Raw genomic sequence first — 57481 nt, forward strand, 5'->3', positions numbered from 1 at the left:
CCTGATCGCCGAATGGACCGGTATCGCGCTGGGGCTGTGGCTGTGCCGCGAGGCGTTTGCGGGCGATCAGTGGCGCGACTGGAAGCGGGTGTTCGACCCGGCGCGGTTGCGGCGGATGATGCAGGTGAACGGGGATATCATGGTGCGCTCGGTTCTGCTGACCGGGTCTTTCACCACCTTCCTGTTTGTCGGCGCTGATCTGGGCGATGTGACGCTGGCGGCCAATCAGGTGCTGCTGCAATTCCTCGAGATCACCGCTTTTGCGCTGGACGGGTTCGCCTTCTCGGCCGAGGCGCTGGTGGGCGGCGCAGTTGGTGCGAAATCGCGGCATGATCTGCGCCGCTCGGCCATCATTGCATCGCAATGGGGCGTTGGCGGCTCGGTGCTGCTGGGGCTGTTCTTCTGGCTGTCCGGGCCGGCGCTGATCGACCTTATGGCCACCTCGCTCGAGGTGCGGGCAGCGGGGCGCGACTATCTCTGGTGGGCAGCGCTTGCGCCAGTGATCGGCATCGCAAGCTGGATGTTCGACGGCATCTATATTGGCGCCACCTGGACCCGCGAGATGCGCAACGCGATGCTGGTCTCGGTCGCGATCTATGTCGTCGCGCTGTTGGCGCTGGTGCCGCTGATGGGCAATCACGGGCTCTGGGCGGCGCTGATGGTGCTCAATATCGCACGCGGTGTGACACTGGGGCTGCGCTATCCAAGGCTGGAGGCGCAGATTGCCGCCTAGAGCAATTCCAGCATTGCCTCGGGCGGGCGGCCGATCGCGGCGCGATCACCGCTGATCGCCAGCGGTCGTTCGATCAGGATCGGATTGTCCGCCATGGCGGCCAGCAGCACCGCGTCAGGGTCCTGTTTCGACAGGCCCAACTCCTTGAACCGCGCCTCGCCGGTTCGCATCATCGTGAGGACCGGCGGCTGCCCCAACGCCTGAAGCGCCTGCCGCAACTCTTCGATACTGGGCGCATCGTCCAGATATTTGCGGACGGTGACAACCGCGCCGCGCTCTTGCAACAGGGCAAGACCAGTGCGGGATTTCGAGCATCTGGGATTGTGCCAGTAGGTTATGTCAGCCATTCGTCCCTCCCGGTTCCGACCGCATCGGCCACATTGGCAAATCCGTCCCGCGCCAGCAGCCCGTCCAGCCCCCGCGCGATCTCGGGCACCAGAGACAGCCCGTGATAGACCAGCGCGGTGTAAAGCTGCACCGCCGAGGCCCCGGCGCGGATCTTGGCATAGGCCTGCTGTGCCGAGGACACGCCGCCGACGCCGATCAGGGGCACGCTGCCGTCAGTCGCGGCGCTGAGCTGCGCCAGAACCCGTGTCGAACGCTCAAAAAGCGGCTGGCCCGACAGCCCGCCCGCCGTGTCGCGATAGCGCTCATCCACATCTTCGCGCGCAAGCGTCGTGTTGGTGGCGATGATCCCGTCGATGCCGGTCTCCTGCGCGACCTCGGCCACGTCGCCGACCTCGCCCTGGGCCAGATCCGGCGCGATCTTGAGAAAGACCGGAAGGCGGCGCTCAAGATCATCGCGTGCGGCCAACACACCACCCAGCAGCGCCGTGAGCGCGGCCTTACCCTGCAGGTCGCGCAGCTTTTCGGTATTGGGAGAGGAGACATTCACCGTCGCGAAATCCAGATGCGGGCCGCAATGCGCCAAAACGGTCGCGAAATCACCGGGCCGGTCGCTGCTGTCCTTGTTGGCACCCAGGTTGAGGCCGATCACCGCATCGCGCGGGCGCTGCGCCAGCCGCTGGGCAATGGGGTCCATCCCCTCGTTATTGAAGCCGAACCGGTTGATGGCCGCCTGATGCTCGGTCAGGCGAAAGAGGCGCGGTTTGGGGTTGCCCTCCTGCGGTCTGGGCGTCGCCGCGCCCACCTCGACAAACCCGAACCCCGCGCGCGACAGTGGCCCCAGCACCTCGGCGTTCTTGTCGAAGCCTGCGGCCAGCCCGACCGGGTTTGGCAGATCAAGACCGGCAATCTGCGTGCGCAGTCGCGGCGTTGTCACCGGGCCGGATACCGGCCCGAGCCCCAGCCTCAGCGCCTTGACCGACAGGCCATGTGCGGTTTCGGGGTCCAGATGGTGCAGGACGGCAAGGCCAAGCCGCTCGCTCAGTGTCATGTCATGTCCTCGGGGAAGCGGTGGCGGCCCTCGGTCAGGGGCAGGGGTATTGACCAGATAACATCTGTCATTCGCAGTGGCCGGTAGAGATGCGGAAACAGCGCATCGCCGCGCGACACCTCCCATTTCAGCTCCTCGCCCATGGCATCGCCGTCGCAGGCCAGCAGGACCAGGCCGCCTTCACCGGCGAAGTGTTTCGCCGCCGTTTCGCGCGCCTGCGCGGCGGTCGAGAAATGCACATAGCCATCGGCCAGATCAATCGGCGCACCGGCGCTTTCGCCAGCTGCCTGCAGGGCGGACCACTCGTCCGCGCGGAATATCTTGTAGATCAGCATGGCTGTCCTGATGCCGTGCAGTTGACGCGGAATCAAGCGGCATTTTCCCGATATCTCCCCTTTGACTCCGGTCGCGGTCCGGCGCACCATCCACAGCAATCAACAACTGGGAGTATAACGATGTTGACGCGATTTCTGACATCGGTTGCCGCATTGGGCCTGACCGCCGGTCTGGCTGCGGCGGACTATGAGCTGACGATCCTGCATACCAATGATTTCCACTCGCGGTTCGAGCCGATCTCGAAATATGACAGCGGCTGCGACCCCGAAGACAATGCCGCAGGCGAATGCTTTGGCGGGTCGGCCCGTCTGGTCACCGCTATCAGCGAAGCGCGCGCGCGGGCGGCAAACAGCATTCTGGTCGATGGCGGGGATCAGTTTCAGGGTTCGCTGTTCTACACCTACTATAAAGGCAAAGTCGCGGCCGAGATGATGAACAAGCAGGGCTATGACGCGATGACCGTGGGCAACCACGAGTTTGACGATGGCCCCGAGGTGCTGCGCGGCTTTATCGACGCGGTTGATTTCCCGGTTCTGATGTCGAATGCCGATATCGCCGACGAAGAGCTGCTGACCGACAAGATCAAGAAATCCGTGGTGCTGGACGTTGGCGGCGAAAAGCTGGGCCTGATCGGCCTGACCCCGGAAGACACGCATGATCTGGCATCACCCGGCCCCAATATCACCTTCTCGGACCCGGTGGCGGCGGTGCAGGGCGAGGTGGATCGCCTGAGCGCCGAGGGCGTCAACAAGATCATCGTGCTCAGTCATTCCGGCTTTGCAGTCGATCAGCGTGTGGCCGAGAATACCACCGGTGTCGACGTGATCGTGGGCGGTCACTCCAACACCTATCTCAGCAATGTTTCGGACAAGGCGGCGGGGCCTTATCCCACCGTCGTCAACGGCGTTCAGATCGTGCAGGCCTATGCCTATGGCAAGTTCCTGGGTGAATTGAATGTCACCTTCGATGATGCGGGTAACGTCACCGCAGCCACCGGCGAGCCGCTGATCATGGACGGTCAGGTGGTCGAGGATGCCGACACCGTCAGCAGGATCAAGGAACTGGCGCAACCGCTTGAGGAGATTCGCAAAAAGGTTGTCGCCGCTGCCGCAGAACCGATCATGGGCGAGCGCGAGGTCTGCCGGGTGCAGGAATGCGCCATGGGCAATCTGGTGGCCGATGCGATGCTGGATCGGGTCGCCGATCAGGGTGTGACGATTGCCATTGCCAATTCCGGCGGGTTGCGCGCCTCGATCGATCCGGGCGAGGTGACCATGGGTGAGGTGCTGACCGTGCTGCCCTTCCAGAACACGCTCTCGACGTTCGAGATCAGCGGCCAGGGCCTGATCGACGCGCTGGAAAACGGCGTCAGCCAGGTGGAAGAGGTCAAAGGCCGCTTCCCGCAGGTGGCGGGGCTGACCTTCACCTGGGACCCGTCCGCTGCCCCGAACGAGGGACGGATCACTGACGTGATGGTGGCCGGAGCCGACGGCTTCGCGCCGATTGATCCGGCGCAGACCTATATGGTGGTGACTAACGACTATGTCCGCAATGGTGGCGACGGCTATGACGTGTTCTCGGGTGACGACAAGAACGCCTATGATTTTGGTCCCGATCTGGCGGATGTGACGGCTGAATACCTGGCCGCGAATTCGCCCTATCAGCCCTATACGGACGGCCGCATCAAGCAGAAGTGACACCTGACCGCGCTGCGCCCTACGCGCGGCGCGGTCTACCGCTCAGGCTTGTTCAAGAAGGTCGAATTCCGGCCAGAGTTCTGGATCGAGTTTGTTGATGAAGGGCCGCAGGACATCCTCGGCCTGATGCCAGCGGCCGACCGCCTTGCCCGAGATTGGTTTGCGCACCTGATGCGCACTTGCCGTATGCACGCGCGCGGTATTTTGCTCCGGGCGCAAGATCGCTTCGTTCCAGTCCAGCCCGCAGTGATCCACCATGCGGCGGCTCTGCGGTTCGGGCATCGCGACAAGATCTTCGTACCGAACGGTGAGGATCTGTTCGGGATAAAGCGCTTCCCACCGCGCCATGTGGCGCCGGTAAGTGTTGGCGGCCTCGGCCATGGCGTCGAGGTCGGACGTATAAGTCAGCCCGGCAGCCGGAAAACGGGTCAGCCACATGGACAGCGCCACGTCGCGCGGGTCGCGCAGGCAATGGACAATGCGCGCATGGGGGAACGCGGTCAGGATGAAGCCGATCAGCTGATAATTATGCGGCATCTTGTCGACAAAGGCGCGGCTTTCGCGCGCGTTGGCAGGGAGGGCGTCAAGATAAGATTGCGCAAGCTGGTCAGCCTCCTGCGGTCCGAACGGAATGTCGGGGTCCAGATAGGGCCGGGCAAGATTGTCCATGTGGCGCAACTCACCGCACGAGAACACGTTTTCCAGCCGCGTCAGCATCATTTCGACCAGAGTGGTGCCGCTGCGCGGCTGACCCAGCACAAAGATCGGGCAGGGCGCAACAGGGGATGGTGCATTCACGCCCCCGCTGAATTCACGGTCGAATATCTTGGAATAGCCCGGGTCAGCCTGTGCCGCGAGACGCGCCATGTGGCGAAACTGCTGCGTATTGGCCTGCGCCGCCCAATGCAGCGCGCCATCCATGTCGCCAGCGCGGTTCAGCAGATCGGTCATGGCGAAGCAAAGCAATTCACGATCCTCGGCATTGGAGGATTGTTCCAGCGCCGCTTCGATCTCGTCAGCAAGCTGGCTGACGCTATCTGACGGGTGGATTCGCGCCAGTTCGAACAGGTTGCTCGCCCGGTTGGGGGTTCGCTGCAGAACTTGCCGGTGGATCAATATGGCGGGTTCGGTATCGCCAGCCTGCGCGAGCGCGCGCGCGTGGTTGGTCGCGATCCGGTCATCTGCCGGTGCCAGAGAGAACGCTGTTTCGAAATCCTGTGCAGATGACTCGAGCTGTTTCAGAAACTCTTTTGCGATCCCGCGTGCAAGATGGGCCTCTGCCAGGCCCGGTTGCATCGCCAGCGCACGCGTCGCGCTTTCGACCGCCTGATCCCAACATGCTGTTTCGATCTGTGCACGCGCCTGGGACAGGCGCAGCGCCGGGCTATCGACGCCGCTGTCAAACAGCTGTTGCAACCCGGCAAGAGCCTTGTCCGCTCCGCCGCAATCCACAAGCGCATTCAGAAGATTTTGCCGGAACGGCAAGTGGTCCGGGCGCAGCTTGGCCGCCTTCTGAAAATGAACCGCGGCCTCTTTCGGTCGCTTGAGGCTGACCAGGGCCAGGCCCGCCAAATTGCTGAAATCCGCCTGATCAGGGTGCTTCTTGAATCCCAGATTTGCCTTTTTCAAGGCTCGCTCAGGGTGGGTGCCGATCAGGGCCGACACTTTTTTCAGTTCACTTACGATGGTCTTGTTCATTGGGGTTTGCTGAAACTCGCAGGGCACGCGCTGGCATATGAATATTCCCAAGGATATAGGCCAGATCTCAGCCGGATGTTAGTTGAAATCGCCGTGACGGGCTGGCGTGGTCACGAAAGACCCAAACAGGGTTTCAGGGCTCTTCAGCCAACTAGTTCTGCCTGCCCGACAAATGGAACCGTTCCCGGATCTGCATCATGCGGAAACGGTGACTTAACATTATTTAACTTTAGTGTAAAATAAAGGTCTGACATTCGGGAGGTTTTCTGATGAAGTTGCATGTTTTCTCACCATCGCCAAATAGCCGGAAGGCGCTGTTCGTTACTGGTTATCTGGGACTTGGAGTTGAGACGGAACAAGTGGATCTTGCTTTGGGAGACCAAAAAGGCGCCGGCTTCCTCGCGCTCAACCCAAACGGAAGGGTGCCGGTTCTGGAACAGGACGATGGCAGCACGCTTTGGGAATCGAATGCGATCGTGAACCGGTTGTGCGCCGAGGTGGATACGGCACTCTGGCCGAAATCGAACCAGCGTTATGACATCATGCGGTGGCAGTTCTGGGAATCCTGCCATTGGACACCGGCCTGCAGCCCGTTCATCGCGCACCACTTCTTTGGCAATCAGGACGTGGATCTGGGCGCGGCAGCCAGTCAGATGGAGCCGTTTGCAAAGGTGCTTGACGATCATCTGTCCGGGCGCGGCTGGTTGTCAGGGACCGGGATGACCACCGCCGATATCTCGGTCGCGGCCATTCTGTGTTACCGCGAGGCCTGTCAGTATCCGCTACAGGCCCATGACAACATCGCTCGCTGGATGGACCGGATCGAGGCGATTGATGTCTGGCAAAAGATCAACCCGGTGCCGGAAGCAGCCTGAAGACACCGACGGGCGGCGTATATGGGACGCGGGCGAATCAGGCCGGGTCTGCTATAACTCTGCGGGACATGAGTAGGGGGGTATGACACATGTGCGGGCGGATCGCGGTCACATTGCCGAATGATGCGATGGCGCAATTATTTGCGGCGCAACCGGCGAATACTCTGCCCGAGACACCGAATTACAATGTCTGCCCGACCAATCAGGTGCATGTGGTGCGCACGGGCGATACCGGGCGTCAGCTGATGCCGATGCGCTGGGGTTTTCTGCCCCGGTGGTACACGTCTGAGACCGCCGGGCCGCTGCTGATAAACGCACGCTCCGAGACCATCGCCGAAAAGCCTGCCTTCCGCGAGGCCTGCCGTGCGCGGCGCTGCATCCTGGTTGCAACCGGGTTCTATGAATGGACCAAAACGCCAGAGGGCGCGCGCCTGCCCTGGTATATCCACCGTCGGGACCGGGCCGTGATCGCCCTTGCCGGTATCTGGCAGGATTGGGGGCCGGAGGTCGACCGGCAGACAACCTGCGCCATCGTCACCACGGCGGCCAACCGGCATATGGCGGCGATCCACCACCGGATGCCGCTGATCCTGGAACTGGGTGACTGGCCGCTCTGGCTGGGCGAGGCAGGCCATGGCGCGGCGCCGCTGATGCGTCCGGGCGCAGACGAGGTGCTGAGCTTTCACCGGGTCGATCCGGCGGTGAATTCGAACCGGGCCAGCGGCCCTGAATTGATCGCGCCGCTTGCGGCCTGAGCTTTCACTCCGGCGGCAGCCGCGCTAAAGCCTTTACATGGCACTCGAATTCTCAACACTCGCCGATGTCCTCGCGCATGGTTTCGATACCGTGATCGACGTGCGCAGCCCGGCGGAATTTGCCGAAGATCACATGCCCGGCGCCATCAACCTGCCGGTTCTCGACAACGCGGAGCGCGCGCGGGTGGGCACGATCTATGTGCAGGATAGCCCCTTCCGCGCCCGCAAGCTGGGTGCGGCGCTGGTGTTTCGTAACGCCGCCGATCACATCGAACACCGCCTCAGCCATCACGAGGGAGCCTGGCGGCCGCTGGTCTATTGCTGGCGCGGCGGGCAGCGGTCGGGCTCGTTCGCCTGGATGCTGCAACAGATCGGCTGGCGGGCGCAGGTGGTGACGGGTGGTTATCGCAGTTACCGGAGGCTGGTGAAACGCTACCTTTATGACGACCCGCTGCCGCACCGGCTGATCGCGCTGGATGGCTATACCGGCACCGCCAAGACCGATCTGCTGGCGCATCTGCAGGGGCGCGGTGTGCAGGTGCTGGATCTTGAGGTCCTGGCCAATCACCGCGGCTCGCTTTTGGGGACAATGCCGGGCGGGCAACCGAGCCAGAAGGGGTTCGAGACGGGCCTTGCCGGGGTGCTTTGCCGTCTGGACCCGGCCCGCCCTGTGGTGGTCGAGGCGGAATCGAGCAAGATCGGCGAGCGTATCCTGCCGCCCAGCCTGTGGTCGGCACTTTGTGCGGCGCCCCGGATCGAAATTCAGGCCAATATTGCGGCCCGCACGGCCTATCTGGTCCGGGCCTATGACGATATCCTGTCGGATACCGGGCCGCTGCGCGCACGGCTTGATCCGCTTCGGTTCTTTCGTGGCCATGAGGTGGTCGATGGCTGGAACGCCCTGATCGACGCGCAGGACAAACCCGGTCTGACCCGGGCGCTGATGCAGCAGCATTACGATCCGGCTTATGACAAATCACGCAAGGCGCGCGGGGCGACGGTATTGTCGCAAGTGCCGCTGGCGTCGCTGTCACCCGCCGATCTGGATCAGGCGGCAGCCCGGATCGAGGCATTGCTGGATCAGCTCTGAAGCCGCAATCCGGCCCCTTCGGTCAGTGTGCCGATCGACGCGGCCTGATAGCCTGCGCGCTGCAATCGCGACAGAATGTCATCCGCCGTTTCGGGCGCAATGGCGGCCAGCAATCCGCCGGCGGTCTGCGGATCATAAAGCAGGTCGGCGTTGTCACCCTCGGGCAGGTCCGGGGTCAGCCCCCGGTTGTCACTGAACAGGGTCGAGCGGGTGCCCGCGCGTGCCAGGTCCTCGGCCCCGCGCAGGAATGGAATGCTGTGCAGATCAAGCACGGCTCCGGTCCCTGACATCTCGCAAATACCGCTCAGATGCCCGGCCAGACCAAACCCTGTCACATCGGTCATTGCATGTGCCTCGCGCAGGATATCGGATGCTGCGCCCTGCGACTGCTGCATCAGGCGATAGGCCTCGGCCACATCCTCGCCGCGCGCCTTTCCGGCCATCTCGGCGGCGAGGATCACGCCGCTGCCGATCGGTTTGGTCAGGATCAGGACGTCGCCGGGCTGCCCCCCCGCCAGCGTGATCGGATCGCAGTCGCACAGGCCGGTCAGGGTGAAGCCGATGGTCATCTCGTCACCCATCGAAGTGTGGCCGCCGACGATTTCGGCCCCGGCCTGGCGCAGCACCTGCTGTGCGGCCTGCATGATCTCGGCCACGGTGCGGCGCTGCAGCTCGCTCGACAGGCGCGGCAGGATCAGGTTCGCTGTTGCGGCTTGCGGCGCGGCCCCCATCGCCCAGATATCCCCCAGCGCGTGATGCGCTGCGACCCGCGCCATCACGACCGGGTCCAGTGTGATGCCGCGCAGGTGATCGGTGGTCAGGACCTGCCGCGCACCGCCGGTTCGGATCAGAGCGGCATCGTCACCGGGCAGGGGGCTGATGTCGGCGCGGTCCTGCGGGGCGGGCAGGCTGTCGCGCAGGGCAAGCCGTCCGACCTTTGCGCCACAGCCCCCGCAGAGTGGTTTGCCGCCAAGCGCCTCAGCCATGCCATCGGCATGATCGCGGGGCAGGGCGGGGTGCTTCATCTTCGGCAGGTTGCGGAACCTGTTCATGAACTTCCGGTCGATATGATCCTTCCAGCGCCACATGAGAGGCCCGCCGAAAGCTCTCCCGAACCGTTCGGCAAGGGCCGACCGCGCACCCAGCGAGATCAGCTTCAGGTAATCGTCCTGCGGCGCATAACGCCTCATGCGACCGGCCCCCAGCGCCGCGCGCAGGTTCCGGTACAGCACCGGCGCTTCGCGTACCGCATAAACGCCTGCCTTGGGGCGTGGATCATGGCTCAGATGCGCGCAATCTCCCGCCGCAAAGACCGCCGCGTCGCTGCTTTGCAGGTATTCGTTCACGGCGACAAAGCCATTGTCCAGCCGCAGGCCGGTTTGCGCGATCCAGTCATAAGGCCGGGCCCCGGCGGCACCGGTGATGAAATCGGCCTCAATGCGGCTGCCATCGGACAGGGTCAGGTGATCTGCGTGAATGGATCGGATCTGCGTCTGCTCGATCAGCCGGACGCCAAGGCCTGTCAGGGCGTGGCGCAGGCGTTCGGCGGCGCGCGCACCAAGTGCGGCAAGTGCGGTGGCGCTGTCGATGATGCTGACGGTGGCATCGCGCCCGCGCTGGCGCAGCGCATGGGCCATGGCCATCGCCAGTTCCGCACCGGCAACGCCGCCGCCGATCACCACCACGCGGGCCGGGCCTGCCCTGTCCCGGTAATCGGACCAGCGCTGCGCAAATACGCCCAGCGGCTTGGCGGGCACCGCGTGTTCGGCAAAACCCGGCAGCGCGGGCATGTCCGAGGTGATGCCCACATTGATCGAAGCGACGTCATAGGCGACAGGCGGCCGCCCCGGAACGTGAATCTCGCGGCGGGCTGGGTCCTGCCCCTCGACTGCGCCAAGGATCACACGCGCACCGGCAAAGCGCGCCAGACGGACAAGGTCGATATCCAGATCGTCTCGCGCGTAATGCCCGGCGACAAAGCCCGGCAACATGCCCGAATAGGGCGCGGTGGGGCCGGGGTTGATGAGCGTGACCCGCGCCCCGGCAAGCGGATTCATCCCCCATTTGCGCAACACCAGCGCATGCGTATGACCGCCCCCGATCAGGACCAGATCGCGGGTCAGTGACAGCGGAGGTGCGTACATGTGCTCAGATCATCGCGGCATCTCGGCCACGTCCTCATCATCTTCGATATCGTGGGTCGCCCAGACACCATCCTCGCCAGCATCCGGCAGTGATGCGGGCGTTTCATGCCGGTGAATATGCCATTTCGCAATGAAATGCGCGCTGACCGGTGCGGTCAGGAATAAAAACAGCGTGATCAGCAACTCGTGCAGGGACAGGTGATGATCAACAAAGACCGAATGCAGGATCGACGCGATCAACACGCCCCCCACGCCCAGCGTCGTGGCCTTGGTGGGGGCATGCATCCGCGACATCGGATCGCTGAGCTTCAGCAGCCCGAAAGAGCCGACAAAGCCGAAGATGCCCGAGACGATCAGGAAGAACGAGATCAGCAGTTCCGCTGCAAATGCCATATCCGCCTCACTCGATGATATTGCCGCGCAGCATGAAGCGCGCATAGGCAACCGTTGAAACGAACCCCAGCATTGCGATGATCATCGCCGCCTCGAAAAAGATCTCGGACGAGATGCTGATGCCATAGAGGATAAGCAGGGCGATGGTGTTGATCACCATCGTATCCAGCGCCAGAACCCGCACACCAACCCCGTCCGAGGTCAGGATGCGCCAGAGATTCATCATCAGCGCGGCGCCGAAACAGGCGAAGGCGAAGTAGGTGGCATATGTGATCATTCGAAAATCTCCTTCAGGCGCCGTTCATAGCGTTGCTTGATCTCGTCGCGCACCGCGTCCGGGTCCTCGGTGTCCAGGCAATGCACCAGCAGGCTGTGGCCTTTGGCCGACAGATCGGCGCTGAGCGTGCCGGGCGTCATGGTGATGGTGCCTGCCAGCACCGTGATCGCCTCGGGCGAGCGCAATTCCAGCGGAATGCGGACCCAGGCGGGGTTGCGCGCAGCATCAGGTTTGAACAGCACGATCCGTGCCACCGCGATATTGGCGATCACGATGTCATAAAGCACGACCAGAATATACTCGACCACCATCGGGATGTTCCGCAGCTTTGGCCGGTTGGGCCAGTATGGCATGGTTACCACCGGGATCACGATGCCCAGAAAGAACCCGAACAGCAGCGAATTGAGCGAGATATCATTGACCAGCAGCTGCCAGACCAGCGTCAGCAGCAGGGTCAAAAACGGGTGCGGCAGCAATCGGCGCAGCAGTCTCATTTCTCCGCTCCTTTCAGGACCGCCTCGATATAGCGGTCCGGGTTGAACAGTTGATCCGCCGTCGCACTTGCGAATTCGCTCGCCGGACCGGCAAAGATCGTCAGCGCGATCAATCCCGCGAGCAGGGCAAAGGCGGCGGTAAAGGTCAGGCCCGGATAGGGTTCCGGCGCGGTATCGATCTCGGTCGGTTCATCGGTGTCGGGGTCGGTCTGCGGGTCCACCGCATGGCTTTTCCAGAAGATCAGCGACCCGGCACGGGCAAGGCCCACGATGGTGACAAACGATCCGATCAGGACGACGGCCCAGATCGCGACCCTCTCCGGCGCGGGCCAGGAGGCCTGAAGCACCAGCAGCTTGCCGATAAAGCCCGACAGCGGCGGCATCCCCGCCAGCGCGATGGCGCCCACGAAGAACAGGCTGGCAATCAGCCCCGATTGCGGCATCGGGCTGTGGGGGGTGATGTCAGGTCCGCGCCGCTCCATCACCATGTCGGCGACCAGGAACATCAGCGCTGTCGCGAAGGTGGAATGCACCATGTAATAAATCGCCGCCGTGGTGCCCGCTTGGGTGAACAGCCCTACCGCGATCAGCAGCGTGCCCATCGAGGCGATGGCGGCAAAGGCCACCAGCCGCCCGATCTCGCGCGCGCCCAGAATGCCGATGGCACCGGCGGCCATGGTCAGCATGGCGGCGGGCAGCAACCAGTCTTCGACCAGCCCCTGGGTTGCGGCCACCTCGGGCCCGAAGACCAGCGTGTACATGCGAAGGATCGAATACGCCCCGACCTTGGTCATGATCGCAAACAGCGCGGCCACCGGCAAAGGCGCGTTGGCATAGCTGAGCGGCAGCCAGAAATGCAGCGGCAACAGCGCTGCCTTGACAGCAAAGACCAGCAGCAGCAGTACCGCGCCGACGCGCAGCAGCGCGGTGTCCTCGGGCGGCATTTCGGCCACGCGCGCGGCCAGGTCGGCCATGTTGAGCGTGCCGGTCACCGCATAGAGCGTGCCGAGCGCAAACAGGAACAGGGTCGAGCCGAGCAGGTTATAGACCACATATTGCACCCCCGCGCGCAACCGCCTTGTGCCGCCCGCATGGGTCATCAAGCCGTATGAGGCGATCAGCAGCACTTCGAAGAACACAAAGAGGTTGAAGGCGTCGCCGGTCAGAAACGCGCCGATCACGCCCATGATCTGAAAGTGAAAGAGCGCGTGAAAATGCCGCCCGCGCTTGTCCCAGCCCGAGCCGATGGCATAAAGCACGATGGGCAGGGCCAGCACCGATGTCAGCAGCACCATCAGCGCCGAAAGCCGGTCCAGCACCAGCACGATGCCAAAGGGCGCGGGCCAGTCGCCCAGCTCGTAGGTCTGGATCTCACCGCCCAACGATTGCCCCATCAGGGCAAAGGCGATGCCCAACAGGATCAACGTGGCCGCCACCGAGAAAATCCGCTGCAGGTCCAGATGGTGGCGAATGACCATGATGATGAACGGGGCCAGCATCGCCGGCAGGACGATCGGCGCAATGATCAGGTGGTTCATGCGTCGTCTCCCGGCTCTTCGGTCAGGTCGATCCGGTCATCCCGAGAGGACAGGTAGGCGCTGAGCGCCAGCATCACGATCACCGCCGTCATCCCGAACGAGATCACGATGGCCGTCAGCACAAGCGCCTGCGGCAGCGGGTCGGCATAGGTGACCTCGGCGTATTTGTTCAGGATCGGCGGCTGGTGCAGGGCCAGCCGCCCGGTGGCAAAGAGGAACACATTGACCGCATAGGTCAGTTGCGACAGGCCCAGGATCACCGGGAAGGTGCGCTTGCGCATGATCAGGTAGATACCGGATGCCGTCAACACACCCACCGCTGTGGCAAGAAGGAGTTCCATATTATGCCTCTCCTTCCGAAGCGGGCTGATCCGTGTTCGGGTCGGGCGGATCGTCGCGTTTGGGGTTGATGTCCATCGCATGCTCGGTGACCATTCCGGGCTGCCAGGCAAAGCGCGACAGGCTTTCCAGTGCCAGCATCACAGCGCCCAGCACTGCCAGGAACACGCCCAGATCAAAGAGCGCGGCGGTGGCCAGCTCGAACTCTTTCAGCGGTGTCAGATGCACATAGCCAAAAGCACTTGTCAGGAAGGGCAGCCCGTTGAACCAGGCCCCCATGCCGGTGGCCGCAGCGATCAGCACGCCGCTACCGATAACGCCGTGATAGAAGATCCGCTGCCGCTCGGCGGCCCAGGTGAACCCGCTGGCCATGTATTGCATCACAAAGGCAATCGCCGCGACCAGCCCGGCGATGAACCCGCCGCCCGGCAGGTTGTGCCCGCGAAAGAAGATATAGGCCGCCACCATCAGCGCGATCGGCATCATCACCCGCGTGACCACCACCATCATCAGCGGGTGCGCGTCGCCCGATTGCGGCCATTCCGGTTTGCGGTTCAGCAGATAGGCGCGGACATTCGAGGCCAGCACCGCCTCGGTCAGGGCAAAGATCACCAGCGCGGCGATGCCCAGCACGATGATCTCGCCAAAGGTATCAAAGCCCCGGAAATCCACCAGGATCACGTTGACCACATTGGTGCCGCCACCACCCTTGTAGGAATTGGCCAGATGGAACTCGGAAATCGTCGGGAACGAGAAATCGCGGATCATCACCGCATAGATCAGTGCCGCTGACCCCACACCTGCCACGCCCGCAATCACCGCATCTCGCAGCCGGATCGTCAGGCTGCTGTCCACTGGCGTGGTCTTGGGCAGGAAGTTCAGGCACAAGAGCAGCAGGATGATCGACACCACCTCGACCGAGATCTGCGTCATTGCCAGATCAGGCGCCGAGAGGAAGTTGAACGACAGCGACACGATCAACCCGACCACACCGATCAGCACCAGTGCAAGCTGCCGGTTGCGGTGCAGGAAAGTCAGCATCGCCGTGGCCGAGATCAGGCAGAACCAGGCCACGATGGGCAGCAGCGGCGCGTCCTGAACGTCACGCGTAGGCAGCTCCATTGTGCCGGTGAAATAGGCGTAAGACGCAATCGCCAGCGTAAAGACGACAAAGATCATCGCGTAGCGCGAGATTGCCCCATTGTGCAGCGTGTCGGTGATGACGCGGCTCACCTGGGTCAGGGTGCCGATTACGGTGTCAAAGATGGTCTTGGCCTCGGGGCGCGGCATCGCGTTCCAGACCCGCTCCAGCCCGCCATGCATGATGAGCAGGATCAGACCGCCAATAGTGGCCACCGTGGACATAAGAAGCGCGGTATTGAACCCGTGCCAGAGCTTCAGCTTGAAATAGGGAAGCTCTCCACCGGTCACCGCTGATGCGGCGACCTTGACCAGCGGACCGACCATCGCCTGTGCGTTCAGCCCGATGGTGACCACCAGAACGACAAGAAACGCCGGGGCCAGCCACAAGCCCACCGGCGGGTCGTGGGGAGGGGATGGATAGTCGCTCCGCTTGGGGCCCAGGAAGACATGCGCGATGTACCGAAAGGAATAGGCCGCCGAGAACAGCGCCGCCAGCAATGCCAGACCGGGCACCAGAAGGTGCGAATGGCCCCATACCGTGTGGACGGTTTCCTCCAGCATCATCTCCTTGGACAAAAACCCGTTGAGCGGAGGCAGGCCCGCCATGGACAGGCTGGCGATGAGCGCGATGGTGAAGGTGACCGGCATCAGGTGCCGCAACCCGCCCAGCCGCTTGATGTCGCGGGTGCCGGTCTCGTGGTCGATGATGCCCGCGCTCATGAAGAGCGCCGCCTTGAAGGTCGCGTGGTTGATGATGTGGAAGATGGCGGCAATGGCGGCGATCTCGGTGCCGAAACCCAGCAGCATGGTGATCAGCCCCAGATGGCTGACCGTCGAAAAGGCCAGCAGCGCTTTCAGATCATCCTTGAAGAGCGCGATCACCGCGCCCAGCAGCATGGTGATCAGACCGGTCGTGGCCACGATATAGAACCACTCGGGTGTTCCCGCCAGCACCGGCCACATCCGCGCCAGCAGGAACAGGCCTGCCTTCACCATGGTGGCCGAATGCAGATAGGCTGAAACCGGGGTGGGTGCGGCCATCGCATGCGGCAGCCAGAAATGGAACGGAAACTGCGCCGATTTGGTGAAACAGCCCAGCAGGATCAGGATCAGCGCAGGCAGGTACAGCGGCGAGGCTTGGATCAGTTCCTTGTTTTGCAGAATGACACTCAGGTCATAGCTGCCCACGATATGGCCCAGGATCAGCATGCCCGCGATCATCGCCAGCCCGCCCGAGCCGGTCACTGCCAGCGCCATCCGCGCGCCTTGCCGCCCTTCGGGCAGATGTTTCCAATAGCCGATCAGCAAGAAGGAACTGAGTGAGGTCAGCTCCCAGAAAACAAGCAAAAGCAGGATGTTGTCGGACAGGACGATCCCGACCATCGCGCCCTGAAACAGCAGCAGATAGGTATAGAACTGCCCCATCGGGTCCTCACGCGACAGGTAGAACCGCGCATAAAGGATGATCAGCAGCCCGATCCCGAGGATCAGCGCGGCAAACAGAAAGCCCAGCCCGTCGAGAAAGAAGTTTGCGTTCAGTCCCAGCCAGGGCAGCCAGTCTAGCCGGGCAGTCACCGCCTCGCCGCGCAGCACGGCGGGCAGGTTGATCATCAGACCGACGAAGGCCAGGGCGCTCGTGACCCCGGCGGACCAGGCGCAGGCATTGCGGCCCGCCCGGATCAGCAAAGCCGGAAAAACTGCTCCAAGAAATGGAAGGGCCACGATCAGGAATAGGGACACCAGCTGCTCTCCGGTCTTTGGTTGAAATCTGCCAACGCGCTGTCACGGATAATTTCCAACCTCAACCGTTAATGCAAGTTTTCAAATTTCCCATAAGGGCAAACAAGGTCTGCAGAAACTGATTGCGCAGGGCACGACCCGCCTGTGGTTGACGCGATGGTGATCGCACGGGCGGTGGCTGGGGCAGGCAATTTATGGCGAATATGCTAAGTATCATCTGTCGATACGCATTGGGTTGAGATCATGGCAGTGCCTCAAAAAACCGGGCCGGTAACGCGCAGGAGGATTCTCTTTGGTGGCGCAGTTATGGTGGCCGCAGGATTTGCCATTCGGGAATACCGGTTGATTCCGCCTGCCTATGCGGGCGGCAAGCTGAGCGTGGAGCAGGCGCATGACAAGGCGGCGCGCGATGACATCGTGCTGATCGATATCCGCCGCCCCGATGAATGGGCGCGGACGGGTATCGGCGCGGGTGCCCATCCGATCGACATGCGGCGCGAGGATTTCATCGCTGCGCTCAGGTCGGTTGCCGGGCCTGACACCGACCAGCCCATCGCACTGATCTGCGCCCGGGGCGTGCGCTCGGCCAACATGAGCCTGCAGCTGAGTGAGGCGGGCTATACCAACATCATCAACGTGCCCGGTGGCATGCTGGGATCGCGCAATGCCACCGGATGGCTCGACGCGGACCTGCCTGTTGTGGCGTTTGAGGAGAACAATGAATGATCCGTTCACTATGTCTGGCCCTGACGCTGGCCTTTGTGTCGCAGGGGGCACAGGCCGGTTGCGCTGAGCTTGAAGCCGCCTGCGAGATCGACACCGGTCTCTATCACATCGAACTGCCCGACAGGTCGGAACAGGGCATGCCCGCCGTCATCTTCCTGCATGGCTATGGCGGGTCGGGGCAGGGCGTGCTGAAGATGCGCGGCATGGTCGAGGGTTTCAAAGCGCGCGGCTATGCGGTGATCGCCCCCACCGGTGAGCCGCGCGGCGAAGACGGCCCGCTGAGCTGGGTGTTCTATCCGGGCTGGGAAGGGCGCGACGAGAGCGCGTTTCTGGATGCGGTCCGGGCCGACGCTGCCGATAGGTTCGGGGTCGACGCGGAACGGATGATTCTGGCGGGGTTCTCGGGCGGTGCCTTCATGGTCAGCTATCTGGCCTGCGCCACGCCCGACGCGTTCGCTGCCTATGCCCCGGTGTCCGGCGGGTTCTGGCGGCCCCATCCCGAAAGCTGCGCCGGTCCGGTGCGTCTGTTCCAGACCCATGGCTGGACCGACCCGGTGGTGCCGCTGGAAGGGCGGCAATTGGGCGGTGGACGCTTCATTCAGGGCGACATCTTTACCGGGCTGGAGATTTGGCGCGCGGCCAATGAATGCGCCGACAACAAACCCGACGGATTTTCCCAAACCGGCCAGTTCATGCGGCGCAAATGGACCCGCTGCGCTGACGGCAGCGCGCTGGAATTTGCGCTGTTTCCGGGCGGTCATCAGGTTCCACAGGGCTGGGCCGACATGGTCGTTGATTGGGCAGAGGGGTTGCCGGGAAGCTGAGGACATGCGCGCTCGGGACATCGGTGTCCGTGGTGCTTGCTGATCACCATCTATCATCACGTGCATAGAGTGGAACACCCAGGCTTACTGATCCTGACAGCGGGTGTTCTCGTTTCGAGCCCGACACGTTGCATTTGTCAGCTTTGAGCCCAAATTGACTGATGCTGCGCTAAGACCAAATGACAAGTTTGGGTGTTAAAGCGGACCCTCGTAAGCAGGTGCTTTCGCGCAAACTCTTGTATGGATCGGGAGGCAACGATTGATGCCTCCCAAGTATTGATTTCTACTGCGACATCCCACCTTCGGTCGAAATTTGCTCTTCGACATGGCTTTGGTTGGTTATGTCCGATCCCCGTGGAGGATATTCCTTGAACGTAGACAGGTGGTTTTGGACGATTTTGGCGGCAGGACCAAATGCCCACATCTTGTTGCCCATCCACCGTGTATACATCCCCGATTCCTCGGCCGCTTTTTCGTAGGGATCGCGGCGCAGGTTGAACAGCAGGGGTGCGTTCAGTTCTTCTTTGGGCCCCGCCCAACCTTCGGTTTGTATCGTGAAGTGCGCTTTCCAGTCACCATGCCGCACGGCTTGCAGGTCCGGACCTTCGTAGTAGATGATCTCATTCCGGTTGCTGTCGCTGTCACCAGTCAAAAACGTCAGTTGGTTAAACCCATCCAGATGCACCTGATAGCCCTCGTAGCCTTGGAGCAATGATCCGGGCAGATCGTCCGGGCCGCCGGCGGCGGCAACAAGGGTGGGCATCCAGTCAAGACCGGCAAATATACCATTGCTCACGGTTCCGGCTGGGACTTGTCCGGGCCAACGAATGATGGCCGGGACGCGGAAACCACCTTCCCAGGTTGTCCCCTTTTCACCATGGAATGGCGTTGTTCCCCCGTCGGGCCAAGTCATGGTTTCGGGGCCATTATCCGAGGTGAAGACGACGATTGTGTTTTCTGTGACGCCCAGTTCGTCCAACCGCGCCATGACTTTGCCTACGTTGTCGTCAAGTTCCTTCATGACCACATCCTGCAAACCGCGCCCGCCACCTAACATGGCTTCGTATTCGGGGCTCAGATGGGTCCATACATGCGCGCGGGCCGGGGCCATCCACACGAAGAAAGGCGTTTCACTGTCAACCGCGCGGTCTATGAAGTCCAGTGTGTGCGCTGTTACTTCATCGTCGAGCGTCTTCTGCCGCTCGGGCGGAGCGGGACCATCGTCGATAATGCGTTGCTTTCCGACCAAACCCCAGCGCGGATCAACAGTTTCATCCATGGTATCAGTTGCGTAGGCGTGGATGATGTTCCGAGGGCCAAAAGTGTCGTTGAATTTCTGATCTTTCGGCCAGTCCGGATCGGATGTGTATTCCATCGCGTTCAGGTGATAGAGCCAGCCCCAGTATTCGTCAAAGCCTTTCACTGTTGGCAGGAACTTGTTCATATCGCCCAGATGGTTCTTGCCAAATTGACCAGTTGTGTAGCCCAAAGATTTTAGCATGTTGGCTAGAGTAGGGTCATTTTCGCTTAGACCTTTTTCCGGGTCTCCGGGCAGGCCAACCGTGTGCATCCCCGTTCGAACCGGAAATTGACCGGTGATAAAGGCAGACCGTCCGGCGGTACAGCTTGGCTGCGCATAGTAATCCGTCAGGCGCATGCCATCCGCGGCAAGCTGGTCGAGGTTGGGGGTTTTGATACTTTTTACACCCTGATGGTAGCTGCCCAGACTGGCCCAACCGACATCGTCGGCCATGATGACAAGGATATTGGGTTGGTCGGTTTCGGCCAAAACTGGCATGGCACAGATCGAAGCCGTGGCCAGCGTGGCGGAAACCGCAACAGATCGAAGAATGAACATTTTTACCTCTGTGGACGTAGAAGACGATATCGATGGTGCGAATATCGAAGGGTCCATCAGGGATAGCGATTGAGACTTTCGCGCCGCAACAGAGCTTTACCATGATTTCATATTGTGAAAACTAAACCACGAAACTTGAAATGAACTTGACCACATGATGAACGAAAACGCCTTGTCCGCCTTTCTTGCATTGGCTGAAACCGGCAGCTTCCAAAATGCAGCCCGTGCGATGGGTGTTTCCAACGCGTCCTTGTCCCGCTATGTTGGGCAGGCCGAGGAACACACGGGACTTGTTTTGTTCCACCGAAGCCGAAACAGCAGCACACTGACACGCGCGGGGCAGGAGTTTTTGCCAATCGCCCAGGCGCTGCGCGACGACCTGGACCGCTATGCGACCCGTGTTGCTGGATTGCGTGAAACCGGGCCGGGAACTTTGCTGTTCGGTTGCGGGCCGCTAACTACAGGAACTTTGATCCTGCCCGTCTTGCGCGCCGTACGAAGGACGATGCCTGACCTGCGCTTCCGAGTTCTGGTGAGTGCCTACGCTCGTCCACTCGACCTATTGCAGGCTGGGGAATTCGACGTATTTCTCGGTGATCTGACCTACACACCCGAAGCCGACGATGTTGAGATTATGGTGATGGAGAAACAACCCATCCAGTTCGTTGCTCATCGAGATCATGAGATTCACCAGCGCGGCCCTCAAACCATGGCAGGCATATTCGATTTTCCCTTTGCATCGCCACATCTCCACAAACATTGGAAAGCCGCTTTGACAAAAGCACTTGGTGGCGGTGCTGAGGCCGTCGAAAAGGTTAATGCACAGCCACATATCGAATGCGACGACTACAACCTCTTGACCGGATTGTTGGCAGTGCCTGACTTCATCGTGGGAGGGATGTCGAACACATTCGTAGAGTTGATCCGTGCAAAGACAGTCAAACCCGTGACGATGAAACAGAACCTTACGTGGAACATTTGCGCGGCGCGTAAGTCGCAGAACACGTCGGATGCGCTTGAATTGTGCTGGAGTGAGCTTGCTAAATATCGAGCACGGTGACGTGAGGCATCTAAAGGTGTCCAATTGAGACGTTTTCGGCTCATACTAGGTTGTTTAAATGAGTTCAAAAACTTGCCGAAGTTCCGCTTTACAACGAGAGCGGCTTTTAAATGCAAATGACCAATGGCAGCAAAGTCCGCGGAGTCGCCGTCCAATTCGACCAATCACTCCGCCGGGGTAACCGCGCCTTTGCCGTCCAGCAGCGATTTCAGCTCGCTGCGATAGGTGCGGGCGGTGCGAGTGATTGCCGGTTCGCGGAAGTCCTCGCGCATGCCCAGCAGGCGACGTGCTGCCCCTGCGGTGACGCCACTCAGGGCCGAAAGCGGAACGGCGAGTGTGAGGCTCAGTGCGATCGGGATCAACCAGGCTGAAACCACGCCCCCCAGAATGCCCACAGTCAGGATCGCGCCACTCACGGTTTCCAGCGCGTGGCAGATCAGCAGCGTGCGCAGACCATAGCTGCCGCCATCGCGGGCCTGCGGCGACCAGCCCTTTTGCAGGCCCAACAGGCTGCGGAACACCGCAATCATCTGCTGCACCATCAGGATCGGCGCATAAAGGATCGACAGGCAGATCTCGGACAGGAAGGTCAGGCTGAACCGACCCCCACCGCCGAACTCGCGATAGCGTGTGCCGGTCAGCGGCAGCGCCGCCGCGCCCAGCAGTTTCGGGGCCAGAAGCATCGCATACATCAGCACGATGATCAGCGCGTGACGGGCCTCGGTCATCTCGGGCCACTGCGGGAACATCGGATTGTCGGGGCTGAAATAATGCAGCACGCTGGCATCCTCGCCCCGACCAATGAGGGCCCACATTACCAGCAGCGCGAACCAGATCGGCGACAGGAGATAACCGATCGCGCCATGGAACATGTGAAAGCGCGAGATCGAGCGGAAGCCTTTGGAGCCCAACAGGTTCAGGTGCTGCAGATTGCCCTGGCACCAGCGCCGGTCGCGCTGCACATGGTCGATCAGGGTCGCGGGTGTTTCCTCGTAAGACCCACGAATGCGCGGCAGGAAGCGCACGCTCCAGCCCGCGCGGCGCAGCAGGCCGGCCTCGACGAAATCATGGCTCATGATCAGCTGTTCGCGCCCCGTCAGCGAGCGCAGACGCGGCAGGCCCGCGCAATTGGCGAAAGCCTGCGTGCGGATGATCGCGTTATGGCCCCAGTAATTGCCTTCTTCACCGCACCAGCGCGCCAGCCCTTCGGCAAAGGCCGCGCCATAGACGCCATTGGCGAACTGCTGCACCCGGGCAAAGACCGATTGCGCGCCGATCAGCTGCGGAAAGCTCTGCACAAGACCGGCCGAGGGATCACGCGCCAGCGCATCGGTCAGCCGTGCAATGGCGCGACCGGTCATCAGGCTGTCGGCGTCCAGCACAAGCATGGCGTCCCAATCGGCGCCCCAGCTGCTGATCCAGTCGGCGATATTGCCCACCTTGCGGTCGGTGTTCTGTTCGCGGCGGCGGTAATAAAGCTCCAGATCCGGGGCCAGTGTGGTGCGCAGTGCCTCGATGCTGGCCTGTTCCTGCGCGGCGATTGCATCGTCGCGGGTGTCCGACAGGACAAACATCGCATAGTGATGCGCCCCGCCGCGCGCCTTGAGCTCCTCCAGCATGGTGCGGGCGTTGCCCAGCACGTACCAGGGAACCTCATTATAGACCGGCATCAACAGTGCCACGCGCAAAGGCTGCGGGCGTTCACGCACACGCTGCGGTGACAGGCGCGACAGTGAGATCAGCCCGAGCAGCACGGTACTGACCGTGAACGTGATCCAGAAGAAATTGAACGAGATCAGCCCCAGCAGGATGCCTTCGACCAGCGAGACCCCCTCATCCGAGAACCAGTCCTGCATGACCCAGACCAGCCCCAGCGTCGCCGCCAGCGCAGGGGTGAAGGCCAGAAAACGCCACAACCATGCGGCAGGCGCGCCCGTGCCCTCTTGCGGGGCATCCGTGTCGTGAAAGCGCGTGCCGAAATCCTGCACCGGCATCTCCAGCGCGGCCAGGGAGGGCATGATATGCAGATCATGCGTCATGTGGTCCACCGGTACAGCCAGACTTCGGAGGCGGGCTTGCCATCCCGGCGCAATTGCGCACGCAACTCCACATGGTCACGCTCGGCGGGCTCGAACCCAAAGGCCAGACGCAAGCCGCCAGTGTCGGGATTGCGCTGCAAGACGCCCTCTGTCACGTCGGCATGGGGCGAATAGGTGATGACATCGATACTTTCGATATCATCGAGCAGCGGCGTGTCTTCGAAATCGATCACCGCCAGACGGCCTTCGCCAAAGGTGTTGTCACCCATGGCAGTGTTGATCACCCGGGGCAGGGCGGTGCGGTTGGGCTCATGCCCCCAGGTCAGTCGATAGGCGATATCCATCTGCTCGCCCGCCGGAACCGGGGTGGCGGGGCGCCAGTAGGCGACGATATTGTCATAGATTTCCTGATCCGCCGGGATCTCGACCAGGGTCACGGTGCCCTTGCCCCATTCACCTTTGGGCTCGACCCAAAGGCCGGGGCGGCGGTGATAATGCGCTTCGAGATCAGCGAAATCCGAGAAGGTCCGGGATCGCTGCATCAGCCCGAAGCCGCGCGGATTACGATCCACGAAAGAGGAAATCTGCAGCCGTTTCGGGTTGGCCAGCGGTCGCCAGATCACTTCGCCCGACCCGTTTTCGATCATCAGCCCGTCACTGTCGTGAACGGCGGGGCGGAAATCGTCGAACCGGGTGCGGTTGGTCTGATCGTAGAGGAACATCGAGGTCAGCGGGCCGATGCCCACATGAGACAGCTCAGTGCGCGGGAACAGCGTTGCCTCGACCTCCATCACGCAATCCTCGCCCGGCGTGATCTCGAACCGGTAGGCACCCGAAACGCTGGGGCTGTCCATCAGGGCGTGGACGACCATGTTGCGCTGACCCGGGGCCGGGCGTTCCAGCCAGAAACGGATGAATTCGGGGAATTCCTCGCCATCCGGCTCACCGGTGTTCAGCGCCAGACCACGGGCCGAGAGCCCATAGGCCTCGCCCAGCCCGATGGCGCGGAAATAGCTCGCGCCCTGAAACACGCAGAATTCATCGGTCAGGCCGGGGCGGTGCATCTCGGTGCGCAGGCGCAGGCCGGAAAAGCCCAGCGTCTCGTCCGAGGGCAGCGCTGGCACATCCTTGGACCGGTCGAACATGGACAGATCAAAGCCCACCGGCTGCGACGTCCCATCCTCGACCGTCAGGATTTGCACGGACCGCGGGAAATAGAGACCGGGGGCAAAGAAATCGACTGAGAAGGGCGTCTGGGTTCCATTCCACAGCCCCTGTTCGATATTGAACCGGATCGAGCGGTATTGCTCGTAGGTCAGGTCCTGCCAGGGCTTAGGAACCGCCGCGCGCATCGCATAGGGACGGCTGGCCAGATCACGCGCCTGGGCAATCACCGTTGTCCGATCAAAAGACACGCCGGACCCGGTGGCAAAACCCATGGCGGGGGCCAGCGCAAAGGCCGAAGTCGTGGTCAGAAAGGCGCGGCGGGAAAGGGTCATGTATTGGACTTCCAGGGGTGCGATTTGAACCAGGCGGCCACATAGGCCACTCCGATTAACATTGCAAAACCAATAAGGTTAGCGGCCGTAACACTGGCAAAGTTTCGCCCAGCAGCGTCCAGAAACACGCCGATCAGACGCGCGGCGGCCATCGAGAACACAAAGACCGCAAGCGATTGCTGGCCGACCTTGGTGATCCATGTCAGCATCACCCGCCAGACTTGCGCCAGCGCGCCGGTGCCGGTGGCCACCAGCCGCTGTCCCTTGTCCCCAGCAACAACCCAGCCCAGATAGGCCAGCGCCAGGAAATGCATGTAGCGGAACAGGCCGAAATCGGTCTTGTCGCGGAATTCCTTGGTCAGCGGCCAGACATCGCGGATGGCGTCTCCGACCTGCCCGTTCCAGGCATCGACCCAGAGAAAGACCTTCCACGAGCCAAACGGCGCGGACAGAACCAGAAACAACGCACTGATCCAGATCAGCAGTTTCGAAACGGGCGGGGCCGGTATCCAACCCCGCATGAAGGCGAACCCGGTGAAGAACAGCAATTGCCAGCCAAACGGGTTGAAGAACCATTGCCGGTCCGACCACGGCTCGGCGGGCAAGGCCAATACGCCGGTCTGTGCCACGGCCCAGATGCCGACCGAGGTCAGCGCCGCTGCCCAAAAGCTGATCCGGTGCAGCGCCATGAACAAGGGCATCATCGCCAGAACCACCAGATACATCGGCAGGATGTCGAAATAGTTCGGCACATAGCTGAGGGTGAAGATGCCAACCATCTGGCTGGCCGGGTCAGCAAAGAACTTCTGCAGGTTCAAGGCACTGACGTAACTCTTTTCAAACGCACCGGAATTATCCAGCGCCGCCATGCTCATCGCCACGAAGAAAAACAGCGCGATATGTGCCCAGTAAACCTGCCAGATGCGGAAGGCGACGCGGGCGGTGCCCATCCACCAGCCCTTGCGCAGAAAAGCGCCGCCAAAGGCGATGGCCGAGGCCATGCCCGAACAGAACACAAATATCTCGGTGGCATCCGAGAACCCGAACCGGGCCGGGATCCATCTGGACCACGGGTCGCCCGGAATATGGGCGACAAGAATGATGAACATCGCGATGCCGCGATAAAAATCCAGCCGGGGATCGCGGGTGCGCGCGGGGGTTTCCGCGCGGTCCCGGACCATCGCAAAATCGGAAGTGGGCGAAATCGTCGCCATACGGCTTGGGTCCTTCCAGGTCGTTATTCGGCAGGCACGCTTTGCGCGTTCGCTCCACCGCGCCCGGATGCGATCAATGCACGGCGGGCCAGGGCATAATTGTCTTCACCGCCCGCGCGCTTGGCCTGCCGGTCGTCGAGGATACGTTCCACGGCGTCCAACCGCCCGGCGCGCAGGCCAGAATCGATGGTGAGGCGTTCAAACACATCGCGCTGCGCATGTGAACCGCCAGCGAGGTGCATTTTGTCGCGGGCGGTCAACAGGTTATCGAAGGCCTCGGCATAATTCCCCTCGCCAAAGGCGCAAAGCCCGCTGGCCGCAGCCAGACCGGGATCACCCATGCGCCGCGTCACGTCGCAATTGCTACGCTTGGCGTCGGCATGGATGCGGGCCAGCATTCGGGCGCTGGCATCCGCCTGATCGGTGCCGGTCAGGGCCATCAAGTAGTGAAGATCGGCAAAGATCAGGCAGCCATCCTCGGTCCGCGCGGCGCTCAGATCGGCCAGTTCGTCCCAGCGGTTGCCGACGTCGACGCCCTCCAGTTCCAGCCGCATCAGCAGCGAGGTGGCGTTCGAGATATCGCGGTAGTCGTCGGTCCGGTCCTTGCGGATTTCGGCGTCATAAAGCTCCATCACCCGGTCCACCTGACCCAGATCAAGATGCATCAGCGCCTTGTGCCACCACACATGATAGCGGAAATTGTTGCAATGCGCCCAGGCGGCCTCGCGGCCCGACAGCCATTCCAGCCCGGTTTTCGCGTTGCCGGTCATGTCATGCACATGCGCCACCGCGTGCAGGCCCCAGGCATCGTCCGACACCATCCAGAGCGCCTGCCGTCCGGCAATCTCGGCCTTGTCATAGGCGCCGGTTTCCTCCAGCGAGAACGCGTGGCAGCCCAGCAGGTAGCCGCGCCCGGCATGGTCGGGGGCATAGGCGGGCATCACCCGTTCGATCGACCGGCGCATGCCGTCGGAATCGCCCAGAACAAAGCGGCACGCATGGCTGAGCTTCATGGCGAGCGTGTCGTCGGGATGGTCGCGCAGCACCGCCTCATAGGTCTGCACCGCTCCGGTCAGATTTCCGCTGAGCCACAGGCGCAACGCGGTGACATATTTCTGTTCGCGCAAGGTGATCGTGCCGTGCCGGGTGGCATCCTCGGCCAGTTCCAGCGACTCGGCGGCGGCGGGGACCAGTTCGCGCCGCCCAAGCAGCGACAGGAACATCCCCTTGACCGCATGGCCCAGCGCAAAATCCGGCTCAAGCGTGAGCACTTTGGCAAGATGATCGGGCGTCACCGCGGCATGCGCCAGAAAGCCGAGCAGGACACCGTCCCATGCCTCGGCGCTGTCTGCGCGGGTGAGGCTGTTCATCTGTCCAAAAACGTCTTGTTTCATGCCGGGGTCCACTCTGTAATTTTTCGTAAGGCTGCCATTGCCTTAGCAAACTCTATTCAAGGCCAGTAACAGTATCGACCTCGCTCGCGAATTGGTGAAACGGCGTGTGCGGAAAACGCGAAAAAATCCGCCGATGGGGTGGCATGTTTCAGCCGAACGCTGCCAAGACAGGCGATCTGTTTCAATCGTCGAAGGGCGTATCGCTGTCCAGAACCTGATCCGTATCCGCACCAAAGACCGGCGGGGCGCGGCGATAGGTGACCGGTGTCCGGGAAAATTTCAGCGGATTGCCGATCAGATCGACAGGGCCGGGGGCGGCCTGCAATGACAGCCGCATGTCGCGCGCCGCCACCTGATCGGTGGCAAACACCTGATCGAGCGTCTGCACCGGACCGACCGGAACCTTGACCGCCTCCAGCCCGGTGATGACCTCTGCGGTGCTGCGCTGACGCAGCGCCGGGCGCAACACCGCGTTCAGCGCATCCCGGTGGTCCAGGCGCTGGGGGTTGGTGGCGAAACGCGCATCGTCGGGCAATGCGGGATGGCCGATAAAAGTACAGAAACGCTGGAACTGCGCATCGTTGCCCACTGCCAGAATCACATGGCCGTCGGCGGTCTCGTAGACTTCATAAGGGACGATGTTGGGATGCCCGTTGCCGCGCCGCTGCGGTGTTTCGCCAGTGGTCAGGTAATTCACACCCTCGTTGATCAGCCAGGCGATCTGCGAATCCACCAGCGCAATGTCGATCTGCTGGCCTTCGCCGGTGCGCTCCTTGTGGCGCAGCGCGGCCAGAATGCCCACGGTGGCATACATCCCGCACATCACGTCCGCGATGCCGACGCCCACTTTCATCGGGCTGCCCTCAGGGTCTCCGGTCAGTGACATGATCCCGCCATAACCCTGCGCCATCAGGTCATAGCCGGGCTTCGAGGCATTCGGGCCGGTCTGCCCGAAACCCGATATGGAACAATAAACTAACCAGGGAAGCTCACTTGCAAGAGACGCATAGTCGAGCCCGTATTTCGCCAGCCCGCCGGGTTTGAAGTTTTCGATCAGGATATCGGCTTCTGCCGCCAGCCGTCTGATGGTGGCTTGCCCTTCGGGCGTGGTGATATCCACGGCCACCGATTTCTTGTTGCGGTTGGCGGACATGAAATAGGCGCTGAGATCGCTGGGATTTCCTTCGGCGTCCTCGGCATAGGGCGGACCCCACTGCCGTGTGTCGTCGCCGCCCGTCGCCGGGTTTTCGATCTTGAGCACGCTGGCCCCCAGATCGCCCAGCAATTGCGTGCAGGTCGGCCCCGCCAGAATGCGGCTGAGGTCCAGAACCTTGATGCCGCTCAAGGCGCCTTCAGATACGACCATCATATCCCTCGCGGTCTATTTCGGCGGCGATCACCGTGAAACGGTCCGCTGCCTGCGCAGTTTCAAGGGCCGCGCGCAGCTCGGCACGGTTTCGCACGGTATGTCCATAGCCACCAAAGGCACGCCCGATGGCGGCGAAATCGTGATGCCCGAAATCGACGCCCCGGTTGGCCATCTGCCGACCCCGCTGTTTCAACTCGATCAGCGCGAGGCTGGCATCCACGAAGACCAGAAAGATCGGGTTGCCGCCCATCTCGGCAGCGGTCGAAAGCTCCCCGGCGACCATCAGAAACCCGGCATCGCCGGAAAAGCTGATGACGGGGCGGTCCGGTTCGGCCAGTTTCAGCCCGATCGCCATCGGCACCGCGCAACCCATGGTGCACAGCCCCGAGGACTGGATCAGACCGCGCGGCTCGCTACAGCCCCACATCTGGCTGAGCAGGATGCGATGCGCGCCGCTATCGGCACTGGCCAGCGTCGTGTCCGGCAACACGGCACGGGTCTCGGCGATCACTGCCGCCGGGCCCCAATCGTCATCGGCGGGAAAGGCTGCGGCGAGCGCATGGTGGGCCTTTTCGGGCTCACCCTCGACCCATGTCGGGCGCGCCGGGATGCCCTTGGCCAGAACCTCCAGCGTGGCGGCGGTGTCGGCCACAAGGTTCACGCCTGCCTGATGCATGTAGTGATCATTCGGAACCGCCGCGATATCGATGACATTCTGCATGGCCGGGTCCCAGATCTCGCGCCAGCCAGGGCGCATTTCGATCGGATCATACCCGATGCAAAGCACCAGATCCGCGCGCTTGACCAACGACACCAGATGGCTGTCGGCCAAGGGTGACAGGCCCGCGCCACCCAGACAGAGCGGATGGTCTTCGGGGATCACGCCCTTGGCCTTGTATGTGGTCACGAAGGGGATGCCGAAATGTTCCAGAAAGGCGCGGGTCACGCAGGCCGACCCGTCATAGAGCACATCCAGCCCGATTACCGCGATGGGCCGGTTGCTGGCGGTCAGCCATTTGCGCGCCTGCTCAACCTCGGTGCCGCAGGGGGTCACCGGGGCCGCAGGAACCAGACGGCGCAGGCGCGGGGGTGAAACCTGCGCATCCGCGACCGAGATCGGCACGTCGATATGCACCGGGCCGCAACGCGGCTGCGTGGCCAGCGATACTGCCTTGTCAGCGACGATGTCGGCGCCTTTGGCGGTCATCCGGAACGTGCCCTTGGTGATCGGGCGGAACACCTGTTGATGGTCCATCACCTGATGGGTGTAGGTCAGCGCCTCATCCGCGTCGACGCAGCCCGTCAACACGATCATCGGCACCCGGTCCTGCTGCGCATTGGCGACCACGTTGATCCCGTTCATCGCGCCGGGGCCGAGCGTCGCGAGCAGGATTGCGGGCGCGCCGTTGCGGTGATGCACCGCCTCAGCCATGAAACCCGCCGCGTTCTCGTGTTTGGCCAGGTGAAAACTGATCCCGGCCTTTTCCAGCGCATCGACCAGGGTCAGCACTTCGCCGCCGGGCATCCCAAACGCATGGCGGCATCCCGCCTCGTACAGCCTGCGGGCCAGAAGGTCAGCGGCGCGAATGGGGTGGTTCTGCATCAAGGGGTCTCCGGACAAACAATGAGCGGAGATTGCGCGTTGCGCGGCCAGAGGCAAGTGGAATCACGTCACTGTGAGGACGCAGCCGCTTTGGCGATGGCGTCGAAACGGCTGTCCAACTCCTGCGCAATGGCAAGTAATTCGGTGCCTCCCTCCGTGTAGGGCGCAAAGACGAAAGAGGGGGTTTTGTAGGACAGCGTCGCCGTGCCGTCAGCATTTTCGGTCACATAGAACCGGACCGGTGCCTCGATCATGGCGGCGGTCGAGGTCGCAAGCACGCGCACCGCGAAATCATTGTTGAAGACGCCAATGACGCGATTGCCCGGAATGGTGATGCCACGCGCGGCGGCGGCCTTGGTCGGCCCGGCCTGGGTCACGACGATCAGCCCGTTCTCTTTGACGGCAGCTTTCACATCACTGACAAGCTGGTCATGGGATTTTCCGGTCGGCACAACCATCCACCCGTCGCGCGCAGACAGATCATCTGCATGGGTCACTGTGGCGGTAAGCAGGGCAACAACAAGGCAAGCGATTCTGAGCATGGCATCCTCCGAGGACCACGCATCCTTGATGCCATGCCATGCGGTCGGGCGACATCACATTTCCGTGGACCCGCGCCCTGCGCTCAGCCCGCGCGCCGGCGCAGCAGATAGATATCCATGATCCAGCCATGCTCGGCACGGGCGGCGGCGCGGGTGTCGATGATCTGCTGGCTGACCGCGCCCAGCGGGCCATGGATCAGGATCTGTTCCGGCATCCCGACAAACGCGCCCCACCAGATGTCATAGCGGTCGGCATCGAGCGACCGAAACGAGCATTCGCCGTCCAGCATCACGGCGACCGAGGTGACCGGGTCGGGCCAGCCCTCGTCGCGGATGCGGCGCCCGGTGGTGACGACATAGGGCGCGCCAAGCTCGTTGATCGGGATCGCATGGGCGGCGGTCAGCGCCTGAAGGGCGGTGATGCCGGGAACGACCCGGATCGCCGGTTTCGGGTCCAGCCGGCCCGCGATGCGCAGCGAACTGTCATAAAGCGACGGATCGCCCCAGATCAGCAGGGCAACGCGCCGTGCCTCCGGGTGGTCTGCGATGGCCTCTTGCCAGCGCCGTGCGATGGCGTCGTGCCACTCTTCCACACCCTGCAGATAACCGTCATCGGCGCGGCGTTTGGGGATGTCGAAATGGGCAAGCGGCGGGGGTGTGTCGCTCAGGCCTGTGATGATCTGTTCACGCAGACCGGCCAGATCCTCTTTGCCGCTGCCCTTGCGGGGGATCAGGATCAGATCCGCGTTGCGGATCGCACGCGTGCCCTCGCGGGTCACGTGATCGGGGTTGCCGGTGCCGATACCGATCAGGAAAAGCTCTTGCATAACAGACAATGGCTCCGACCCTTTTTGAGTCGGAGCCATCCTTTGCACGTTAGATCAGGTCAGGCCGCGTGATAGAGGCGCGAGGTTACCAGGCCGGAGTCTTTCAGGCCCTTCAGCGACTTGGCGCCCGCCAGAACGGCGAGGTCAAAGACCGGCTCGACCAGAACCACCAGCATGTAGGCCATGCCAAAGCTGCCAACGGCTGCCATGTTCTCAGCGCCGAAACCCTGACCGTAAAAGGCCCAGAACGCGACCCAGGCGATCACGCCGCCCTGATAGGCCGCCGACAGTTTCAACACATCCGCATAGCCCAGATCGACATAGGCCACATTCTGCGGCAGCGCGCGTTTGGCCAGCGCATGAATGCCAAAAAGCGGCACCAGCAGCGTAGTCAGGTTCACGAAATACATCGGCACGTCACTGGGCGCAAAAAGCAGACCCTGAATGGCCAGACCGGCGGCAAGGCCCACAGCGGCGGGCGCGGCGCCCAAAATCAGCAGCAGCGTGGTGCCGAGGATGAAGTGGACTTCCGAGATGCCGACCGGGAAATGCGGCAACACCTCGAAGAAGATGAAGACGCCCAGCGTGGCGGCGATGCTGCGAGCCACAAAAGAGGTCGCGGCGCGTTCCTTCAGATCATCTGCGATCAGTTTCAGGGAATAGCCTGCGGCAGCGGCCGCTGTTCCATAGGCGAAAACCATTTTTGCGCCATGGACGACACCCGGTTCGATATGCATGTAAAGTCTCCTTCCCGCCAACCCCGGCGAATACGTGTGCCGGTTGCCCGGCTGTTTCAATTCACGGCAGGTTTCCTGACTCACGGATCGTCACACGCGCGGGCCTTCCCGGCATCATGCCAGTGGCGGATACCACGCGTGCTTCCCGATTACAGTTGCGGGGGCAGTCGGGGAGTTGCACCCCGTTCCCTTTTCCCCGAACCTTGCGGCCCGGGCACCGTAGTTGCACTCATGTCTTGTCCGGCCCGTTTGCGTCAAGCCCAAAAGCGGCATTCACCCGTCGGCCAGCGGCCCATAGAGGATTAACGCCGGGGCAGAGCCGGGTTCGCTGGCCAGCTTGGCCGAGAGATCCCCAATGCTCGACCGGTGCAGGGCCTGATCAGGGGTTGAAACGGCTTCGGCCAGCAGGGCTGGCGTGTCCAAAGGCAGGCCGTGGGCGTGCAGCGCCTCGACCAGCAGCGGAAAAGTGCGTTTGCCCATGAAAACCACCGTGGTGGCCATCGGATCGGCCAATGCCGCCAGGTTCAGGTCCTGCGGCAGCTCGCCGCTGATATCGTGGCCGGTGACAAACTGCACCCTCCGCGCGGTCAGGCGCCGGGTCAGCGGAATACCTGCCGCCGCCGCCGCTGCCACGGCCGAGGGGATGCCGGGAATGATCTCATACTCGATCCCGACCGCCTTCAGCGCGACCAGTTCCTCCTCCAGGCGTCCGAACATGCCACCATCGCCGGACTTCAGCCGCACCACGCGTTGGCCGGTAAGGGCATACTCCACCAGCAACCGGCTCACATGGTCCTGCTTGGGCGAAGGGCGACCCGCCCGTTTGCCCACGCCCACCAGATCGGCATCTTCACGGGCGTGGGTCAGGATCGGGCCGCTGCTGAGATCATCGAACAGCACCGCATCGGCCTTTTGCAGCCGGTCCACCGCCTTGAGGGTCAACAGCTCCGGGTCACCGGGGCCGGAGCCGACAAAAGAGACGAACCCGCTCATGACCGGGCCTCGGCGATCAGGTGAAAGAAAGTGCCGGTGACGGCGCCGCGAATCGAGCCCGTCTGCGGCCCTTCGGCCCCTTCGGCATCCAGTACGCGGGCCAGCGGCGCGTCGGGCTGTTCGACAATCGAGGAATAGTGGAACTCATGCCCGCGCAGCGCGGCCCCGGCGTCAAAGCCAGGCATCGGCGCGGTCAGGATGGCCTTGCGGTAGCCAAGGTTGAACTTGCGCTTCTCATAAGACGTCACCAGCCCGAGCAGCCCGGCCATCTCGTGCCGGTTGCCCTCCTTGTCGATCAGCGCCTCGCCAAGGGCCATATAGCCGCCGCATTCGCCATGCACGCGCCGGGTCTCGGCGTGTTTGCGCAATCCGCCCAGATAGGTCTGCGCAGCTGCCAGCCTGCCCGCATGCAGTTCCGGATAGCCACCGGGTAGCCAGACAATATCGGCATCGGGTGCCGGGGCCTCGTCCGCCAGCGGCGAGAACGGCAAGATCTCTGCCCCCGCCGCGCGCCAGCCTTCCAATAGATGCGGGTAGGTAAATGAAAACGCGGCGTCGCGGGCCAGCGCGATTCGTTGCGCCGGAGGACGCGGCAGCGCGGCTGACGATGGCCCATTGGGGCCTGAGGAAGACGCCGCCTGTTTGATGGCCTCCAGATCAACATGTTCGCGCAAAAACGCGGCATAGCCAGCGATGGCAGTTTCCAGATCGGGATGCTCCACCGCCTGGATCAGCCCCAGATGCCGCTCGGGCAGGGTCAGATCCCCGCGCCGGGGCAGCACGCCCAGCACCGGCAGGCCTGCGCGTTCCATGCCCAGCCGGGTCAGGCGTTCGTGGCGTGGGCTGGCGCAACGGTTCAGGATCACCCCTGCAAAGGGCAGGTCGGGATTATACATACGAAACCCCAGCGCGGTGGCCGCCGCCGATTGCGCCTGACCGCCCACATCCAGCACCAGCACCACCGGCCAGCCCATGCGCAAGGCGGTTTCGGCGCTGGTGCCATGGCCACTCTCGCCGGGTTTGGCGACCCCGTCAAAGAGCCCCATCGAGCCTTCGGCCACCACGATGTCAGCCCCCGCAGCCTGCACCGCGATACCGCTCAACAGCGTCTCGTCCATCGCCCAGGTGTCAAGGTTGAACGAGGGTCGCCGGGCGGCGGCCAGATGAAAGGCCGGGTCGATATAATCCGGTCCGCTCTTGAAGGGTTGCACCGCCAGACCGTCCTCGGCCAGCGCCCGCAGCAGACCCAGCATCACGGTGGTCTTGCCGGTGCCCGATGATGGCGCCGAGATCAGCAGGCCGGGAGGATTTCTCATCGCCTCAGTCATCACCATGGTTCCAGCTTGACCAGGGGCTTTCGGCGCTTTGCGGGCGATAGCGGCGGTCATAGGTCTTGGAATAAAGACAGCTTTCGTCAAAGCCTTCGCCTGCCAGTGCCGGGCCGACCAGTATGAGAGCGGTGCGTGAGATGCTCGCGTCCAGCGCTTCTTTCAGCGTGTCCAGCGTGGCGCGGATGATCCGCTCATCGGGCCAGCTGGCGCGATAGACCACGGCCACCGGGCAGTCGGCGCCATAAGCGGGGATCAGATCAGTGATGACCGTGTCGAGATTGCCGATCGACAGGTGGATGGCCAGCGTCGCACCGGTGCGTGCGAAATTCTCCAGCGTCTCCCCTTCGGGCATCGACGAGGCGCGCCCCGGTGTGCGGGTCAGCACCACCGATTGCGCCAGTCCGGGCAGGGTCAATTCGGTGCCCAAAGCAGCAGCGGCGGCGGCGAAGGAGGGCACACCGGGGGTGACGCTGACGGGAATCCCCATCTCTTTCAGGCGCCTGATCTGCTCTCCCATGGCGGACCAGACCGACAGGTCTCCGGAATGCAGCCGCGCCACATCCTTGCCCTCGGCATGGGCGGCAGCGATCTCACCCATGATCTGATCCAGATCCATTGATGCGGTGTTCACGATCTTTGCACCTTCGGGGCAGTGGGCAAGGATTTCCTCGGGCACCAGCGATCCGGCATAGAGGCAGACCGGGCAGGCGGCGATGATGTCGCGACCGCGCAGGGTCAGCAGGTCGGCGGCACCCGGTCCGGCACCAATGAAATGAACGGTCATGTCTGTCCTCCGATAGCGACCGCACAGGTGGCGAGGCGGTCGGTCGAGATATGTCTGGGAGCGATCAGCCGCGCATCCGGTCCGGCACCGGCAAGGGCGGCGGCCTCGGCCACGCTGCCAGTGCCGCGCTCGGTTGCGCTGCGGTGTGATTGGGTGAGTGTTCTGGCAGCGCTCAGCGCTGCGGCACCCACGCGCAGAACAGGCAGATGCAAATCTGCGGCCAAAGCGCTCAGCGCCGGGTGGGCGGCCTTGTCCTCGGCAGTGGCCAGCGCGGTGACAAAGTGGTCACGCGCCGCGCGGTGATAGACATCATGCAGACTTTCCGCCGTCGCGGCAGAGGCAAATCCGAATCCGGCCACAATCATAGCGTCACGCTCCATTGCACTACCGGATAGGCCGCTTTCCAGCCCCGGCGCGGCCCCAGCGGGGCGGCGTTGGCCAATTCGATGCGCATCAGATCACCGCCGAATTTTTCGTGCCAGACGGCCAGCAGCGCCTCGCTTTCCAGCGTCACCGCATTGGCAACGAGCCTTGCGCCACTTGGCAGATAGGCTTTCAGCCATTCCAGCAGCGCCACGCTCAATCCGCCGCCGACAAAGACGACATCCGGCATCGGCAACCCGGCCAGCGCACCCGGCGCTTCGCCCTGCACCACGTTCAGGCGGTCGACACCCAGAGCGTCGGCGTTGCGGCGGATGCGCTCCGCCCGGTCGGCGCGGGGCTCGACCGCGGTGGCCGTCACGCTGTCATGGCTCAGCAGCCACTCGATCCCGATCGAGCCGCTGCCGCCGCCGATATCCCACAAATGTTCACCCGGTTTCGGGGCCAGCGCCGACAGGGTCAGCGCCCGGATCGGGCGTTTGGTGATCTGCCCGTCGGTCTCGAAAACATCGTCCGGCAACCCGCTGGACCGGGGCAGGGCGCGACCGCTACCAAAAGCCTCAAGCCCGACGCAGACCGGGTGCTGAATGTCGTCAAAGGCCAGAGCCTCGGCGGTCGCTTCACGGCTCCGTTCCCGTGGACCGCCAAGCGCTTCCAGCACATGCACGCGGCTTTCTCCGAACCCGCTATCCGTCAGCCACGCCGCTAGTTCGCGCACCGCCGCACCATCGCGCAGCAGGACCAACGCGCGCGCGCCCGGTGCCAGATACGGGCGCAGGCGGGTCAAGGGTGCCGCATGCAGGCCGAATGTCAGGACCTTCTCCAAGCGCCATGCCAGCCGGGATGCGGCGAGCGAGAAACTTGATTGCCCGGGCAGGGCGGTCCACTCGTCCGGCCTGAAGTGTCGCGCAATCACACTGCCCGCGCCAAACCAGAACGGATCGCCCGAGGCCAGCACCACAACCCGCTTGCCGCGCAGACCTTCGAGGAGTGGCAGGCCATCGGCAAACGGCACCGGCCACTCCACCCGCTCTGCCGCGCTGTCGGGGATCAGCGACAGGTGGCGGGGCGGGCCCATCACCACCTCTGCGCTGACGAGAATTTGACGACTTGCGGGGGACAGGCCATCCGGTCCATCTTCGCCCAACCCGATCACGGTCAGCCACGGACGCTCAGCCATGTCGCACCCCACGAACCCCAACATTCTGATCCTGGGTGGCACAACCGAGGCCAACACGCTGGCTCGCACCGTCGCTGCGCGGGGTCTGAACGCCACCTATTCCTATGCGGGCCGGGTGGAGACACCGCGCCCGCAGCCGCTGCCGACACGGATCGGCGGCTTTGGCGGTGCCGACGGTCTGAGCGCTTACATTCGTGAGACGGGCGTGACGCATGTAATCGACGCCACCCATCCCTTTGCCGCGCAGATGAGCCGCAACGCCATTGCTTCCTGCGCGGAGACCGGCATTGCCCTGGCGGCACTGGTGCGCCCGGCATGGGAGGACGGCGCGCGCGACAGATGGCAGCGCGTCGCCAGTATCGACGACGCGGTCGCCGCGCTTTCCGGGCCCGGTCAGCGCGTCTTTCTTGCGGTTGGACGCCTGCATCTCGACGATTTTGCCGCTCAGCCCCAGCACAACTACCTGCTGCGATTGGTGGATGCGCCGCAGCACATCCCGCTGCCGCATGCGGACGTGGTGGTCGCGCGCGGCCCCTTCTCGCTGGAGGAGGATATCGCGCTCATGACCCGCCACGGTACTCAATTGGTGGTCTCCAAGAATGCCGGTGGCAGCGGTGCGCGCGCCAAGATCGATGCGGCGCGGGCGCTGGGCCTGCCGGTGTTGATGATCGACCGGCCCGTCCTGCCTGCGCGCAGGGAATGCGCCACGCCGGATCAGGTTCTGGACTGGCTCGCTCATTCCGGGGTGAACCTTGGCGTGTAAAGGATTGGGCTGCCTTGCCGTTCGATGATCCGTGTGCGGGAAGAGCCGACGATCACAATGGTGCGCATATCGGCCATTTCGGGTGTGGCCTCGGCAAGGGTTGAAATGTTCAGCACCTCATCCGGGGTCGAAACGGCGCGCGCAAACAGGATCAGCCGCCCGGGTTCACATTCCTCGCGCAGGATTTCCAGCGTTTTCACAAACCCTTCCGGGCGGGACTTCGAGCGCGGGTTGTAGAAGGCCATCGCAAAATCCGCCTGCGCGGCAAGGCGCAACCGCCTTTCGATCAGGCCCCAGGGTTTGAGGTTGTCGCTGAGGTTGATGGTGCAGAAATCATGCCCCAGCGGCGCGCCCGCACGGGCCGAAGCGGCGAGCATGGCGGTGATGCCCGGCAGCACCGAAATCTCCAGATCGCGCCAATTTTCCGGGCCGTTTTCCACCGCCTCGAAGACGGCTGAGGCCATCGCAAACACCCCCGGATCACCAGAGGACACCACGACCACGCGCTTGCCCTCAGCCGCCATCTGCAGCGCATGCTGCGAGCGGTCGATCTCAACCCGGTTGTCGCTGGCGTGCAGGGTCAGCCCCGCGCGCTCGGCCACGCGCGCAACGTAAGGGATGTAGCCCACCACATCGGTGGCCTCGGCCAGCGCGTCGCTGACCTCGGGCGTGACCAGAGCGGCATCGCCGGGGCCGAGCCCCGCGATTTTGACCCATCCGCTCATGGCCGCCGTCCTTGACCATGCACAATGATGATCGAGAAATAGGGCGTGATGCCGTCACAGGCTTCGCTGAGCTTTGTGACCGTCTGATTGGGCATCTGGGCATATTCGACGATCCAGGCGCGGTCATAGAGTCCGGCGGATGTCAGCGCCCGTTTCACCTTGTCGATATTGCGTCCGATCTTCATCACCACCAGCGCGTCGGTCTGCGTCATGCGTTCCGCCAGCACCGGTTCGGGCAGAGTGCCGACCAACACGGTCAGTACATCGTCACCCCAGGTGATCGGATCGCCCGTCGCCGTCCATGCGCCCGACATGCCGGTGATGGCGGGCACGACCTCTACCGGAGCTTCGTCGCGCAAACGACTGTAAAGATGCATGAAAGAGCCGTAAAAGAACGGATCTCCCTCGCAGAGAACCACCACGTTCTGGCCCTGATCCGACAGTGCCTTCAGCCGCGCGGTGCAGTCTTCGTAGAAACCCGCCAGCAGTTCGTTGTAGCGCGGATCACTGACCGGGATCTCGGTGGTTACCGGGTATTCCATCGGAAATTCGGTGGCGTCGTCCGGGATCATGCCATTGACGATTTTGCGTGCCTGCCCGGTACGGCCCGCCTTGCGGAAATAGGCCACATGCTGCGCGCCGCGCAGCAGACGGTCGGCCCGGACGCTCATCAGGTCCGGGTCGCCGGGGCCGAGGCCGACGCCAAATATGGTGCCAACGCTCATTCGGCGCGGCTCGCGATGGCGTTGATTGCGGCCACGGTGATGGCAGAGCCGCCCAGACGGCCCTTGACGATGCAGGACGGTACCGGCTGCGCGTCCCACAATGCGTCCTTGCTTTCGACAGCGCCGACAAAGCCCACCGGGCAACCGATGATGGCGGCGGGGCGGGGGCAATCGGGGTCTTCGAGCATGTTGAGCAGGTGAAACAGCGCCGTGGGCGCGTTGCCGATAGCCACCAGCGCGCCGCCCAGATGTGGTCGCCACAGCTCCAGCGCCGCGGCTGAGCGGGTATTGCCCATCTCGGCTGCCAGCGGGAGCACCCGGTCGTCATGCAGGGTGCAGATCACCTCGTTTTCGTTGGGCAGGCGAAAACGGGTCACACCCTCGCTGACCATCCGTGCGTCGCACAAGATCGGCGCGCCCGCCTCCAGAGCGGTGCGGGCGGTGGGGACGAAACCGGGCGAGAAACGCACGAACTCTTCCAGCCCGACCATGCCAGCGGCGTGGATCATGCGGACGGCCACCTGTTCCTCATCGGCGTCGAAACGGGCCAGATCGGCCTCGGACCGGATCGTGGCAAAGCTCTGCTTGTAGATCGCCGCGCCGTCGGTTTCGTATTCATAAGGCATCAGGTCAGGTCCATACTCATGAGGTCGTTGGCCGTCAGGCCGCGCTGGCAGGGCTCATCCCCCGCGCGGCCCCGTTTGACAAGATCAAATCGTCCGGCATTGCCGACAAGCGTGACATCGGCGGACCCCAAGCGGGCGCAACCCTTGGCGCATCCCGACACATGCAGGGCACCGCCTGTACGTGGGGCCAATGCCCGGGCCAGCGCCCGCGTTTCCACCTGCGCCTGCGGGCAGAGCGGGGCGCCGGGGCAGGCGTCGGTTGTCAGCAGCGGATCGGTGCCACTGGTCACGAACTCCGCAGTTGTGAGCGCCGCCCCGCCTTCCAGCAGGAACAGCCGCCAGGGCGTGACGCGCACCCCCGCCGCCCCTGACGCCCTGATCAGCTCGGACAAGGCCCGTGCCGGAAGCTGGCCAAAGGGCGCGCCATAGAGCGGGCCCAGCGCGGTCTGGCCCGGTTCGATGCGTGTGCCGAGCGGGCCCGGCGCGCAGCCCCGCCATGTGGCGGGCAGGCCCGCAGAGGCAACCAGCCGCGCCATGCGGCGTGTGTCCTGCGTGGTATTTTCCGAGAACCAGCAGGCAAGTTCGATCAGCCGGGTGATCGCGTCGCGTTCGGTCACGGCGCGCCCGGTTTCGGCCCCGTCAGCCCGCAGGATCAGGCCGTCCTGACCACGCTCGACCCGGATATCGGCCGAGTCCCGGGCCAGCAGGCGCTCGGGGCCGGTATCGATCGCAAATCCGAATTTCGCGGGCAAGGTGGGCGCCTCGCCCAGCCGGTCGATCAGGTTCTGCGTCAGCCGCGCCGTCAGGTCGTCCTGCTGATAGAGCGGTGAGACCAGAATGTTGCGCTTTACCTCGATCCCGGGCTCGGCATCCAGCAGGTTGAGATCCGACAACGCACCAAGCAGGGCCGGATGGTTGGCCTCCGCCACCCCGCGCAATTGCAGATTGGCGCGGTTGGTCAGGTCGATCGTGCCATTGCCAAAGCGCTCGGCCGCGTCACATAGCCCGATGGCCTGATCCGCTGACAGCCGCGCCAGCCGAGGCCGCACCCGCACCACCAGCCCGTCGCCCGACATCATCGGGCGATGGGCGCCGGGGCACCAGCCCTGTACGATCGGTGTGGTCATGGCCCTGCCTCCAGCCCGGCGCGGATCGAGTTGCGGCGCGTGTCCCACAGCCCGGCCTCGAACAGGGCGCGGAACCTGTCCTGCATGGCCAGATGCGCCTTTGGGTTGGTCTCTTGCAAAAAGGCATCCACCTCGGCGTTGCCCAGCGTGGCATCGTGATAGAGATCGAAAAGATGTGGCGCGACCGTGCCCGACAGGTGCGCGAAAGATGCCATATGATCCAGCGTCGCCGCGATTTCGGCCGCCCCACGAAAGCCGTGCCGCTGCATCCCGGCGATCCAGCCCGGATTGGCGGCGCGGGCATGAACAACACGGCTGATTTCCTCCGGCAGGGTGCGGGCGCGGGGTTTCTCAGGATTGGTATTGTCGAGGTGATAAAGCCGGGCGGTGCCACCGGTCACCTTCTTGGCGGCGGCGAACCCCGCTTCATGGGTGGCATAGTCATTGGCCAGCAGCAGGTCGGTTTCAGTCAGGTCCTGCAAGTGGACGAAACTGTCCGCGTTGGTGACGCGCTGGGTGATCCCTTCGACATCGCGTGCGATATGTTCGCCTTCAAGCGCAAAGGAACTGGCGTCCAGCCAAGCCTCGCCCGCCTGCGTGCGGGCCTCGTCGGTATAGGTTTCCGACAGATGCGTCATGTTCAACCCGTAACTGCCCGGGGCCGGGCCATAGACCCGCACGGCAGGGGCATGGCCGGCATAAGGGTTCCAATCCGGCGCTTCATCCCGTTCGGACAGTGCCCGAACCGCTTGACCATAAAGCGCGGACAGCGTCGGGAACACATCGCGGAACAGACCCGAGACGCGCAGGGTCACGTCCAGACGCGGGCGGTCCAGATCGGTGATTGGCAGCACTTCGATGCCCGAAACCCGCTCGGACCCGGCATCCCAGATCGGCTTTACCCCCAGCAGATGCAGCGCCATGGCGAATTCCTCGCCTGCGGTGCGCATGGTGGCCGAACCCCACAGGTCAACGATCAGCCCCTTGGGATAGTCGCCCTCTTCCTGCAGATGCCGCCGCACCAGTTCTTCGGCCAGCTTCACGCCTTGGGCATAGGCTGCCCGTGTCGGCACCGAACGGGGGTCGGTGGTGTAAAGGTTGCGCCCGGTGGGCAGCACGTCGTCGCGGCCCCGATAAGGCGAGCCCGAGGGACCAGCCTCGATCCGTCTGCCCGCGAGCGCATCCAGCAGCCCCTGACGTTCGGCGTGCGCCGACTGTGCGGCATCGAAGGGGCCTGCCACTTCGGGCACACGGCCAAAGATGTGCAGCCCGTCGCCGAACTGGCTTTCCTTGATGTCACAGACAAAGCGGTCGATGCGGGTGATGGCCTCGGCACTGCAGGTGGCCTGATCAAGGCCCAGATCGTTTTCCAGCCCGATCGCCTGCGCCTCGTCGCGGATATCACCCTGCAGCCGGTCGCGGCGTCTGGGGTCCAGCCCGTCGGCGTTCGAGAACTCGTCGAGCAGCGATTCCAGCCGCACCATCCGGTCCGGCGTGTCGCTTGTGCGCATGGGCGGCGGGATATGGCCCAAAGTGACGGCCCCGATCCGGCGTTTGGCCTGCGCGGCCTCGCCCGGGTCGTTGACAATGAAAGGGTAGATCACTGGCAGATCACGGATCAGCGCTTCGGGCCAGCAATCGGCAGAGAGCGCGACGGATTTGCCCGGCAGCCATTCCAGCGTGCCGTGCGCGCCGATATGGATCAGCGCATCCACGCCCACGGCTTTGCGCAGCCACAGGTAGAAGGCCACATAGCTGTGGCGCGGGGTGCGTGACAGGTCGTGATAGTCGTCATCACGCAGCTCAGGCATGCCGCGTTCGGGTTGAAGGGCAACCAAGGCCTTGCCGCGTCGCAGGGCGGTGAAGTGGAAGGTGCCATCCTTAACCACGGGGTCATTCTCGGGGGTGCCCCAGACCGTTTGCAGGTCGTCGCGCAGTTGTTGCGGCAGGTCCAAAAGAGCGGTCAGATAGTCCTGCAGAGGCCATGAAATCCGCGCATCCAGCAGTGTGTCGGCAATCGGCTCAGCCGGTGCGGTGTCATAGCCTTCGGTTTGCAGATCCGACAACATCGCCTCAGCCGAGGCCAGCGCGTCCAGACCCACCGCATGAGCCATCTGCCAGTCCTTGCCGGGATAGGTCGACAACACCAGCGCCGGGGCCTGATCCGCCTTGGGCGTGGTCTGCAGGTTCAGCCAGCCGGAGACCCGATCGATGATGGATTCGATGCGTTCGGGCTCGGCCCGGTGGGCGAAGCGGGAGTATTCAAGATGCGGGTCGCGCTTGCCCGGTTCCTTGAACGAAGCAATGCCCGCAGTGATGCGGCCATCAACTTCGGGCAATACCACATGCATGGCGAGGTCGGCGGGGGACAGCCCGCGTTCCGCCTCGGCCCAGGCCTTGCGGCGTGCGGTGGACAAAGCGACCTGGAACACCGGCACATTGGCAGCGTCCAGCGGCGAGGTGCCCGAGGCACCTTTGCCCGAAAAGGACGTGGCGTTGATGATGGCCGAGGGGGCCAGCGCCACAACCTGCTCGCGCAGCCAATCGGCCGAAGTGGGTGCTTTGAGGGAGGGGGCAAACAGGCCGACCGCTTGGAACCCTCGGGCGCGCAGGCGGTGGATCAGTGCCGCGACAGGCGCAGTGTCGGCCGAGGTCAGGTAGGCACGATAGAAACTCACCAGAATACGTTTCGCGTCGCCGATAAAAGCCTGATCAACCGGGATCACACCGCGATCAGGGCACCAGGCTCCGCATTCCGGGATCGTCTTGGCCCCCATCACCGGCCCGGCATAAAGCCCCGCCGCCAATGCCATCTGGGCCAGGGCGGCTTGCGCCGCAACCTCGCCGCCGGTGTCGCACAGATGCGCCAGCCGCCGCAGGGTCGAGACGGGCAGGGTGGAATACTCATCCAGCCGCGTATCCTTGCGCCCATCCGCAGGCAGCACCGCCAGGGCGATGCCTTTGGCCTGCGCCAGCGACAGAACCTGCTGCAGCCCGTAAGGCCAATACGGCACCCCCCCGATCAGGCGGATCAGGATGCCCTTGGCCCCCTCCAGCGTCTGTTCGACATAGGTATCGACCGACAGAGGATGCTTCAGCGCCGTCAGATTGGCCAGCCGCAGGGTTGGCATCCGCCCCTCGGATCCGCCACCGCGATGCCAGCCCGCCGCAAAAGCGCCAAGGTCGCTGTCCGAGAACGACAGCACCACCAGATCCGCCGGGCTCTGGCCCAGATCGGTCGGGGTCTCGGTTTCCTCGAGCCCGTGGCTTTCGCGGAAGACGACGTGCATCGCGGGTCCTTACTCGGCAGGCTCGGCGACGCCCACGAGGATATCGCGGATCGCAGCCTCGTTGATGTCGTCATGTTCGGCGATGACCACCAGCCGCGAGCGGCGCGCTTCATCGGGTTTCCACGGGCGGTCGTACTGATGGCGCACCCGCGCGCCAACGGCCTGGACCAGCAGGCGCATCGGTTTGCCTGCCACGGCGGCATAGCCTTTGACACGCAGGATGTTCAGCTCTTTGGCCAGACGTTCGATATTGGCGACCAGTTGGGTCGGATCGCTCTGTTCCGGCAGTTCGACGATGATGCTTTCGAAATCGTCATGCTCGTGATCGTCATGGCCGTCGTGATGGCTGGGACGCGCGTCCATGTCATCCTCGGCTGCGGCTTCAAGGCCCAGCACGACGCGCACGTCCACGGCACCTTCGGCAACCTCGACCACGGGCAGTGGGCGCGGGGCCTCGGCTGCGATGATCTCGCGGGCTTTGGCAACACCTTCGGGGCCGGCCAGATCGGGCTTGGTCAGCAGGATGATGTCGGCGCAGGAAATCTGATCTTCGAACACCTCCGACAGAGGCGTTTCATGATCAATCGAATCGTCGGCCAGGCGCTGGGCGTCGACCGCTTCGACATTGGGGGCGAAACGACCGGCCGCGACGGCCTCGGCATCGGCCAGCGCGATCACGCCATCGACAGTGATTTTCGAGCGGATATCGGGCCAGTCGAACGCCTTGAGCAGCGGTTTCGGCAGCGCCAGCCCGGAGGTTTCGATCAGGATGTGATCGGGGCGCGGCTCCAGCGCCATCAGCGCCTCGATCGTGGGGATGAAATCATCGGCCACGGTGCAGCAGATGCAGCCATTGGCCAGTTCCATGATGTTTTCCGCCGGGCAGTCGGGGATGGCACAGGATTTCAGGATGTCGCCATCGACGCCCACATCGCCGAACTCGTTAACCACAACGGCCAGTCGCTTGCCCTGCGGGTTCTGCATCAGATGGCGAACCAAAGTGGTCTTGCCCGAGCCCAGAAAGCCGGTGATGACGGTGACGGGTAGTTTTTCGAGGGTGCTCATTCTCAGGCTCCAATCGGGGGAATACGGGCGGCGCAGTTCTTGCGGAAATGGACGGGACGCTCGCGCCAGGGCACCAGCCCGTCAGCGGTCGCGTGATATTTGGTGACGCCGTCGACGATCACGTCCACGTCGGCAGCCTCGTTGAGGTTTTCATACACGAAGGTCCAGCGCGACGGGCCGCCGCGCAGCACGATAGAGCAGCCCTGGTCGCAGTTTGACAGGCATTCCACCGGTTTCAGTTGCACGCCTTCGGGCAGCTCGACCTCGGTCAGCGCGTCATGCAGCAACCTGCCGGGACGCTGGGCGTCATCCTCGATGGCCAGGCCACGGCGGCATGTGGTGCAGACCAGCAATTCCACTGGTGCGGTCTCGGTCACGTCTCATCCCCCCTCGGGTTGCGGGGGACGGGGTACATGCGGGCCACGCTGCAAGACATGGACCCGTCACCGGCACACCCCGTCCGGTTTCAGTTCGGGCGCTGGCAGGTCTCCCGGCTTGCGGATGTCGAGGCCTGTCGGCCCCGGTGGCTGTCCCGCCTTCCCGGCCAATCAGGCCAGTGGCTTTGGGCACCCTCTCCGGTCACGGTCGCGGGGGCGGCTGTGCTTGGCGGGGCATCCCGCTGGCACATTCCCTTTTCATCCTCTGTCGAGGACACCAACGCCCGCGACATGCGGCAGGCAGAGCGGTGTTGTCAAGCGCTACGCGACAGCCATGGCCCCCAAGGGTGAAAAAGCGACAGGCCGGGGTCGCACAGCGGCATGACGCGCGCCGATCCCCATGCATGCATGAGCAAAATGCGCGAAGGAGAAGGCGGCATGAAAGTAGGGTTCATCGGATTGGGGAATGTGGGCGGCAAGCTGTCGGGGTCGTTGCTGCGCAACGGCGCCGATCTGACCGTGCATGATCTGGACGACGATCTGGTCGATGCATTTGTTGCGCGTGGGACAAAACGGGGTGAGAGCCCGGCGCAGCTGATGCGTGATTGTGACGCGGTCATTACCTGCCTGCCATCCCCCGCCGCCTCGGATGCGGTGATGCAGCAGATGCTGCCCGAGATCGCGACCGGCAAGATCTGGATGGAGATGTCGACCACGGATGAGGCCGAGGTCAAACGCCTCGGCGCGCTGGTGATCGCGCGGGGCGGGGCGGCGGTGGATTGCCCGGTTTCAGGCGGCTGTCACCGCGCGGCGACCGGCAATATCTCGATCTTTGCGGGATGCGATCGCGCCACCTTCGAACGGATAGCACCGTTTCTCAAGACCATGGGTCGGCGTATCCTGCATACCGGTGAGTTGGGCTCTGCCTCGGTGCTGAAAGTGATCACCAACTATCTGGCCACCGCCAATCTGGTGACTTGCTGCGAGGCGCTGGTGACGGCAAAGGCCGCCGGCATGGACCTGAATACCGCCTATGAGGCGATTGCGATCTCGTCGGGGACGTCTTTTGTACATGAAACCGAAAGCCAGGTGATCCTGAACGGCTCGCGTGACATTTCCTTCACCATGGATCTGGTGAAGAAGGATATCGGGCTGTTCCAGGACGTGGCCGACCGCGCCGGTGTGCCGCTCGAGGTTAACCCGCTTCTGTTGGCTATCATTGACGACGGCATCACCCGTTTCGGCGCGCGCGAATTGTCCCCCAACATCATCAGGCGGCTGGAAGAGGCCACAGGCCTCGACATCCGCGCCCCTGGCTTTCCTGCCGAAATGGCAGATGATGAGCCTGAGGAGCCGGGGTATGAAGTGCAGCCAAAAGGAGCCGCCGCGCCGGTCTGATCGTCGACATGACAGGACGTTCCGGTCAACGCGACCTTTTAATGCCGATCATTCCATGCGCCAGCATGCGGTAGCTGAGAGGTAGGGTGTTCGCGACAAGGCATTGGTTGCGGGGCTTTGAGCCTCCGCAACTGAACTGTTGCATCGCCATGTTTAGAAACGGAGGACCAACAATGGCAAACAAGCGACCGATGCCGAAAGAGATTATCTTTAGGATCAAAGACGGTCTGTGCATGAATGAGCCGGTGACGGGAAGGCGCGGTGCCGCCTTCATAGCCGGCTATCAACGGGGTCGAAAGCGCCCGAGGGGCGTTCACGACAGGCGGAGGCAAACCGGGTCCGGTTGGTTGAACACAAACGGGCGCTGGCGGTGTATCTTGTACAAGCGGCGGAATGCGGTTAGCGCATCAGGATCGACGCAAAGTATTTCAAGTAGGGTGCCGGAAGATGGCGGCCCGGAGGCGGCGCTTTTTGTGAGAGCCCTGCTACATTCTGTTCCAATATCGCGGAATGTTTGGCTGTGTTCACTGAAGAGACGCTTGGCTCGCTTTGCCTTTCCCTTTCTCGCGGGTGAATGTGATTGCGTTACCGTCTAGTGTCACTTTCTGACAGTCGGTTGGAAGCATGTTATCGCCGATTTGAACGTTGCGGCAAAAATACTTGCCCTGCCAGTTCCATGCGCCCTTAATCTTCTGACCTTTGCCGGTTTTTCCGTTTAAAGAACCTGCGCCAATCTTGATGTGGGTTCCGTCACCGTAAGTGAGTGTTTTTCCGACGACTTTAGAATCAAAGTCCGCCGCGGACTTGATTTGTTTCTCAGCAGCCATGGCTGATCCAGAGAACGCCAGCATGACGGCGGATACCGTGAACAGGGTTTTCATCGAAATAGCTCCCAACAAAGCACAAAAAAGTAAACACGCGAATGGGTAAATCTTCAGCTTCAACAGGCGTTCAATCAAGCAAAATTTTGCCCCAGCCAACCTAGGTGATTGATCCCCAGAAAGATGCCGACAGGGTGATGCGAGCGCGGAATTCTGGCTAAGTGCTTGGAATTAAATGGAGGCGAGTACCGGAATCGAACCGGTGTACACGGATTTGCAATCCACGTTAGGATGCTGTTTTTATTTGATAAATCTGTAAAATGCGCCACTTATCGCCCACTAAAGATCAATGGTTTAGCAGCAGCACGTAAAAGCGTTACATTGGTTTTTTCAACGCGACGATCTTTGCGCTTGAGAGGCAGCCCCCAGAAAATTTTCGGAACTGGTATGATCGACCGCTGACCCGTCGCCTCGATATGCAGGTTCAAGCACGCGGGCACGGCTAGCGCGACCTTTATGCCAATTTTCAGGACGAACGTGCTGATCTCGTTACACGGCAGAAGGCAGAGCGCGGAGAGCCGCATTCGCGCTGGACGTAGCCTTGCCTATAAATGCTCTCAATACTATTGATCTGACAATCGTTTTTGTAGTCGCATTGTAAGGGACATATGGGTTGGCTGAGCAGACTAAGGCAAGAAAAGCGGAGGAACTAAAGCAGCTTGGCCTGTGGTCGGTTGATGATCTGACCCATTTGCCGGATGACGAACTCTTGCAACTGCGTGCAGCCGTTGAGGTTCAGATGCGGGCACGCGGTCTGGCGCTGACTGTTGGTGCGGTCGGTGAGAAGTTGGTCATTGATTTGTTCAATGTGACGCCCGGATGCCCGAACCTGCTTGCGGCACCGACCGGAACGGCTAATATCGATGCGATCTCTCGCAAGGGCGAGCGATACTCGATCAAGACGGTTTGTAAGGGTAAGAAAACAGGCACAGTCTATCCTGATGCGGATGCGCCGGATAAGCAGCTGTTTGAGTTTATCTTGGTGGTGAAGCTAAATGATGATTGGACGCTTGATCGCGTCTATGAGTTTGATTGGGATGGGTTTATTGCCAATCGATCTTGGGATAAGCGGATGAACGCATGGTATTTGCCAGCCTCCGCACGTGTTTTGGCCAGGGCCAAAGAATATGGACCAGCACCAGTCTAGGCGGTCTACGCTGCAAGCTTCATCATCTGGTCGATATTTCTCATATTTTGCCCGTGTTCATGATCAAAACCGGCCAAGCAATGGTCGTGTCGGTCGGGTGAGTGGATAGATTTGGGGAAGTTAAGCTAGTGGGTTCGTGATAGTGTCCTGATCTGACAAGTTTTTGATTTCGTCACGCTGATGATCGCCTGTTAGAAACGCCGCGCACTTGTCTAGCACAAAATCTAGCGGCTGTTTGCGCCGCCCGCGAAGTGCACATTCCCAAACGGTCATGACGCGCCATTGGAGATTGACAAGGGCATCGGCATCGCGCTGATCGCGGGCCGCGTTGGCCTTGATCTTGGCCAGCCAGAAGTCTCGTCTTGTGCTCGGTATTTTGAACAAATGACAATTGTGCCCGTGCCAGAAGCACCCATGAGCGAATATCACTGCACTGTGCTTTGCGAATACCAAATCTGGTGATCCCGGCAAGCGGGCGACATTCAGGCGATAGCGGAAGCCTCGCGCATGCAGTCCACGCCCCAAAATGCGTTCAGGTTTTGTGCCACGACTGCGGATGGCCTTCATGTTCTTCTGACGCTGCTCTGGTGTTAGGACATCCATCTTGCTCTGTCCTGGGTCATGGCGATGCCGCATTGCTGCGTGCATCTTTTATAATGGCGCGCAAGCAAGCGCAAATTTCAGCTAGCGGCATGCCCGGTTTAAGTGTTGCCGCGCCAAATCGGAAGGTAGAACGGTAGTCGGGATGAAACAGACGTCCTGGCATCGCGGTTTCTTGATAATCCGACTGGCTAGTGTCCGGGATATGGGGTGTGAGCAGATAGGCCGCTTGCACGATACCTGGAAAATCGCTCCCTCCGACGTCTTCAACCAAGGCATCGCGATAAGTGTGGATCGAGCTGATGGCGTCATTAAGGGCTGTGTCGATCCGGTATTTGGCATCGAGCACGATGAGCTTGGATGGACCTGGGCTAATTGAGTTTGGCCCTGCTAAAACGATATCGGGTGTCATAGTACGGCTGAATGAGCCCCGCTTGTCATCGGCCTTCCAGAATTCTTCATAGCGCTTTTGGAACATGAGCTCCCAACTGGAGGAGACGTTGACGGTGACAGCGCTTGCGGCAATGGTAAGCCCGCCCGCGCTATTACCGATGAACAGATTTTTAAAATCAACAGCCGCGGGGCCAAATTCCCTTACTCCGGCATGCACTAGCCGTAAGAAACACCAAAGTTCATAGAGGTCGAAGGTGCGCGCCAAGGGCAGGTTGAGGAAGTCCCCAAAAACAGAGGCAAGGCCTAGATTGAACTCCTGATAGAGCTTGTAGAACTTGCGGTAGTTGGGATCGCTACGAAACAGAGATGTCAGTTGGAGCTGCGGTGATGCATGCGGCAGGTCCTTCAAGGGAGCAGCCTCGCGCATCACATGCACTCGTTTTGCTAGACGGCGACAACGATTGGCCCAAAGGGCAGCTGATTGGCTGGTTTCGGGATCACGGGGTTTACTCACAGTTTCAAGCTGCTCGGCGGATGCGGTGAGCCATGAAGCCCAAGAGGCAAGCACGGCTGCCATTTGCCGATGTTCTGGCAGATCAAAGGAGCTGAACCGTTCTTGAACCCGGAAATCCTTTGGCAGAAAGCCGCGAAGCGTTGATGGCAGGCGAGTATTTGGTGGCACGCGGGCAACACGGCCACCGGCAAAGGAACGGATCACTTCATTGCCGGTTGCTTTGCGCATTTGGTGGTAGGGAATGATGCGCTCTTCCGACCTGAGATGACGGCGTGGACGGCGCTCAATTTCTTTGATGACGCATTCAAGTGCGTCCATGCGGGATCGTAGATATTCGAGCCGGGCAATGGCGGGTGGCTTCGTGCTGATGTCCTGTTTGATGCCTTTGCGGAAATTGGTTAGGGCAAACAGGGCAAAGCTGTCATGCAAGATATCGCTGAGCATGGTATCGAAGTCGCTACGCGTGAGTTTTTTGCGGTCGGGATCGGTGGTTAGCTCAAACCGTATGGGAGTGCGACCCGGTGTTTTGAGTTCAGCAGCCACTTCTCCTGCGTGGAAACCCGTCTGCCACCGCCAGCGTGCGGTGCGCGGTGTTCGCACTCTTAGAGCTTCGAGCGGCAGCCCATCGATAAGGAGATCGATATCCTGGACGCGATCACTGTCGCGGAGCTCAAAGATATAGCTGCGCACCTCGCGGATTTCTCCAGCTGGGATGATATCGGGGGCTGGCCAGATTTGCCAGGATGCGCCCGTGTCTTCCGAGATAATATGCAGCGAGGACATGTACCCCGACGCCCTAGCGGCTGGCCTGAAAGGCACCGTATTCGTCCAGTTCAGCGGTAAGACTGTCGACAAGAGTCCTAGAGCGCGGCAGCGATGCGAGCTGCTTTGCAAGATCATCAAGAAGCGAGCGCTGCGCTTCAGAGCCCCGGAGCTTGACCAGGAGCTTTTGAACCATCAGCTGGTCAAGCACATCATCGGAGCCTTGGCCGAGCTTCTGCACGGCAAAGTCATGATAGGTGATCACTTCACTGATCAAACGGTAGCCAAAGCCTAGGCTGTGCGCACTCATCGCGCTTTGCATAGCATTAAGATATGGGCGGCAAGCGCTGCACGCTGCCGCAAGAGCTGGTTGCTTGGTCTCGATCTTGGTGATGAAACCGTCCACATCAACGTCGTTCATTTCAATGAGAATAGCTCGGTCGAGCACTTTGTCGCTGACCGGGTTGGTGGTTTCATCGATATTTATGGTGCCGGTAATGAAGAGGTTTGGCGGTAGCGGGATTGAAGCCGGGATGCTGCTTCCAGTTGATCCCTCAAGCGGCACGCCGTTTGAGTGGAGTGGTAGCGGCTCACCTGTCTCAATAGCGGAAAGCACGTCTGAAAAGTAATATTCGACACGGGCAAGGTTCATCTCGTCTAGGATGACGAAGACGGGCGAATCCCTGAACGCTGTTGCGACCAGCACAGCTTCCAGGAAAGGAGGCACTACATATCGATCGGTCAGCACATCATAGTAACCTGTCAATCCTGCTGGATCGGTCCATTCCGGCCTGACAGGGCAAACAAAGAGGAAGGGATCATCGGCGTCACGCGTTGCTTTACCGTGGATGGCCCGCGCATAAAGTAGAGCAAGCTGGGTTTTGCCAGTGCCAGAAAGCCCGGAGAGAATGACGAAATGCTTGTGTTTGAGAAAGTTGAGCCCCGCATGATAGCGTGTGAGCTCGCCATTGGGATAATGCCCACCAAGAGCGCTAACCGCCGTTTCGATATCAGGAAGTGCCAGACTGTCTGGCATGCGGGCCATTTCAGGGCTGACCGCGTTGGCCGCAGGCCAAATCGAGCGTGCTTCGTGGATGTTTTCTCGTCCGATAAGGCTGCCAAGATAGCCGACAAACTCGCGGGCCAGCAGTGATCGCCTAGCCGCTGCTGCTGGTGGATAGATAGCAAAGACGATTTTTTCAACTTTGACCGGACGGCTGATACTGCTCAAATCCTCTGGCAATTCGTCAAAGAAGCCTTTGTTGCGAAGATAGAGCTGACCGTCTTGTGCCAAATAGCCTTTGACGTTGTTGTTTTTTGCAGCGTAGTCGAGGCTATCTGGCGATTGTGCGGAAGCGGCCCCTGCGACGGTTGCGCCATCGGACACGGTTGTAGCGGAATCTGATGTGGCTTCTGCTCCATTGGGTGCGTCGTTAGTACCAGTCTCTTCGATTTCTTCTGCATCGCTAGCATCTGAGGCGCGCTTCCAGGGTTTAGAGGTGCCAACTGCCTTCATCTCAGCGAGACGGGCGCGGAGTTGCGGCATATCGGCTTTGATGATGATCGAAAAGTAAATCTCGTCTTCTGGCGGAAAGCGCAAAAGACAGTGAACGATCAACTGATCGACGCTTGGCGCAAGGTTTTCGAGGTTGAGGTTAAAGCAGAAAAGTCCTCGGCCAATGATTTTGGCGCTGTTGGAGACACCAAGCGCATCGCGAAAGCTCGTATTCTTCGTTGCGCTTGGGTCGCTTTTAAGCGCTTGCCTGTAGAGCTCCTGCCGCTTTGTAATGTCCATAGTCGCTTTCTTGAGATTCTTGCATTAATGTGGCCGCCATTTGCGTCGCAATAGCTTTTGCCATGAGCGGTGGGACGGCGTTACCGATTTGCCTAAACGCTGGGTTCATCGTGCCAGAAAAGGCAAATCCATCTGGGAAAGACTGCAGGCGTGCTGCTTCTCGCACGGAGATGGTCCGCGCCTGGGCGTGGTCATAGTGGATGTGGCTATAGCTATCTTTGCCAAGGTGGGCCATGAGAGTCCTAGCCGGGGCATCGGCCCACATCTTGCGCCATTTATTGGGAAATTTCCCCGGATCATAGGGCGGGACGATGGATTTTCGGAGCGCCTCATAAGCAGCGCTGCCCTCTTTGAGGGGCTTGCTCTGAGCTGCAAGTTTTTGGAGCGCTTCTTCAAACATAACTTTGGCCTGAGCGAAGGCTTGCGGATATTGGTCGCCGGGTTCAAGCCGGGCGAATAAGGGGTAATCGCGTGGCAAAAATCGGATCACGTGATCAGACAGGGCGTTTCCAGCTTCAAAGCCCGGCCAGGAGCGCATTGTATTGGCGTAGTCTGAGAGCTTCGAGGCGTGGCCATAGGGGATGAGCTGATCAAAACGCCTTGCACCGCGTTTAAGCCGACCCTCGGCCATTTCTTTGCGAGCATCGATGCGCGGCAGGTCTCCAAGGGCTTGACGCGCTGTGACCGCTGGGCTGAGGTCGGGTTTAGCCTCCGGCGGTGCGATATAGTCAAAAGCGTCCTCTAAGAGGCCGTCTTTTTTAAGGAATTTGAGCGCAACGGCGCGCGATCCCTCATAGCCGGACGGAAGTTGCACCCAATGGGTGGGTTTAGGAAAAACGATCTGGTCAACAGCGTCACGGCGATAGGCCATGAGGAACATGCGCTCACGCATTTGCGGCACGCCGTAATAGGACGCATTCAAAAGTGTATATCCGGCGATATAGCCCTTATCTTCGAGGACTTCGCAGATTTCTTCTGCGAGGTTTTGCCCGCCGTGATTGAGGACATCGGGGACGTTTTCCATGAGAACAGCCACCGGCTTGAAGGCCTCAACATAATGTAAGTATTCCTGGTAAAGCCTTGCGCGCGGATCGCGCCTGAAAGCTTCAGGATGGGCGTCCACTTCACGCAGCTTTGGCCGACCGACACGTGCAAAGGCCTGACAGGGTGGCCCACCGATGATGATATCAACGGCTTGGGATGTCTCTCCGAGTTCCAAGGTTCGAGCAAGCTCGTCGGGGCCTGTTTCTGTAATATCTATGGCCTTGGCATGAGCGTCTTTGCCGGGATGAAAATTTAGCCCGTGCGAGCGGGCAGCATCCGGGTCATGTTCCACAGCGCCGACGATCTCGAAGCCTGCTGAATGAAAGCCTAGGGACAGCCCGCCGCAGCCAGCAAACAGATCGAGAACGCGTGGAGCCTTACCGGAACGGAGCCGTGCAAGTTTGCTCAAGAATACGTCCGACGACACTGGCTCGACCCCCCGTTGCAGATGCGCTTATGGCTTACACCGTGAATGACCGGAGACGACCGACTCAAGTCACGATGCTGCTGTTTAGCACAACATATGGACCAGTGATGGGTAAGTCACGAATATATTGACATATGGATATCGGTAGCCCAGCACTTAACCGCCCTCTGTGTTGGTGATGATGCTAAGGCGCAACTGGCCCTATGCCCCAAGCGGCCAAACGTGGGTGCTTCAAAACAAATTCGCATGATTGGCCATCAGCTACGGCCAATCGCTGGCCAGTCTCAATTGGACGCAGCGGGCAGTCATTGTGCGGTGGTCTCTGTAGAAAGCGCCAATATGTCGTTCACAGCGGCTGTTCGTTGTCAAGCCTTGTTCATCCACCTCATCGCCGGGGCCATCGGTGCCTCCAATCTCACGCTTTCTGTCCCGCGCCCCGGGTGCTGTGAGGTGCAAAAAAATCACCCTGATTGCCCAAGGACAGGATAATAAGGCGGCCTCTGCAGTAGCCCGGCAGAGAAGGGATGAGGCAAAAAACACCGCATCGGCATCTAAAAGTCACCACAGTCACCCCAAACTCACCACTATTTATCCATATAACTATTTGAAAATAAAGGATGTGGTGGAGGGGGTGAGGGTGGTGATAGCCCTATTACGCGTGAGAAAACTTATATATATTAAAAAAACTAAAAACATTGAGACGCACTCACCTCCACCACCACGCTCACCGGCATAAACCAAATCCGCCATAGGTTCTTTGGCAATCAACCTTTCATGGGTAATTCCAGCGCACGTGACGTGTGGATTTCGTTGTTTTCTGGTGGCTATTGCTTTGGGTTGTGGTTGTTGTTTTTTGACTCAATTGCCTGCCAGTTGATTTTCTGCTCCAGAAATTCCGTAATCGTAGCGAAGATCAAATACGGCGACAAATTCGAGCTGCTGTCGAGCGGCGCGGAGCTGAGTTGCATGAAAAGGTGCGGATCGCGGAACTGATTGATATCCAGCAACTGAACCAACGAAGTCTTGGGACCTACGCGTTGCAAGCGCATTTAGACTTTGCACTCATAGAAGAGAAACAAGAGTTGATCGCGGCTATACTGCGCTTTCACTGCAGCTGTGCAAACGTCAGCTTTTTATTCCGGAACTACCATCAGACCAACCGCCTGCGCCCCGGCGATGATGTTGCTGGCAATGCAGTGCCGTAGCGCACCTAGTTCAGCTTCGGGAGCGACTATATCTGGGGTCTTCATAGCAATGAGACCTGCAGCATGGCCCGCGCTGATGCCAATGGGCGAATCGTCGAACGCAAAACAGTTTGACGGGTCGTGACCCAGGCGTATGGTGGCACGCAGGTAGATATCTGGCGCGGGTTTGTTGGTCGCGACCTGATCGCCGCCTTTTAGGTCGCGGAAAAGCGCGCTGAGGCCCGCTCGCTCGGGATGCAGACAAGCCGTTTCCCTCTGGGTGCTGGTAGCGATGATTTAGGGTATTTCGTCGTTCGGACGGGCCGCTGAACCTGCTAGAGGACAACTCCGGGATCAAGTTCGTCGGTGACGGCGAACAACAGGTAGTTGAAAGCCGCTACCATTCGGTTGATTAGTTTAGTTCCTAGGTTATTGTTGAGTTAGTGATCCTTCTATGGATTGTGGACTGTGCGGTTTTTATTATTATTTATCTGCTATTTAGCCGCTCCTGCGAATGCGCAGCTGGTTGGGGATCGTAATTCACTGGAATGCGCTGCGCTTGTCGAGCAGGAGATGATCGACAGCAGTATTGAGGTGATTTGCGGCATATCCTCGGCAGAAATGGTAGAGATGATGCGGCTTGCAGTGTCTGGCCGCGCCGAAGATTATACCGCGTTGCTCAATCGTCTAGACACACTGACGCCAGAGGGCGCCCAGCTGCGTGCTGAGTCAATCCGTTCGTTTTTTAGTATTCTTGAGCAAGACGACGTGCCCTCCGATCAACTCCGCGACCGGCTGGCGGAAATCGCGACACGGCACGTACGCCTGCAAGTTGAATTGAGTGCGTTCCAGATTGCAGACCCAGAGATTCAGGCGCAGCTGGATGCGGCAGCGGCGGTTCTTGTTGGTGAACCGCCGGATCACGATGCGGCTCGGCGTGCGCTGTCGGAGGCACGTGCGCTGCGACGCGCCAAGCGCGAAGCCGCGCTATCAATCTTTGAGGAGCAGTCCCGCGAGGAGGCGCGGATTGCCCGTACTCAGGCGGAGCTGGAACTGTCTGTACTGAATCGTTTGGCGGCGGCACGTCTCTTTGAAGAAGCCGCAGACCTGTTGCCCGAAGACGATGTGGATCAGCGCTGGCTTGATTTGTTCAGCGCGGCAGGTGCGCTTTACGAACATGGTGAGCTGCGGGGTGACAATGCTGCATTGGAACGCGCGATCGGGTTATGGGGGCGGATGCTGAATGTGAAGGATCGAGCCGTAGATCCACTCGACTGGGCCGCAACGCAGAACAATCTCGGCAATGCGCTTCAATCCCTCGGGGAACGGGAGCCTGATACGGCCCGGCTGGAAGAAGCCGTGACAGCCTATCGCCGCGCCCTAGAAGAATTTACCCGTGACCACACCCCGCTCGACTGGGCCAAAACACAGATCAATCTTGGCAATGCGCTTGCGCTACTCGGCGAACGGAAGCACGGAACAGTCCGGTTGGAAGAGGCCGTGATCGCCTATCGCCTCGCTCTTGAAGAATTAACACGCGACCGGGTCTGGTTCAGCTGGGCCTTAGCACAAAACAATCTTGGTAATGCGCTTCAAGCTCATGGGGTTCGGGAACCGGGCACTGCCCGG

At 61.6% G+C, this 57481-nt stretch carries 52 protein-coding genes, 1 tRNA gene, 1 pseudogene and 2 riboswitches (2 of these 56 only partly in view); of the genes and pseudogenes, 14 read left to right on the top strand and 40 right to left on the bottom strand.

Translation table 11 applies throughout. The features are described from left to right. Positions 1-733, top strand: partial view of an MATE family efflux transporter gene (locus M3P21_RS11085; protein ID WP_249710036.1) — the 3' portion only. 587 nt of this gene lie to the left of the window's left edge; only the last 733 of its 1320 coding nucleotides appear in the window; its start codon lies off the left edge, out of view; its stop codon occupies positions 731-733. Here the strand turns inward: M3P21_RS11085 and arsC are convergent. From arsC to M3P21_RS11100, 3 genes are read right to left on the bottom strand one after another with little or no spacing between them, the layout of a single operon-like run. Continuing rightward, positions 730-1080, bottom strand: coding sequence for an arsenate reductase (glutaredoxin) (arsC, locus tag M3P21_RS11090; RefSeq protein WP_249710037.1), 351 nt, complete (start codon positions 1078-1080; stop codon positions 730-732). The genes M3P21_RS11085 and arsC overlap by 4 nt on opposite strands. Continuing rightward, positions 1068-2129, bottom strand: a complete 1062-nt coding sequence (locus M3P21_RS11095) for a quinone-dependent dihydroorotate dehydrogenase (protein WP_249710038.1) — start codon at positions 2127-2129, stop codon at positions 1068-1070. The genes arsC and M3P21_RS11095 overlap by 13 nt, the downstream gene beginning before the upstream one ends. Then, positions 2126-2464: a DUF952 domain-containing protein gene (locus M3P21_RS11100; RefSeq protein ID WP_249710118.1), complete on the bottom strand. Its 339-nt coding sequence runs from the start codon at positions 2462-2464 to the stop codon at positions 2126-2128. Before M3P21_RS11100 ends, M3P21_RS11095 begins: the two co-directional genes overlap by 4 nt. Positions 2465-2584: 120 nt before the next feature. Between M3P21_RS11100 and M3P21_RS11105 the strand changes: the two genes are divergently transcribed. Further along, positions 2585-4162 (top strand): bifunctional metallophosphatase/5'-nucleotidase, encoded by a 1578-nt coding sequence (locus M3P21_RS11105; RefSeq protein ID WP_249710039.1) that lies wholly within the window; start codon positions 2585-2587, stop codon positions 4160-4162. 42 nt (positions 4163-4204) lie between these two features. On the opposite strand, the gene M3P21_RS11110 is transcribed toward M3P21_RS11105, so the two are convergent. After that, positions 4205-5860, bottom strand: a complete 1656-nt coding sequence (locus M3P21_RS11110; RefSeq protein WP_249710040.1) for a tetratricopeptide repeat-containing sulfotransferase family protein — start codon at positions 5858-5860, stop codon at positions 4205-4207. A 269-nt stretch (positions 5861-6129) separates the two neighbouring features. Here M3P21_RS11110 and M3P21_RS11115 point away from each other — a divergent pair, with 269 nt between their 5' ends. The 3 genes from M3P21_RS11115 to mnmH all read left to right on the top strand — a co-directional run bounded on the left by M3P21_RS11115 (position 6130) and on the right by mnmH (position 8580). After that, positions 6130-6735: a glutathione S-transferase family protein gene (locus tag M3P21_RS11115; protein ID WP_249710041.1), complete on the top strand. Its 606-nt coding sequence runs from the start codon at positions 6130-6132 to the stop codon at positions 6733-6735. A gap of 89 nt (positions 6736-6824) precedes the next feature. After that, positions 6825-7490, top strand: a complete 666-nt coding sequence (locus M3P21_RS11120) for an SOS response-associated peptidase (RefSeq protein WP_249710042.1) — start codon at positions 6825-6827, stop codon at positions 7488-7490. A gap of 37 nt (positions 7491-7527) precedes the next feature. Continuing rightward, positions 7528-8580, top strand: coding sequence for a tRNA 2-selenouridine(34) synthase MnmH (gene mnmH / locus M3P21_RS11125; RefSeq protein ID WP_249710044.1), 1053 nt, complete (start codon positions 7528-7530; stop codon positions 8578-8580). Here mnmH and M3P21_RS11130 read toward each other — a convergent pair. From M3P21_RS11130 to M3P21_RS11160, 7 genes are read right to left on the bottom strand one after another with little or no spacing between them, the layout of a single operon-like run. Then, positions 8571-10724: a selenide, water dikinase SelD gene (locus M3P21_RS11130; protein WP_249710045.1), complete on the bottom strand. Its 2154-nt coding sequence runs from the start codon at positions 10722-10724 to the stop codon at positions 8571-8573. The genes mnmH and M3P21_RS11130 overlap by 10 nt on opposite strands. A 9-nt stretch (positions 10725-10733) precedes the next feature. Beyond that, a complete protein-coding gene (locus M3P21_RS11135) occupies positions 10734-11117 on the bottom strand; it encodes a Na+/H+ antiporter subunit G (protein ID WP_249710046.1) in 384 nt (127 codons plus the stop codon). A 7-nt stretch (positions 11118-11124) separates the two neighbouring features. Beyond that, positions 11125-11394 carry a K+/H+ antiporter subunit F gene (locus M3P21_RS11140; protein WP_249710047.1) on the bottom strand — a complete coding sequence of 90 codons (270 nt, stop codon included), beginning with the start codon at positions 11392-11394 and terminating at the stop codon, positions 11125-11127. Then, complete coding sequence (locus M3P21_RS11145; protein WP_249710048.1) at positions 11391-11888, bottom strand: Na+/H+ antiporter subunit E; 498 nt, start codon at positions 11886-11888, stop codon at positions 11391-11393. Before M3P21_RS11145 ends, M3P21_RS11140 begins: the two co-directional genes overlap by 4 nt. Beyond that, positions 11885-13426 carry a monovalent cation/H+ antiporter subunit D gene (locus M3P21_RS11150; protein ID WP_249710049.1) on the bottom strand — a complete coding sequence of 514 codons (1542 nt, stop codon included), beginning with the start codon at positions 13424-13426 and terminating at the stop codon, positions 11885-11887. Before M3P21_RS11150 ends, M3P21_RS11145 begins: the two co-directional genes overlap by 4 nt. Next, on the bottom strand, positions 13423-13767 hold the full coding sequence (locus M3P21_RS11155) for a Na+/H+ antiporter subunit C (protein ID WP_249710050.1): 345 nt from the start codon (positions 13765-13767) through the stop codon (positions 13423-13425). Before M3P21_RS11155 ends, M3P21_RS11150 begins: the two co-directional genes overlap by 4 nt. 1 nt (position 13768) lies before the next feature. Further along, positions 13769-16648 (bottom strand): monovalent cation/H+ antiporter subunit A, encoded by a 2880-nt coding sequence (locus tag M3P21_RS11160; RefSeq protein WP_249710051.1) that lies wholly within the window; start codon positions 16646-16648, stop codon positions 13769-13771. 243 nt (positions 16649-16891) lie between these two features. Here M3P21_RS11160 and M3P21_RS11165 point away from each other — a divergent pair, with 243 nt between their 5' ends. Together M3P21_RS11165 and M3P21_RS11170 are read left to right on the top strand one after the other, a co-directional pair. Then, entirely contained in the window at positions 16892-17374 is a 483-nt protein-coding gene (locus tag M3P21_RS11165) for a rhodanese-like domain-containing protein (RefSeq protein WP_249710053.1), read from the top strand. Beyond that, entirely contained in the window at positions 17371-18198 is an 828-nt protein-coding gene (locus tag M3P21_RS11170; protein ID WP_249710055.1) for a CE1 family esterase, read from the top strand. The genes M3P21_RS11165 and M3P21_RS11170 overlap by 4 nt, the downstream gene beginning before the upstream one ends. A 283-nt stretch (positions 18199-18481) precedes the next feature. Here M3P21_RS11170 and M3P21_RS11175 read toward each other — a convergent pair whose 3' ends face one another. Beyond that, positions 18482-20056 (bottom strand): arylsulfatase, encoded by a 1575-nt coding sequence (locus tag M3P21_RS11175; RefSeq protein WP_249710057.1) that lies wholly within the window; start codon positions 20054-20056, stop codon positions 18482-18484. 154 nt (positions 20057-20210) lie between these two features. Between M3P21_RS11175 and M3P21_RS11180 the strand changes: the two genes are divergently transcribed. Further along, positions 20211-21116 (top strand): LysR family transcriptional regulator, encoded by a 906-nt coding sequence (locus tag M3P21_RS11180; protein ID WP_249710058.1) that lies wholly within the window; start codon positions 20211-20213, stop codon positions 21114-21116. A gap of 164 nt (positions 21117-21280) precedes the next feature. Here the strand turns inward: M3P21_RS11180 and mdoH are convergent, their stop codons facing one another. The 14 genes from mdoH to cbiE form a co-directional block, all read right to left on the bottom strand. After that, entirely contained in the window at positions 21281-23155 is a 1875-nt protein-coding gene (mdoH, locus tag M3P21_RS11185) for a glucans biosynthesis glucosyltransferase MdoH (RefSeq protein WP_249710059.1), read from the bottom strand. Beyond that, the gene (locus M3P21_RS11190) at positions 23152-24654 is read right to left on the bottom strand and encodes an OpgD/OpgG family glucan biosynthesis protein (RefSeq protein ID WP_249710060.1); all 1503 of its coding nucleotides are present in this window, start codon (positions 24652-24654) and stop codon (positions 23152-23154) included. The genes mdoH and M3P21_RS11190 overlap by 4 nt, the downstream gene beginning before the upstream one ends. Further along, positions 24651-25868 (bottom strand): OpgC family protein, encoded by a 1218-nt coding sequence (locus M3P21_RS11195; protein WP_249710061.1) that lies wholly within the window; start codon positions 25866-25868, stop codon positions 24651-24653. Before M3P21_RS11195 ends, M3P21_RS11190 begins: the two co-directional genes overlap by 4 nt. Before the next feature lie 23 nt (positions 25869-25891). After that, the gene (locus M3P21_RS11200; RefSeq protein WP_249710062.1) at positions 25892-27262 is read right to left on the bottom strand and encodes a tetratricopeptide repeat protein; all 1371 of its coding nucleotides are present in this window, start codon (positions 27260-27262) and stop codon (positions 25892-25894) included. Between the two features lie 181 nt (positions 27263-27443). After that, entirely contained in the window at positions 27444-28628 is a 1185-nt protein-coding gene (locus tag M3P21_RS11205; protein WP_249710119.1) for a CaiB/BaiF CoA transferase family protein, read from the bottom strand. Then, positions 28615-30234 (bottom strand): thiamine pyrophosphate-binding protein, encoded by a 1620-nt coding sequence (locus M3P21_RS11210; protein WP_249710063.1) that lies wholly within the window; start codon positions 30232-30234, stop codon positions 28615-28617. Before M3P21_RS11210 ends, M3P21_RS11205 begins: the two co-directional genes overlap by 14 nt. Before the next feature lie 68 nt (positions 30235-30302). Then, positions 30303-30776: a DUF302 domain-containing protein gene (locus M3P21_RS11215; RefSeq protein ID WP_249710064.1), complete on the bottom strand. Its 474-nt coding sequence runs from the start codon at positions 30774-30776 to the stop codon at positions 30303-30305. 83 nt (positions 30777-30859) lie between these two features. Then, positions 30860-31603 (bottom strand): precorrin-6A synthase (deacetylating), encoded by a 744-nt coding sequence (cobF, locus tag M3P21_RS11220; protein WP_249710066.1) that lies wholly within the window; start codon positions 31601-31603, stop codon positions 30860-30862. A 59-nt stretch (positions 31604-31662) separates the two neighbouring features. After that, the gene (locus M3P21_RS11225) at positions 31663-32340 is read right to left on the bottom strand and encodes an energy-coupling factor ABC transporter permease (protein ID WP_249710067.1); all 678 of its coding nucleotides are present in this window, start codon (positions 32338-32340) and stop codon (positions 31663-31665) included. A 48-nt stretch (positions 32341-32388) separates the two neighbouring features. Further along, positions 32389-32577: riboswitch (cobalamin riboswitch) on the bottom strand. 36 nt (positions 32578-32613) lie between these two features. Next, entirely contained in the window at positions 32614-33333 is a 720-nt protein-coding gene (gene cobA / locus M3P21_RS11230) for a uroporphyrinogen-III C-methyltransferase (RefSeq protein WP_249710069.1), read from the bottom strand. Further along, positions 33330-34649: a cobyrinic acid a,c-diamide synthase CobB gene (locus M3P21_RS11235; protein WP_249710071.1), complete on the bottom strand. Its 1320-nt coding sequence runs from the start codon at positions 34647-34649 to the stop codon at positions 33330-33332. The genes cobA and M3P21_RS11235 overlap by 4 nt, the downstream gene beginning before the upstream one ends. A gap of 4 nt (positions 34650-34653) precedes the next feature. Next, positions 34654-35448 carry a precorrin-4 C(11)-methyltransferase gene (gene cobM, locus M3P21_RS11240; RefSeq protein ID WP_249710072.1) on the bottom strand — a complete coding sequence of 265 codons (795 nt, stop codon included), beginning with the start codon at positions 35446-35448 and terminating at the stop codon, positions 34654-34656. Beyond that, positions 35445-35813, bottom strand: coding sequence for a cobalamin biosynthesis protein (locus M3P21_RS11245; protein ID WP_249710073.1), 369 nt, complete (start codon positions 35811-35813; stop codon positions 35445-35447). Before M3P21_RS11245 ends, cobM begins: the two co-directional genes overlap by 4 nt. Beyond that, entirely contained in the window at positions 35810-37009 is a 1200-nt protein-coding gene (gene cbiE, locus M3P21_RS11250) for a precorrin-6y C5,15-methyltransferase (decarboxylating) subunit CbiE (protein WP_249710074.1), read from the bottom strand. The genes M3P21_RS11245 and cbiE overlap by 4 nt, the downstream gene beginning before the upstream one ends. Here cbiE and M3P21_RS11255 point away from each other — a divergent pair. Continuing rightward, positions 37008-37772, top strand: coding sequence for a cobalt-precorrin-6A reductase (locus M3P21_RS11255; protein WP_249710075.1), 765 nt, complete (start codon positions 37008-37010; stop codon positions 37770-37772). The two genes, cbiE and M3P21_RS11255, sit on opposite strands and share 2 nt — an antisense overlap. Here the strand turns inward: M3P21_RS11255 and cobJ are convergent. Genes cobJ through M3P21_RS11290 form a run of 7 tightly spaced genes read right to left on the bottom strand, consistent with a single transcriptional unit; the run spans position 37745 to position 45707 of the window. Further along, positions 37745-38497 (bottom strand): precorrin-3B C(17)-methyltransferase, encoded by a 753-nt coding sequence (gene cobJ, locus M3P21_RS11260; RefSeq protein ID WP_249710076.1) that lies wholly within the window; start codon positions 38495-38497, stop codon positions 37745-37747. The two genes, M3P21_RS11255 and cobJ, sit on opposite strands and share 28 nt — an antisense overlap. Next, a complete protein-coding gene (locus tag M3P21_RS11265) occupies positions 38494-39222 on the bottom strand; it encodes a precorrin-2 C(20)-methyltransferase (RefSeq protein WP_249710077.1) in 729 nt (242 codons plus the stop codon). The genes cobJ and M3P21_RS11265 overlap by 4 nt, the downstream gene beginning before the upstream one ends. Further along, entirely contained in the window at positions 39219-39848 is a 630-nt protein-coding gene (locus M3P21_RS11270; protein ID WP_249710078.1) for a precorrin-8X methylmutase, read from the bottom strand. The genes M3P21_RS11265 and M3P21_RS11270 overlap by 4 nt, the downstream gene beginning before the upstream one ends. Next, positions 39848-40975, bottom strand: coding sequence for a ferredoxin-like domain-containing protein (locus tag M3P21_RS11275; RefSeq protein WP_249710080.1), 1128 nt, complete (start codon positions 40973-40975; stop codon positions 39848-39850). Before M3P21_RS11275 ends, M3P21_RS11270 begins: the two co-directional genes overlap by 1 nt. Then, a complete protein-coding gene (gene cobN / locus M3P21_RS11280; protein ID WP_249710082.1) occupies positions 40972-44265 on the bottom strand; it encodes a cobaltochelatase subunit CobN in 3294 nt (1097 codons plus the stop codon). Before cobN ends, M3P21_RS11275 begins: the two co-directional genes overlap by 4 nt. Before the next feature lie 9 nt (positions 44266-44274). Further along, positions 44275-45330, bottom strand: a complete 1056-nt coding sequence (gene cobW, locus M3P21_RS11285) for a cobalamin biosynthesis protein CobW (RefSeq protein ID WP_249710084.1) — start codon at positions 45328-45330, stop codon at positions 44275-44277. Positions 45331-45332: 2 nt separating this feature from the next. Beyond that, positions 45333-45707, bottom strand: a complete 375-nt coding sequence (locus M3P21_RS11290; RefSeq protein ID WP_249710085.1) for a DUF1636 family protein — start codon at positions 45705-45707, stop codon at positions 45333-45335. Positions 45708-45793: 86 nt separating this feature from the next. After that, a riboswitch (cobalamin riboswitch) is annotated at positions 45794-46004 on the bottom strand. A 141-nt stretch (positions 46005-46145) separates the two neighbouring features. Here M3P21_RS11290 and M3P21_RS11295 point away from each other — a divergent pair. Next, positions 46146-47105, top strand: a complete 960-nt coding sequence (locus M3P21_RS11295; RefSeq protein ID WP_249710086.1) for an NAD(P)-dependent oxidoreductase — start codon at positions 46146-46148, stop codon at positions 47103-47105. A 524-nt stretch (positions 47106-47629) separates the two neighbouring features. Here M3P21_RS11295 and M3P21_RS11300 read toward each other — a convergent pair. After that, complete coding sequence (locus M3P21_RS11300) at positions 47630-47986, bottom strand: hypothetical protein (RefSeq protein WP_249710087.1); 357 nt, start codon at positions 47984-47986, stop codon at positions 47630-47632. Between the two features lie 176 nt (positions 47987-48162). Continuing rightward, positions 48163-48263: transfer RNA gene (locus M3P21_RS11305), tRNA-Ser, on the bottom strand. 336 nt (positions 48264-48599) lie between these two features. Between M3P21_RS11305 and M3P21_RS11310 the strand changes: the two genes are divergently transcribed. After that, the gene (locus tag M3P21_RS11310) at positions 48600-49133 is read left to right on the top strand and encodes a hypothetical protein (protein WP_249710088.1); all 534 of its coding nucleotides are present in this window, start codon (positions 48600-48602) and stop codon (positions 49131-49133) included. A 120-nt stretch (positions 49134-49253) separates the two neighbouring features. Here the strand turns inward: M3P21_RS11310 and M3P21_RS11315 are convergent, their stop codons facing one another. Genes M3P21_RS11315 through M3P21_RS11330 form a run of 4 tightly spaced genes read right to left on the bottom strand, consistent with a single transcriptional unit; the run spans position 49254 to position 54650 of the window. Beyond that, positions 49254-49736 carry a very short patch repair endonuclease gene (locus M3P21_RS11315; RefSeq protein ID WP_249710089.1) on the bottom strand — a complete coding sequence of 161 codons (483 nt, stop codon included), beginning with the start codon at positions 49734-49736 and terminating at the stop codon, positions 49254-49256. A 16-nt stretch (positions 49737-49752) separates the two neighbouring features. After that, positions 49753-51423, bottom strand: coding sequence for a DUF2357 domain-containing protein (locus tag M3P21_RS11320; protein WP_249710090.1), 1671 nt, complete (start codon positions 51421-51423; stop codon positions 49753-49755). Positions 51424-51436: 13 nt separating this feature from the next. Continuing rightward, positions 51437-53197, bottom strand: a complete 1761-nt coding sequence (locus tag M3P21_RS11325) for an McrB family protein (protein WP_249710091.1) — start codon at positions 53195-53197, stop codon at positions 51437-51439. Next, positions 53154-54650: a DNA cytosine methyltransferase gene (locus tag M3P21_RS11330; protein ID WP_249710093.1), complete on the bottom strand. Its 1497-nt coding sequence runs from the start codon at positions 54648-54650 to the stop codon at positions 53154-53156. Before M3P21_RS11330 ends, M3P21_RS11325 begins: the two co-directional genes overlap by 44 nt. A gap of 980 nt (positions 54651-55630) precedes the next feature. On the opposite strand from M3P21_RS11330, the gene M3P21_RS11335 reads away from it, so the two are divergent. Then, positions 55631-55873, top strand: coding sequence for a hypothetical protein (locus M3P21_RS11335; protein WP_249710095.1), 243 nt, complete (start codon positions 55631-55633; stop codon positions 55871-55873). Here the strand turns inward: M3P21_RS11335 and M3P21_RS22725 are convergent. Further along, on the bottom strand, positions 55802-56149 hold the full coding sequence (locus M3P21_RS22725; RefSeq protein ID WP_373319995.1) for an HAD family hydrolase: 348 nt from the start codon (positions 56147-56149) through the stop codon (positions 55802-55804). The genes M3P21_RS11335 and M3P21_RS22725 overlap by 72 nt on opposite strands. Before the next feature lie 8 nt (positions 56150-56157). Between M3P21_RS22725 and M3P21_RS22730 the strand changes: the two are divergent. Next, a pseudogene (locus tag M3P21_RS22730) lies at positions 56158-56262 on the top strand (IS5/IS1182 family transposase); the annotation flags it as partial. A 58-nt stretch (positions 56263-56320) separates the two neighbouring features. Beyond that, positions 56321-57481, top strand: the 5' portion of a protein-coding gene (locus M3P21_RS22665) for a tetratricopeptide repeat protein (protein ID WP_249710098.1). 978 nt of this gene lie beyond the right edge of the window; the window shows 1161 of its 2139 coding nt (coding positions 1-1161); the start codon lies at positions 56321-56323; its stop codon lies beyond the right edge, outside the window.

Origin of the sequence: Ruegeria spongiae (assembly GCF_023502395.1) — a bacterium.
Classification (GTDB): domain Bacteria; phylum Pseudomonadota; class Alphaproteobacteria; order Rhodobacterales; family Rhodobacteraceae; genus Ruegeria_C; species Ruegeria_C spongiae.

Coding starts and splice junctions, on each gene's coding strand:
- arsC (WP_249710037.1), bottom strand. CDS start 1,080: ATGGCTGACATAACCTACTGGCACAATCCCAGATGCTCGAAATCCCGC.
- M3P21_RS11095 (WP_249710038.1), bottom strand. CDS start 2,129: ATGACACTGAGCGAGCGGCTTGGCCTTGCCGTCCTGCACCATCTGGAC.
- M3P21_RS11100 (WP_249710118.1), bottom strand. CDS start 2,464: ATGCTGATCTACAAGATATTCCGCGCGGACGAGTGGTCCGCCCTGCAG.
- M3P21_RS11105 (WP_249710039.1), top strand. CDS start 2,585: ATGTTGACGCGATTTCTGACATCGGTTGCCGCATTGGGCCTGACCGCC.
- M3P21_RS11110 (WP_249710040.1), bottom strand. CDS start 5,860: ATGAACAAGACCATCGTAAGTGAACTGAAAAAAGTGTCGGCCCTGATC.
- M3P21_RS11115 (WP_249710041.1), top strand. CDS start 6,130: ATGAAGTTGCATGTTTTCTCACCATCGCCAAATAGCCGGAAGGCGCTG.
- M3P21_RS11120 (WP_249710042.1), top strand. CDS start 6,825: ATGTGCGGGCGGATCGCGGTCACATTGCCGAATGATGCGATGGCGCAA.
- mnmH (WP_249710044.1), top strand. CDS start 7,528: ATGGCACTCGAATTCTCAACACTCGCCGATGTCCTCGCGCATGGTTTC.
- M3P21_RS11130 (WP_249710045.1), bottom strand. CDS start 10,724: ATGTACGCACCTCCGCTGTCACTGACCCGCGATCTGGTCCTGATCGGG.
- M3P21_RS11135 (WP_249710046.1), bottom strand. CDS start 11,117: ATGGCATTTGCAGCGGAACTGCTGATCTCGTTCTTCCTGATCGTCTCG.
- M3P21_RS11140 (WP_249710047.1), bottom strand. CDS start 11,394: ATGATCACATATGCCACCTACTTCGCCTTCGCCTGTTTCGGCGCCGCG.
- M3P21_RS11145 (WP_249710048.1), bottom strand. CDS start 11,888: ATGAGACTGCTGCGCCGATTGCTGCCGCACCCGTTTTTGACCCTGCTG.
- M3P21_RS11150 (WP_249710049.1), bottom strand. CDS start 13,426: ATGAACCACCTGATCATTGCGCCGATCGTCCTGCCGGCGATGCTGGCC.
- M3P21_RS11155 (WP_249710050.1), bottom strand. CDS start 13,767: ATGGAACTCCTTCTTGCCACAGCGGTGGGTGTGTTGACGGCATCCGGT.
- M3P21_RS11165 (WP_249710053.1), top strand. CDS start 16,892: ATGGCAGTGCCTCAAAAAACCGGGCCGGTAACGCGCAGGAGGATTCTC.
- M3P21_RS11170 (WP_249710055.1), top strand. CDS start 17,371: ATGATCCGTTCACTATGTCTGGCCCTGACGCTGGCCTTTGTGTCGCAG.
- M3P21_RS11175 (WP_249710057.1), bottom strand. CDS start 20,056: ATGTTCATTCTTCGATCTGTTGCGGTTTCCGCCACGCTGGCCACGGCT.
- M3P21_RS11180 (WP_249710058.1), top strand. CDS start 20,211: ATGATGAACGAAAACGCCTTGTCCGCCTTTCTTGCATTGGCTGAAACC.
- mdoH (WP_249710059.1), bottom strand. CDS start 23,155: ATGACGCATGATCTGCATATCATGCCCTCCCTGGCCGCGCTGGAGATG.
- M3P21_RS11190 (WP_249710060.1), bottom strand. CDS start 24,654: ATGACCCTTTCCCGCCGCGCCTTTCTGACCACGACTTCGGCCTTTGCG.
- M3P21_RS11195 (WP_249710061.1), bottom strand. CDS start 25,868: ATGGCGACGATTTCGCCCACTTCCGATTTTGCGATGGTCCGGGACCGC.
- M3P21_RS11200 (WP_249710062.1), bottom strand. CDS start 27,262: ATGAAACAAGACGTTTTTGGACAGATGAACAGCCTCACCCGCGCAGAC.
- M3P21_RS11205 (WP_249710119.1), bottom strand. CDS start 28,628: ATGGTCGTATCTGAAGGCGCCTTGAGCGGCATCAAGGTTCTGGACCTC.
- M3P21_RS11210 (WP_249710063.1), bottom strand. CDS start 30,234: ATGCAGAACCACCCCATTCGCGCCGCTGACCTTCTGGCCCGCAGGCTG.
- M3P21_RS11215 (WP_249710064.1), bottom strand. CDS start 30,776: ATGCTCAGAATCGCTTGCCTTGTTGTTGCCCTGCTTACCGCCACAGTG.
- cobF (WP_249710066.1), bottom strand. CDS start 31,603: ATGCAAGAGCTTTTCCTGATCGGTATCGGCACCGGCAACCCCGATCAC.
- M3P21_RS11225 (WP_249710067.1), bottom strand. CDS start 32,340: ATGCATATCGAACCGGGTGTCGTCCATGGCGCAAAAATGGTTTTCGCC.
- cobA (WP_249710069.1), bottom strand. CDS start 33,333: ATGAGCGGGTTCGTCTCTTTTGTCGGCTCCGGCCCCGGTGACCCGGAG.
- M3P21_RS11235 (WP_249710071.1), bottom strand. CDS start 34,649: ATGAGAAATCCTCCCGGCCTGCTGATCTCGGCGCCATCATCGGGCACC.
- cobM (WP_249710072.1), bottom strand. CDS start 35,448: ATGACCGTTCATTTCATTGGTGCCGGACCGGGTGCCGCCGACCTGCTG.
- M3P21_RS11245 (WP_249710073.1), bottom strand. CDS start 35,813: ATGATTGTGGCCGGATTCGGATTTGCCTCTGCCGCGACGGCGGAAAGT.
- M3P21_RS11255 (WP_249710075.1), top strand. CDS start 37,008: ATGTCGCACCCCACGAACCCCAACATTCTGATCCTGGGTGGCACAACC.
- cbiE (WP_249710074.1), bottom strand. CDS start 37,009: ATGGCTGAGCGTCCGTGGCTGACCGTGATCGGGTTGGGCGAAGATGGA.
- cobJ (WP_249710076.1), bottom strand. CDS start 38,497: ATGAGCGGATGGGTCAAAATCGCGGGGCTCGGCCCCGGCGATGCCGCT.
- M3P21_RS11265 (WP_249710077.1), bottom strand. CDS start 39,222: ATGAGCGTTGGCACCATATTTGGCGTCGGCCTCGGCCCCGGCGACCCG.
- M3P21_RS11270 (WP_249710078.1), bottom strand. CDS start 39,848: ATGCCTTATGAATACGAAACCGACGGCGCGGCGATCTACAAGCAGAGC.
- M3P21_RS11275 (WP_249710080.1), bottom strand. CDS start 40,975: ATGACCACACCGATCGTACAGGGCTGGTGCCCCGGCGCCCATCGCCCG.
- cobN (WP_249710082.1), bottom strand. CDS start 44,265: ATGCACGTCGTCTTCCGCGAAAGCCACGGGCTCGAGGAAACCGAGACC.
- cobW (WP_249710084.1), bottom strand. CDS start 45,330: ATGAGCACCCTCGAAAAACTACCCGTCACCGTCATCACCGGCTTTCTG.
- M3P21_RS11295 (WP_249710086.1), top strand. CDS start 46,146: ATGAAAGTAGGGTTCATCGGATTGGGGAATGTGGGCGGCAAGCTGTCG.
- M3P21_RS11300 (WP_249710087.1), bottom strand. CDS start 47,986: ATGAAAACCCTGTTCACGGTATCCGCCGTCATGCTGGCGTTCTCTGGA.
- M3P21_RS11315 (WP_249710089.1), bottom strand. CDS start 49,736: ATGGATGTCCTAACACCAGAGCAGCGTCAGAAGAACATGAAGGCCATC.
- M3P21_RS11320 (WP_249710090.1), bottom strand. CDS start 51,423: ATGTCCTCGCTGCATATTATCTCGGAAGACACGGGCGCATCCTGGCAA.
- M3P21_RS11325 (WP_249710091.1), bottom strand. CDS start 53,197: ATGGACATTACAAAGCGGCAGGAGCTCTACAGGCAAGCGCTTAAAAGC.